The following is a 57342-nucleotide window of genomic DNA, read 5'->3' on the forward strand; positions in this document are numbered from 1 at the left end:
ATTGTGATAAGGCAGACGGCGACGATGATGACGCCGATACCGACCATATTGACGACGGTCAGGCGTTCGCCCACCAGCGCGTAAGCGACCAGCCCGGCCACGAGAGGATCGAACATGCCGATAATGGTGGCGGGTAGGGCGTCTACGTGGCGCAATCCGTACATCAACAGCCAGTACGGAATGATGGTGGCGATAATCGCGATAAACGCGATGTAGAGGACAACGTCCCCGGAGTAATCAATGGTATGAACGCTGAGCGCGGGCAGCGCAGCGAGCCACAGCAGGGAGCTGACCAGAAACGCATAGAGCGTTACCGTGCTGGCGCCGACGCCCCGTTGCTTACAGGCGTTGCCGAGCATATTGAAGATGGCGAACGCCAGACCGCAGGCCAACCCCACCAGCACCCCCGCGTTGAGGGAGAACAGCTCCGCCTCGCCGCCGGTGAGCAGGAAGCAGCCTACCACGCTCAAAGCGACGATGCCTGCGTCGCGAAGGTCAACGCGGCGTGAGGCGAAGGCGACGCTGATCAACAGCACGAAAAATGGCGCGGTGTATTCCAGGGTGATGGCCGCCGCCACGCTGATCATGCTGATGGCGTAGTAAAAAGTGATGTTCACGGCGGTGAAAGCCAGGCCGGKGGCGATCAGCAGGGGAACCGCCGATTTGCTGACCCGAAAGGTGGCGGGCTGCGTCAGCAGCATGGCCAGCGAAAATACTGCGCAGGCGACCAGGGAACGCACCGCCGTTAGATCCAGAGGCGAGATATCCGCATGGAACAGCACTTTGGCGAGAGCGCCGGCGACGCCGAACAAAATCGCCGCGACGGTGATCGCGGTAATGCCGAGAGCAAAAGGGTGATTTCGCCACATATCGAGTTCCTTCCGTTGCAATCCATGTTTCTGGCAGCGATATACGGGCTTTGTAAGCCGTCCCGCCTGTTACGCCACACGCGCCGAACCCTATCGACGACGTTGCAGCGACCCTGTCAGGCGACGCTATCGTTGCGCGACAAGGCGAATAAAAAGGGGGACGAATTCATACTACGCCTGTTTCCAGCTCGCTGGCAACTGGCAAAGTTGTCACTAAAAACAAACGCTTAGGATCTTAGTTAGAGGCGTTTTCACAGCGCCATGGCCTCCTGCAGACATTCCTCTATCACCGACATCAGCCAGCGCAAGGCCGGGTCTTTATCGCGGGTGGCGCGCCATACTAAATCCACGCTGGTGTCCGCCAGCGCCAGTGGCGGCTCCGTCGCGCGCAGCCCCGACGCGGCGCACATGCAACTGGCGACGACCTTGGGTACGGTGGCGAGGGCGGGAATCCGCTTGAGGATCTGGGGCAGGGTGGAAAAGCGCGGCAGCGCGAACTGAACGGTGCGCCGCAGGCCCATTTCCGCCAAAGCGACGTCCACATTGCTTTCAAACGCGCCTTTGTAAGTCACCATCAAATGCGGGTGACTGACATATTGCTCCAGCGTGAGGGGCTCTGTGATGGCGACCTGGGCGGGATCGTAAACGGAAAGAAAGCCCATGGAGCACAGGCGTTTGCGCAGCATCCAGGCGGGTCCGCCGTCCATAAAGCAGGAAACGCCCAGGTCCATGCCATTCTGCTCCAGCATGGCGGGTCCCTGAAAAGGGTCGACGGATTTAATGGCGAGGCGGATCGACGGCGCCTGCTGATGCAGCTTGGCGATCAGACGCGGCCCCAGCCAGACTTCCACCCAGTCCGACATGCCCACGGTGAAGACGCCTTCGCTGGTGACGGGGTCGAAGGTCGACGGCTCGAACAGGGCGGAATGGATTTTCCCCAACGCCGGCAGCAACTCTGCTTCCAGTTGCAGCGCTTTCACCGTAGGGGACATGCCCTGTGCGGTGCGCACCAGAATCGGATCGTCAAACAGCTCGCGCAGTCGCGACAGCGCTCCACTTACCGCAGGTTGCCCCAGATGCAGTTTTTCCGCCGCGCGGGTGACGCTGCGCTCACGCAGCAAAACCAGCAGGGTGACCAGTAAATTAAGGTCGACGCCCCTAAAATCTCTTTCGGTGATATTCATTATTGTAACAATCGATTTGAGTGATAACTGCGAATATTGAATCATTGCATCCGGTCAAAGGCAATGGCGAAAGCGCCGCGCCGCAGTAAAAATTTTTTAAGGAAATACTATGTCTACCTCTTCTTTCAGCACCTCTTTCCATACTTCCCACACCACTCAAAAAACACCCCTGGCGCGCAGTCTGTTTCTGGGCGCTGCGTTACTGACCGCCGGAGTATCTATGACGACGCTATCCGCTTACGCTGAATCCGCTACGAACGCCAAATCCACCCAGGCTGTTGCGGCGGCGCAAAGCAACCCTGGCTATTACGGCATGAAGCTGGGCGACTTCAAAATTACGGCGGTTTCCGACGGCTCCGTGATGGTCGACTTCACCAAACTGATGAACAACACCACGCCGGAAGAAGTGACGCGGCTGCTGGCCCGCCATTATCTGGGGCCGCAGGTGGAAACCTCCATTAACACCTTCGTGATCGACACCGGCGACCATGTGGCCATCGTGGACACCGGCGCAGGGGATATCTTCGGCGACAAGGGCGGCCACTTGCTGGACAACCTGAAAGCCGCCGGATACCAGCCGGAGCAGATCGACGCCGTACTGCTGACCCACATCCACGGCGATCACTCTTCCGGGTTGACTCGCAATGGCAAGATGGCGTTCCCCAATGCGACGGTCTATGTGGATCAGCACGATGTGGATTTTTGGATGAATCCAGCCAATAAAGCCAAGGTGAATGACACCCTGAAACGCGGCTTCGACTGGGCGGAGAAATCCGTCAGGCCTTATATGAACGCCAATAAAGTGAAAACCTTTAACAGCGATGGCGAGTTGTTCCCAGGCGTGAAAACCGTCGCCACGCATGGCCACACGCCCGGACATACGGTGTACGAAGTAGAAAGCCAGGGGCAGCGCATCCGTTTCCTGGGAGACCTGCTGCATATCCGGGACATCCAGTTCGCCAGACCGGAAATCACTATCGATTTCGACGTCGACTCGCCAGAAGCCGCCCGTCAACGACTCGCCGCCTTCAACGATGCGGTGGAAGACGGTTACCTGGTCGGCGCAGCGCACATTCCATTCCCTGGCGTCGGCCATGTGCAACGGGACGGCGGCGCGTTTGAGTGGATTCCGGTGAACTATAGCGCGCAAGTGAAGTAGCGCCCGTTTTATCTCTTAACAGGGTCTGAGCGTTTCAGGCCCTGTCTTGCCTGCGCCTGCTCCCCGGCATGAGGGAATCCCCCTCACAAAACGACTTCTTCATCTATACTAAAACTAACGCCTTTCCTGGGCGCCGGATGTATTTGCGGGCTGTAGGCGATGGACGCGAAGGGAAGTTCAGCAGCCGATGCGGGATGAACCTTCGCCGTTATGGAAGGCGGCTTCTGAGAACATGTCATGGCAGGGTCAGCTTGAAGGAGGTGCGCATGTTCATTTCCAAAAACCATATCATCCACTTGGCGGACGGGCGATTACAGCCTGCATCCACCACCTCTGCGGCGGACGTGCGCCATATCGTGCGTCAGGCGCTGCAACAGAACCCGGCGGCGGGAATCGTCATCCACTTTCACGGCGGACTGGTCAGCGAAAACAGCGCCAGGGAAACGGCCGAGCAGCGACTGTATCCCTTATATGCCGATAAAGCCGGCGCTTATCCCATATTCTTCGTGTGGGAGTCCGGCTTTTTCGAAGCGCCCATGAATAATCTGAGGGAAATCGCCAACGAAAAAATCTTCAGGGAATTCGTGAAAAAAATCTCCGAATGGGTGCTGAAAAAACTTCCCGCAAGCGTTGGTATAAAAGGCGCAGGGGGAGTGGGGGTTAATGAAATCAAGCTGCGGCAGGAATTCGACGACTGGTTCGCCGGGCGCAGAGACACACCGCCTGACGCCCTGCATAAATCCGCCAGCCTGTCTGACGCTGTGATCGCCGCCAATACCCGCAGCGCAGCGCTGGATGTGGACGAACTGAACGCGGATATTACCGATAGCATAGAGGGTGATCCGGTCTTTCAGGAGGCGGTGACGGAAGTCTATAACGGCCTGCAGCCGCGAAATGGTCTGCAATCGGCCACGCGGTCAGAGGGGACAAGGGTGGCCTCCAATTCGCAGATCAGCAAGGAAGCGGCGGATCGCCTGTTCGAGCCTGAGCTGGCAGAAACCACCAGAGGGTTTGGCGCTATCGCCTGGTGGAAAGTCGCCAAGGTGGTCGCCGCCATTGTACTGCGCGTTATTCGGCGTTTTCGCGCCGGGCGGGCGCACGGGCCCTACGTTACTCTGGTGGAGGAGGCATTGCGAGAACTGTATATCGACAAAATCGGACGCTCGCTCTGGTGGGACCGAATGAAGAAAGACACCGCCGACGCCTTTACTGAAGGAAATGAATATGGCGGCCATGTCTTTCTGTCTGCGCTGAAGGAAGAACTGGAGGGCGTGCAGACGCCGCCCAGAATTACTCTGGTAGGGCACAGCACCGGCGCCATCTATATCTGTCATCTGCTGAGAAGCGCCGCCCGTCTGTTGCCCAATCAGCAGTTTGACGTCCTATTCGAAGCGCCAGCCGCCACCCATGCGCTGATGGCGGCGACGGTCGCTGAACATGGCGGCAGGATCAGTCATTTCCGCCAGTTCGCCATGTGCGATGAGCGTGAGGCGGGAGATACTCTGGTTCCCATACTGTATTGCAGCTCATTGCTGTACTTCGTCTCAGGCATGCTGGAGAACGAACCGGACGAGCCGCTGGTCGGCATGCAGCGCTATCTGAGCGAGAGCGACGTCTACAACGCCGACGCCTTCCCGAATATCCAGGCCTGTCGCGAGTTCTACGCCAAATACCCCAACAGTCTGGTGTGGTCGCCCAGCGTTGCAGGAGACGGCCGCAATAGCGACGGCCGAAAGCATGGGGACTTTGATGACGAGGACCTCTGCACCATGGGGAGCGTGGCGTACATTCTTCAACATGGGTATTAAACGTCATGGCCACTAATGATTACGCTATTCTGGTGGGCATCAGCCGATATGCGGACCCTGATCGCCTGCCTGACCTGAAAGGCCCGGTTCGTGACGTTGAGCTGATGCGCAACTGGCTGACGTCGCCTGCCGGCGGGGATGTGCCGCCGGCTCAGGTCATAGAAATCGTATCCGACGAAACCGGCATGACGCTGGCTGATCTGACAGCGAGGGATGACGGTGACGACAGCGCCATGCCGCCGCTGTTCCAGGATTTCTTCAAGAAGTTCCTCAAGTTGATCAGCAAGCCGGATCGCAGCGGCTACGTTTATCGCCAAGGTCGGCTTTATCTGTATTTCTCCGGGCACGGCTTTTGTGAGAAATATCGCCGTGAAGCCCATGCTGCGCTATTCGTAGGTAATAGCAGCCCGATAGAAAACTGGAATATCTACGGCACCTATTTTGCGCAATGGACCAAGGATCAGGGGCTGTTTTCTGAGATCGTGCTGATCATGGACTGCTGCCGTGACGCGAAATTAACGCAACGTCCTATGCCGCCGCCCCTGCCGCAACCCACCAATATCGGCGTCAGCGTCGCGCCAAAGCTGTTTGAACTGTATGGGGCGCCGCGAGGAGGCAAGGCGCAGGAGCGCGCTATCGCCGCTCGCAATGGCGAGGTGCACGGGCTGCTGACACACGCTTTTCTGGATGCGCTGGAGCATGCGGAGTGGGGAAAAACGGAGGTGCCTTCCCAGGCGGTGAAGAATTATCTGGAAAGTCAGTGGAGCATACTTTGTGAAGGAAGTCCGGCGGACCCGCCGGAGGTGGTGGTTCCCACCATTGGCGAAATCTATTTCCAGCGCAAGGCCGGTAAGTTGAAGCCGCAGCGCTTCAAAGTGAAGAACTGGAGCGATGGCGAGAAAGTCCGAATCGTGAACGGCCAGTTTGAAGTGGTCGCCGAACTGATACTTAACGGGGATCAGGTAAAAGTTAAGCGTGAGGCCCAGTTTGGAGGCGACGACAGCGAGGAGTTGGTTATTGCCGTCGTCGATGGCGAGTTTGAACTGCCGTTGCCGGTTTCTCTATTGATGGCGACCGGCGGCGCTTCGATTCAACAGAAATTTGAAACCGGAGGTGACGATGTCGAACTCTAAAGCATCCGTTACCGTCAATATCGCCGACCGCCAAGGTGAAATCGAAGTGGTGGACAGCGCTTTTCAGGTGGTGGCTAACGGGTTTGGCGCATTGACTGTGGATCTGGCGCCGGGATTGTATAAAGCGCGCGCGCAGGCTGGCGGCGGTCGCACGGAATCGTTGTTCCTGGTTGAGCCGCAAGCAAAGACGCTGACAGTGCCTCTGAACGCTATCGACTTCGCCAACCCTGCGCCGGTGCAGGAGGGCGAGGATTGGACCAGGCGTCAACAATCGGCGTTGTTTGATCTGGTTGCAAGTGAACCAGAGGACGTGGGACTGGGATGGGACGGCGGACTGTTACTGAGCCTGCGTCAGGACATACATCTCGATCACGACGAGGGGCGAAGCGCGGACCGTTTGCGCATCACCATGGATCGACTGCAGCTGCGGGACGCCATGGGTAATCAGCTCGCTGACTTTCGCCGCAAGGAAGTCCATTTGCCGGAGCTGGGGCTGTCCGCCGTCAACCTTAAGCTGAAGGCCGGATACTATCTGCTGGGCTATCAGGATGAGCAGGGCGAAACGGTTTTGACGCCTTTTTATGTTGTGACGGGGTGGCGTAGTCAGATCTATTTTCAGCTTCCTGACGAGGGACCTTTTGGTTATCAGGACTTCAGCGATCGGGCCATGTTGATGACGCCTTCGGGAATGGGTCTGCCACATTACGAACTGCGACGGTATTTAAGGCTTACCGAGATTGCCCGTTATGCATTGCTGCAGGGGAGGCAGGCCATTACCCGGGAGGAAATGAACGCGCTGTTGCAAGACAAGTTCTTTAACCCGCTGTTTGGACTGTTCGCCGCCCACTTGCTGCTTTTGAGTCCGCGCCCCAATCAGGACCTGCTAGAGACGGTGATACACAACACCGCAGGAATGATCGGCGTTGATAATCCGGATATCCAGGCGTTGAGGCTGGCCTTGGCTGGGCTCAAAGGGGAATCGCCGCTCGCCTCACAGGGCGTGAGTTTTCCGCCCATGCTTAGCGCCAGTTGGAGAGCGCTGCTGGATTGCCCTGCCATGGTGGTCGCTAATCCCGTTTTGCGTGAAGTGGCGGCCAGGCAAGTCGCTCAGGGCCCTTGGCTGGCCTGGAAGCTGGAAGAGGAAGTGGGTGGTCGCATTGTGTCTCGCTCTGGCGATTCTGTGCTGTCGCCCAAAATATTGGAGCTGACCTTAAATGTCCCTTCCAAGGTATTGGAAAAACTGAATATTTTTACCAAAATCTATAATTTTACCACCCTGGCCAGTCCGTCATGGGAGCTGCCAGACACGACTCCTGCGTCAGAGGAAGATGTGCTGCAAGCCATCAAGGACCTTGCCTGTAATAATCCCTGGAACGAGATTATTCGGGCGCACAAGAAGGCGGTTCGCGAAGGGCAGGGAGGGCTTCATCTGACCAATCTGCAATTCTCTCTGCTGCCTATGCTGCAGCTGATCAAGGAACAGTTGGAAGAAGGAGACGATTTCACTGTGGAGGAGTTCAGGTTGATGATGTCAGGGTTGCATGTGCCCCTTGTCGTCGCAGCCGAGGCGTTGCAGGATTTGACCGAAAAGCTGGCGACCATTGCAGCGCCGTCCGGCGGCTAGTCGCCTGGCGCTCAAAAAAAGGGGGCTGGGAAGCCCCCGACTGAGTGGACATCTCAGGTGGAACCGTTGTGTGATGTCTGATCGCTCTAAATGCTAAGGGTGTTGGAAAAAGTATTAAGACTGGGTGTCGTTGCTGGGCGCGTCGTCAAATGTCCAGCGTTTGTGTTGAACCGCAGTGTGGCCCATTTGGCTGGCGACGGAGCTGCCGGACTTCGCTGTGGAATGCGTCTTTTGTTCCGCTTTCTTTTCCCACAGGTAACCGCCGCCTTCTTCGCTGGCGCTTGCAGTCATGGCGTAGCTGGTCGCCATCAGTGTCGCTAAAATCATTGCTTTGGTTTTCATCGTTTCAATTCTCCAGTTACAGGGTGTGTATCTCGTTAAACCTTTACGGACAGTATTTTTCGCTACGGGTTTGGCCCGGCTTAATCCGAATCCTTTTGGTTTCCGCTGCTAGCAACTCCCTCGCAACAGGCCGGCTGCGCCGGTAATTCGAAAAGGATGGCGACACTATGTCGCGTCGGCGCTGACGGAGGCATGACGCATGGATTACAGGGTCGTAATGCGGCCGTCATCTTTACGCACGGCGTCACGGGTTATCTTTGCGCCGCCGCGCCCGCACGCGCGGCTCGATTCCCCCTCACATGTCCCTTATGCGACAACCCCATGCAGCCCGGAGGCGCAACATGAAACTGCTGGTCGTGGAAGACGAAGCGAAAACCAGGGAATACCTGCGGAAAGGCCTGACGGAAGCGGGCTTTGTCGTCGATACCGCCGCCAATGGTCTGGATGGCCGGCATTTGGCCATGACGGAGCACTTCGACCTGATCGTGATGGATATCATGTTGCCGGACCTGGACGGCTGGCGTCTGCTCGCCTCCTTGCGGGAAGCGGGCAACGCCACCCCGGTTTTGTTTCTGACCGCCCGCGACAGCGTATCGGACCGGGTGCAGGGGCTTGAATCCGGCGCCGATGATTACCTGGTGAAGCCGTTCGCCTTCTCCGAACTGCTGGCGCGCGTGCGTAATATTCTGCGACGAGGTCTGGCTCCGTTAAGCGGAAATCAGTTGAGCGTGGGCGATCTGACATTGGATATTTCCCGCCGCAGCGCCCGTCGCGGCGACGCGGATATTCAGCTGACCACGAAAGAATTCACTTTGCTGGAGCTGTTCGTGCGGCGTCAGGGGGAGGTGTTGCCGCGGTCGCTGATCGCCTCCCAGGTGTGGGATATGAATTTCGACAGCGACACCAATGTCATTGATGTGGCGGTGCGTCGCCTGCGCATGAAAGTGGACGACGGACATGATATTAAATTGATCCAGACCGTACGGGGCATGGGCTATCGGCTGGACGTGCGTAATGAGCTCCACTAAACGGCCATTGCCCCTCGCAGTCCGCATCACCGCGCTGGTGGGGATCGCCATCCTGGCGGTGTTTCTGGTATTCGGCTGGCTGATCGAGCGCACCATCGACCAGCACTTCATGGAGCAGGACAGCGCGGTGCTGAAAGAAGCCGCGGCGGTGGTGGAGGACATCCTGTTCCAGCACTGGCCCGCTGAAGATATCGATATGTTGCAGCGCAAGCTGGATCGCGCCCTGCCTGGCCGCCTTGGCGTTATCTGCAAACTCAGCAAGCCCTCCAGTGAAGTCATCTATGCGTCCCCTGAGTTTCGCGGCAGAGGGTCGCCAGGGGATCTGGAAGTGCTCACGGTCATTACCGCGGACAACCTGCGTATGTGGCGTGACGGCCAGAATCTGTACCGGGGTATTCGTCTCAAATTGAGCGCGCCGGAAGCCGCGCCTTCTTCCTACTATCTGGTGACGCTGGCGCTTGAAATCAGCGCCCATCGTAAATTCATGAAGAGCTATCGCCATACCTTATGGGCGTCCACTTTATTGGCGGCGCTGGTGGGGATCTGCGGCGTTTGGGTCGGCGTGGGCAGGGGGCTGGCGCCGCTGCGGCGGGTCAGTAATCGTATCCGCGGTGTCTCTTCGGATAGGCTGCACGTTCGTTTGGAGCTGGATGCCGCGCCGATCGAACTGGTGGAGCTGGCCGCTTCTTTCAATGACATGATGCAGCGCGTGGAAACCTCTTATCAGCGTTTGTCCAATTTCGCGGCGGATATCGCCCATGAATTGCGCACCCCCGTGACCAACCTGATGACGCAAACTCAGGTGGCGCTGAGCAAAGGGCGGGGCGTGGAGGAATATCGAGAGGTGCTTTATTCCGGCCTGGAGGAGTTCGAGCGCATTTCCAAAATGATCGACGACATGCTGTTGCTGGCGCGCACCGAAAGCGGCCTGGGTCGCTTGTCGCTGGAAAAAGTCAGCTTACGCCAGGAAGTGCAGGACCTGTTAGACTACTTCGAAGCCTGGGCGGAAGCCCAGGGCGTATCGCTGACCCTCAAGGGACGCTGCCGCAAAGTGCGGGGAGACCGCATGATGCTGCGCCGCGCGGTCAGCAACCTGCTGTCCAACGCTATACGCCACACCCCCGAAGGCGGGACCGTCTCAGTATCCCTGTGCGACACCCCCGGCTTCGCCGTAGTCAGCGTCGCCAACCCCGGCCCCGGCATACCGCCGGAACACCTGTCCCGCGTGTTCGACCGCTTCTACCGCGTCGACGACTCCCGATGCCGCACCGACGAAGGCGCCGGCCTGGGACTGGCCATCGTCAAATCCATCGTAGAAGCCCACGGCGGCTTCATCGCCGCCAACTCAGAACAAAACCACACGCAATTTGTGATGAAAATGCCGGGCAAGTAAAGCGCGCCCTCAGGGCGCAGGAGACTTATCCTCCGTGCGCCGCGGCGAACTCCGGGTAGAGAATAAAGTTATGGATAAGCAATGGAATCAGCCCGGCAAACATAATGACGGTGCTGACAACCAAAACATAACAGAGACAGATTTGAAATCTTGAAGCGTGAGCGCGAAAGTTAATGGTCTTCCTGTAAACGCTTTTCTGGTAATTGAAGCGCCCATCCACAAACCTTTTGGCAAGCCCTTTAAGAGGCCTGCCTTTGTAAGGCTGCAGCAAAATACCTGATACATAGTTGAATAGTCGAATCAGGAAACTGACATAGAAGATGCCTTTCTCCAGCGTGAACTCCTGAATCTCAAACTTCTTATCGAAAGGCCTGACGATGGAGAAATAAGCCACAGGCAACTGAATAAGGAGAATTGAGAACATGACCAGCGCCCAGATAAGCAGCCCGTAATGCCAATAAATGTTCGGGCTTAACAAGAACTCTGGAGGCGACGTGGGCAATTTCTGTGACTCAAAACGGTAAAGAGGTTAGCTATTTCGCGCTGCGGCGAAGTCAGGGTAGAGAATAAAGTCATGTATGAGCAAGGGGATTGTTCCTGCAAACTATATGACTGTGCTGACCAGCATGATATAGCACAGCGCGATTTGAAACCCGGAGGCATGGGCGCGAAAGTTAACGGTCTTCTTGTAGACACGCTCCTGATAACTGAGGCGTCCATTGACAAATCGTTGCGCGAGACCTTTCAAAGGCCTGTCTTTATAGGGCTGCACTAATATCCCCGCCACGTAATTGAAAAGCCGCATCAAAAAGCTGACATAGAAATTCCTTTTTCCAGCGTGTAATGTTTAATCTCAAACTTTTTATCGAAGGGCCTGACGAGCGTGAAATAGGCGACGGGAAGCTGGACTAATAATATTGAAAATAAAACCAGCCCCCAAAATACCCAATAGTAATGCCATATTGGGTTTGGGCTGAGAAGCAGCTCAGGTGGGGCGTCAGCCAAGTGATTACTCCTATCAAACATGTCTCAGCTTGGCGTGTTCGGTGACGCCAAAACCGCCAATTAGCAGAGTCGAACTCTACCGACTAACAGCCTTTTCTATCAAGCCGCCCGCACTCCGGTGCATTTCGGAGAGGCGCTGCAGCTGAAGAATTCGCGGCCGGCGCTGGGGCCTTTTTTGATTCGGCGGCTGACCATCTGTGCGCCGCATTGGGGACAGATTCTGATTCTGTTTGCGGGCTTGCGTTCGTTGGTTTCGGCGATGCGCATGATGGGGAGTGGCGTGGAGGTCGGCGTTTCCTCTTGCTGGGTTAGGCGTTGTATCACGCTGTTGAACCAGGAGGTTTGTAATAGGGCGATAATGACCGCCAATGGAGCTAAAAACCAGAATTCGAGCACCAGTTCAAGCGCTAATGAAGTGTCCATGTTGCTTCCTGCTTTTATCTTTCCGGATTGTTCTTGTTTTGGAGAAGTATAGCCCATCGGCGTGGGGCCGGGCGGCGTTGGCAAGGCGAATCGTAGTTATTACGGTATGGAGAAGAGGGTTGTACAAAATATGATCTTTTCTTGAAGGCTTCGCTTACTTATTCACGCCTATATTGATAATCGGCTCATGCAGTTTTTTGGCGCCGAAGGAGCAATCTTTCTCACTGCAAGGAGTGTGTCCCATGGCCAAATCCCACAAACAAATTATCGAAGCGATCGCCCAGCGTATGTATAAGCGTCGTCTGCGGGAGGCGAACACCAGCAGAAGCGGTTTCACCATGTGTTACGCGGTATCTGCAGTTACAGGCCGCTGCTATGTCGGCTACAACATGGCGGAATTGAATACAACAGACTGGGGAACTGGCGGTTGCGCGGAAAACCGCGCGGCTTATCTGGCGATGGCCTATGGCGAGGAGCTGGGTGATATGGTGTTTTTCGCCATGAACGACAACAGCGAGTATTTTAACGCCTGTACCGATTGCCAGCGCTGGCTTTGCGGAGCCCATCAAGGGCGGGGATTTCTGAAGAACCAGAGTCAGGAATGGATGATCTGTACGACTCGATTTCATTCCGCATCAAGCGCTTATGTTGAGGCCCCGCTGACAAACGAAGAACAGGAAACGCTGTTCGCAGCGGGGGACGAGATTGATGAGGATTCCCGCGAATTCTACAGAGATATCCGCTACAGACAGGGCTGATCCGCCAGGGAACCTCTGAAAAACTATCTGTGGCCTCGCCAACATTTTTCAGGGCGGCTAGTTTTTCGGATCATATTTCCCGGCCAGCAGATCCGCCATGTAGCGATCATAGATCCCCTCTGCGCGGATCTGCTTGAGTCCCTCATTGAACATCAGCATCAGACGTACGGAATCCTTGTGGACTTTGGGGAACAACAAGCTCAGGCGGGTAGTCGCGAGGGGCTTGGGATTGTAAGTGATGGACTCTCTGATCGCCTTGGGAAACTTCTGGCGCAGCAATGTCAGGCCTGCGACCGGGCCCATCAGGCACAAGTCGATGCGATTCAACGCCAGCATATTGAAGTTCTGTTCGTCCTCGGGGACTGTGCTTACCCGCAACATGCCAGACTCCGCCGCCGCCCAAAACTCCTTTGTGTAGGTATAACCAATGGTGGCTCCGATACTGTATAGGAGAAGGTCGTCGAGAGAGTTCCAGTCGTCTAACGGTGTGGTTTTTTGGTGGAAAAAGACAATGTCTTCCTCCGCCACGGGATCGCTGCAGAAGAAATCTCTCTGGCGTTCTTCGCTGCATATCCAGTACGAAGCGGCGTTGTGCAGTCCCTGGCGCGCCTGTTCATAACTGCGCGCCCACAGATAATACTCAAACGTGACGTCGATGCCCTGACGTTTAAAGGCCTCGGTAATGATGTGTCCGATAAAGCCGTTATGGGGACCTTTCTGAGAGGCCCAGGGAATATATTCGCCAGTGGCGATGGAAATGGTTTCCCGGGCCTGAGCGACATTGGATAGCGCCGCCTGTGCTATCCCCAACATGACAAAAAAGGCGCATAAAACGTGTTTAACGCAATGACGGTGCGTCTGTTTTGGAAGTACGGGGATATACATGTGGCGCTTGCTGGCTTCGGCTGCGTGAGCGAGTCTAAATGCTTGTAAGAAAAGTCTAGTTGAATTTAAGGTCGCCGTGGTCGCGCATAGGATGCTTATCTCCTGACTTACTGATTTGTACAAGATACTGCAGATAGTTAGCTCCCAACTCCGGGCTAAAGTGATTGGCGTCCTGCCATAATCTGGGCTTATTCAGGAACTCGCGATCGTATATTTCCGAGTAAGACACCAGACTCTTATTCTCTCCCAGCACCCTGTCAATCTCCGTAATCAATTGGTCAACTTCTTCTGGGTTAAGAAGATCTGGATGTACTGGAGGGATGAAAAGAATCACGTTGGTCTTGGGGCTGGCCTTGCTTTGTATACGCTTAATCGCCAGCGCTATGTCTGTCGCATATCGTGAAATATCGCGATATTGCCGGTACACCCTTTTGTCGAATGTGCTTACTTCCGTGAAGTAGGGGCCTGCGGCGCTGGAATGGCCGCAGTCAAACTTAGTCTGAGATTTGGGCTTGAACTGATCCAATAGGGCCTGTGAAGAAATGAAGAATGTCCTCAGGCTGATCAGTTTGGCGATAAGGTCTTTTTGCGCGGACAGGATCTTCTCTGGCGGCGTGTATGGCAAAGCCTCCACAAGAATGGCGTCAAACTTGTTCAGGTTTACCGCGTAGTCGACCAGGTATTCAGTTTGCGCGGAAGTAATACTGCTGACGCCAATGTTAAGTACAGAGTTAAGAGCGCAGGTGTCGAAGCCCCTCATGACGCGAGAGGACCCTATCAGCACCTTGGTTGCGGATGTCTCCGCAAGCGCCGTTTTTATCTCTTCAAAGTCAAGGCGCGTATTTATCTCATCGTAAATCGCAGGTTCGTCTGCGACCTCCGTGACCCATCCCAGACCCAGTGGGTCCATTAAAATATTCACCGGAAGAACCACGGCGTAACAGAGGAAGACGACACAGGCGATGCACCTAATATAACGGGTCACTGGTTACCCGCCATAGCTGAAGCTGGAGCCGTTATTGGTGAAGGATAGGGAGATGCACAGCAATACCCCCGCGGCGATGGCGGCGCGCATACGATTGCTCCAACGCGCTTTCATATTGTCCTCTTCGTTTTTCTCCAACAGGCCGAAAATCTGCATTGAGTTTGGGCAGTAAAACGTAATCAGAGTGACGAGCAATATATGAAGCATGCTGAGGTCCGGCGAAAGCGTCGGTTGTGCTATTTCATAGCGATTGACTGTGGTGAGAGTTGGAAAAAAACTGTAGTACTCGATCCATGCTCCATGGAGATACCCTGACAGGAAATCGAGTCTGTCGGACACGAAAAGAGTAGGGTTGTGAGTAAGCATATTGGTGAAGGACTGCACTATCTCAAAGTCAGGGTGGGTGAACTTCATGGCGCAGAGGCAGATAAATATCAGCAAAATAGCTCTTGATAGAAGTCTTGGCGTGCGAGCTGAGGCGGGTTTACGTCTTCTAAATACAAGCGATGAGGACTCTACGCCCACGATCGTAATGGCGACGCCCAGGCTGATGGCGACTGTAACGATATCCGGCGCATGCCAGACGCCCACCACGCCGAAGGAGCAGAATACGGCCCCGGCCCAGGCGAGCAGGTAACGCGTATTCAAGTCCTTTATCGGCGTCCTTTTCAGCAGTAGATAGACGGGCTGAAATACATATTGCCTGACAAACGCCATGAAGCTCATATGCCAGGACATTACATATTGCTGGGGCGTTCTGGCTTTGAGAGGCGAATTGAAATTGACGGGCAGACGCACCCCGAATAGCAGAGCGATGCCAATGGCCATGTCAGAGTAGGCGGAAAACACATAGTAAAAACTTAGCATGCCGCCCCAGAAAATGTATAAAAGTTCTGAGATGGAATAGTAGGTTTCCGGATTGATATTGCTCACCTGCAATAGTGCGCCGGTCATGCTCTCAATAGGGTCTGCGATCAGAGTTTTCTTCGCGAAGCCGAGAATGAACAGGCTGACGCCAAGGTCAATGTTATAGGGAGAAATGGACGACGAATCGTCCTGCTGCAACTGTCCCATCATGTCCTTGTAGGTAATGATCGGGCCCGAGGTCAGCGTGGCGAAGAAAAAGGAGAAGAACAGGTAATCGCTGATCTGGATTGGTTTTACCTGCCCGCTGGCGGAATCGACTATCGCTGTGACCTGCTGCAGCGAATAGAACGCCAGACCCAGTGGAAGCAGGAGAGACTGAGCCAGATCTCCATCAAAGTAGACCGTTCCGCCAAACAGTTTAAAAAAGATAAGTGGCGTTAGGCTGAGCGAGACCCCGATCAGCTTATACAGGCGTTTCCGATGAGGGGCGACTTCCATGCCTCGAATCAAGTGGTAGTTGATTAATACCACGCCCAGCAAAATGCCAAATGAAACCCGATCTGCGATGGCGAGGAACAGCATCGAAGCCAGGGCGACGCAGAGTCTGGCGTATCTTGGGGCGACTCTTCTACACAGTGAGAAGAGGCAGAGGATCGCCGGAAACACCAGAAGGTAAAAGGTCAGGTAGGAGATTTTCATCCCTTCCGCGTTACCTCTTTTTCTGAATGTAATGAGCGTCCAGAAGAATCGCATCCAGGTCTGTGGACATCAGTACCGAAACGGCGTCGTGAGCCGAGTGGATAATGGGCTTTCCCATTACGTTGAAACTGGTGTTCAAGAGGACCGGCGCGTTGGTTATTTCGCCAAAAGCGTTTAGCAGACTATGGAACCAGGGCGATACGCCGGCGGAGACGCTTTGCAATCGTCCTGTCCCATCGTGGTGCACGACTGCGGGAACCAGAGAGCGCTTTTCTTCTTTCCACGGAAGCGCGAAAGACATATAGGGAGAAGGCTGTGCGTCATCAAACCAATCCTGAACCAGTTCTTCTGGTAAGGCGGGAGCGAAAGGGCGATATGACTCTCTACCTTTAATGATCCCGTTAATTCTGTCTTTCATCTCAGGCGCTCTTGGGTCCGCCAGAATGGACCGGTTTCCCAGCGCGCGTGGACCGAACTCCGCGCGCCCACGGGCCACCCCTATGACTTTTCCTGCGGCAAGCTCATGGGCGATCAAGTCCACGCTTCCTTCAGGCAGCGGAGTGACTGTAAGCCCGGAATAACGCACTACGGCGTCAATCTCTGTGGCGGCGATTGACGAACCGAGGTAAGGCGATAGATGGCCATGTGGCAATTGGGTAGTTTTGTTATCCTCGGCCCAGGTGAGGATGGCTGCGCCTAGAGAGTTGCCATCATCCGCCGGCGCTGACGGAGCATGGACTTGCCCGAAACCATGTTGTCGTTTGACGCCGCCATTGTAGAGGGAGTTCAGCGCACACCCCCCGGAGAGCAGCAGGTTGCATGCGTCTGGGTATTGATTCTTTATGTCGTCGAGGATATGGTCGACGAGTTCCTTATAGGCCTGCTGTGCGGACATCGCGAGGCGGGCTTGGCTTAAGATCGGATCTTCAGGCTTTCTGGCGAGCCGCTGCAAGGCGCTTACGACTGTCTTGATCCGGTCTTTGTCTGATAGCAGCAGCCGACCTGCGTCGACTTGCATGATTGATTTGATTTCCTCGACAAGTTTCTCATCCGCCTGGCCGTAGGCGGCTAATCCCATTACTTTCCATTCTTCGCCGTGACGGGTGCTAAACCCGCACAGCTCTGTCAGCCAACCATAAAGCGCGCCTAAACTACCGGGTCCCCACGAGCGCCAGGCCCTTCTCAGCACGCTATCGCTCAATTCGAATAAGCTGGCGGCGCCCACTTCTCCTTCTCCATCCAACACAAGGCAAAGACCGTCTGAAAATGGCGAGGAGTACAACGCGTTGGCGGCGTGACACATATGATGATCATAGTGACGCACCTCGCCCAACAGGCGTTCTCCCAAAATCATTCGACAATGATTTCCCGCTCTGGCCTGAATATAGCCCTGCTGGCGCCGAATCCATTCACCGAGCGAAGCGGGCAACAGCGCATCGGATATCTGTACGGGTAGTTCCTCCTTGATGGATTTCCAGCTGGTGGCGACTAGAAACTCTGCTCGGGGGTCGGAAGCTATTAAGGGTTTCAGGACGCTCTCAATGTGTCCTATATGGTCTGGCATGACGCCCCAGGCTCTCTTGTCCTGCAGAAAGCGTTCAGTCGCCTCGGCGAAAATCACCTGCCCATCGCTATTTACAATGCTGAAAGAAGGATCATGGCCGGAGGTGGACAGTCCAATGTAATAACGACTCATACAGGCTGCGCCATCTTCAGCAGCGCGTCGGCGACTTCATTGGCGGTGCGGTATTCGAACATGACGATGGGCTCAATCTCGATTCCGAAATGATCTTCAAGACGTCCGCAAATCAACACCGCATATAATGAGTCTACGCCAATCGAAGCCAGCGGCGTATCGCCAAATAGTTGTTCTCGGGACGTCTTGGTCAGTTCAGATGCGCGATCAAGGATAAAACTAACGATATATTCTTTTTCCAGTTTCATTGATCAGGGCTCACAGTTAATAAAGTTAATGCTCTGGCGATGTGATTACTCTCGTCGTACTGCTTATTGAGGACGCGCAAGCGAGGGAACTGCTTTAAAAACCTTGGAATAAATTCACTGATAATGCGTTTGGAAAGCGGCGCGCCAATGCAGAAGTGCGCGCCATGTCCGAAGCTGTAGTGTCTCAAGCGCGACTCAGGTACATCAGATTCCGTCAGGGCCGCTTTGGCGATATTAATCATGACGGTATCGCTCTGACGAATAACGATGTTTCCTAATCTGCGTGGTTCCGCCGCCACTCGATGAATAAATCGCGGCGCGGCGCTTTGGTGAAGTAAGAGCGGCAGGCTTTCGAGAATATGCGCTGGTTCAGAAGGGGGAGGTGGGCCATCCCGGTACAGGATCTCAATCATATTGCAAAGCGTCTGCGCCAGAGGCGCTACCGCAGCATAGAGCGTGATGACGAGAGCGATTTTCTCCTCATGAGACAGCGGCGCGTCGTCATCCGCTAATAAGCTCGCCAAAACGCCGCTGGCTGGTGTTTCCAACTGAAGTTGTTGCTGGATCTGTTGGGTCAGCCATTCCAGTTCGTTATTGATACGCGCCAGATTGTTCAGTGACAGCATAGGTTCGATCAAACGCTGCAGAACCATGGCCAAGCGGTCGAACTTTTCGGCTTCGAGGGGCGCTAATCCAAGCAGTGGCTTGATGATCAGGGTAAATATGGGTTTCCCGACAAGCGCGACAACATCAAAGGACGTATTGGGTAGTTTTTCCAGAATAAGGCCGGTTTGAGTGACGATGACGTCATCCATCTCTTTCAAAGCCTGCCCGCTGAGGTAGCGAAGGCAGATCTCTCTTAGCCGTTTATGTTTTGGACCTTCCAGGAAAAACGGCGAGTTATCGACGTACATTTTCAGAAAGCGCAAGTCCACAGGGGCGTGCGCTTCCAATTTGCGCAGGAAACCGGGGAGATCCGGGACCCTGAATGCCTTATCTGATAAAACGGTCGCGGCGTCATGATAATCGTCAAGAATGACGATGCCGTTCTTCTCTTCAAATTTGCTTCTGCGCGCCTGGATTTCTTCTTCAGCAAACATAGGCCGGGATACTCGCAGGTCGTTTGGCGAAGGTGGATTTCTTGTACTGCACTGCTTCGGGATCGATGTCGATAAGCTCCAGAGTTGAGTAGATGATGGGTATCACTGCGCTAAGAACGACCTTGGCCAGATTAGCCCCAGGACAGCGGTGGCTGCCGCCGCCAAAGGCGATGTGGCGGCATTGACGGCTGTGCTCCAGCCCCGAAAAGCGGTTGTCGGGATAATAATCGGGGTCACGGTTGGCGGAGGGGACATGGATGAGAATTTGCTCCTCCGCTGCGACGGCTAGGTCATCCAGATTGACTGGCTCCTTGGCGACGCGGGTCAAATACTCTGTAGAAGCGCAAAGCCTTACCATTCCCTCGATATGCTCTTCAACCCATTGAGGATTGCTTAGCAACACATGACGAATACCGGGTTCCTTACTGTTTTCCAGCATGATTCCCGCCAGCGTCTCCGTTGTGGTGCGAGACGCTATCACCAGCGTCGCCATGAGTATCAGCAGCTCTTCCTGATTCAGGTGGTCCCCCTGCTGTTGCATTGCGAGAAGGATTCCGGGGCTGAGCGTCCGCCATTGGCCGTTGATCATGTCCCTCAGTGATAAAAAGGCGTTTTGTAGCGCTTTCAAACGCCTTATTGGCAGCAGTGGCTCGGTAATCGCGGCGGTTGCGTCGATCAACGCCAGAAATTTTTCTCGGTCAGGGATATCAAGACCAAACAGCTTGCTGATCATTGCAATAAACAGCGGGTCGCACAGGTCGCTGACCAAATCCACCTGCGGCCTGTGCTTTAGGCCCTGCAACAGCTCTCGCGTGACGGCCAGCAGACTTTGTTTATCCATCATCACAAGTCCCTGCTGCAGCGAGGACAGAACGACTTTCTTCAACGCGATATGCGCAGGGCCTTCCATAAAAGACAACATGGCGCGAACGACGCGGAGGAGGTAAGAGAAGTCCTCTCCGCTTTTCTTGTTCAGCTTTTCCACATAGTCTTCGATGGAAAATGCGGCCATCTTCTTATGGCTTAAAAGCTTGAGAGCTAACTCCTGGCTTTGTATCGCCTCTGGCCTCATACGACCTGTTCCGCGTAGCTGCGACGCACAAGTTCCGCCTGCACCTTACCGCTCGACGTTCTGGGCATTGAGCCTCTCGGAAGTATGGATACGTCGATAAGGCTGACGCCAAACTCATCAAATACCTGGCGTTTGATTAAGGCGACCTTCTCTTCATCAAACTCGGCGGTTTTGTTTTTGGTTTCAATTAACATTGTCAGACGATGGTCGGGCTCACGTTTGTAAAGCACGCAGGCGTTGGGGTTTAGTGTGTGGATTATATTGGCTGCGTTTAGCGCAAGATCATTGGTGAATATGTTTTTGCCATGGATGACTACCATGTCTTTTTCACGTCCGGTGATGAACAGGTAGTTGTCTTTGATGAAACCGATATCTCCTGTGTCCAGCCAGGTTCTTCCATTCTCCACGAATGATGGCAATGGCGCGTTGACGTAACCTTCCGTCACGCTGTCGCTGCTGATGAAAATTTTGCCGGCTTCTCCTGCCTCCTTGTCGCTGCCTCCCTCGGCCGACAAAATTCTTATGTGATCAAACGTACGTCCAAGGTAGCAGCCTTCGCAAGTGGTGAGTTCGTTGCTGCGTTGGGCGAATACCTCAGGCGGATCTTCCCAGACCTTTTCTCCTCCCACATAAAGCGTACTCTCCGCGAGTCCATAACAAGCCAGCACAGAACGGGGATGCAGCCCGGCTGCGCTGAACCGCTTCCTGACATTCTCCAGTAGCTGATGCGGCACATAATCAGCGCCGCAATACGCCGCTTGCCAGCAGGAAAGATCCAGTCCGTTGATAAACTCATCCGGTGCGATATCCAGACATAGTTGATAAGCGAAGGCGGGCCCGCCGCTGATGGCTGCGCGGTACTTGCTGACGGCGGCCAGCCAGCGCAATGGCTGCTTGATAAAATCAACGGGGCTCATCAAGACACACTGCATGCCCGACATGAGCGGGTAAATGATGCTCCCGAACAGTCCCATGTCATGGTAGTGAGGCAGCCAAGACAACATGTTCTTCTCGGGCGCGAAGCGCCACTTTTCAGCGGAAATACGCTGGTTTGCGAGGATATTTTTCTCTGTGACTTTGACGCCTCTTGGCGCTTTGGTTGAGCCGGACGTGTACTGAATAATGACGGGCTCGTGAGGAAAGGCGAACGGCATTATCATCGGCTCTTGAACCGACGCGTTTTGCTGACCGTCGACGTCATCGCCGCTAGTGGGGATATGGATTAACTGAAGCCCCTCGGCGCTTGCGGCATTCTCCTGAAAATACGCCAGTGTGTTTGCGTCGCAGATGACATGGCGCGTACGACTGTCCTCCATGATCGCCTGCAGTCGGTTCATCTCCTTGGTTGATCGGGGCGCTGGCACAGGAATAGCCGTTGTGCCGGAAAACAGACATCCCAGCAACGCCACTACAAAGTCGCAGCCTGGCTCCATGGAGAGTAAGGCCACGTGAGCGCCATTCATAGCGCGGCGCAAGCGTTCTGCATAGGCGGCGCTTGCGGAGAGCAGCTGACTTGGTGAATAGCGGGTTTCGCCAAGCTCTCCGCCTTTGTTCAGATAGGTCAGAATGTATTCTTGTGGGCTGCTCTTCAGCCCCTCGACAAGTAATGCGGCAACTGATTTTTCTTGGTTGTTATGACGTATTTTGTCGTCCATGAAGTTCCCTTGAAAAAGTTTATTGTTATACCTGACTGCACTCTTATGACTTCTGTTAATAAATCTAGCGCCCCTTCCTGGGTTCTTCCACTTGGAGCATGAAAAAAACGCGGCAGGAAGCGGCTCGTTCTGCTTGCCTCATTAGCCGCTTAAAAATTGCTCAGGTCTTCCGTAAGGCGTTGAATGGGCATATTAATAGCCCGGCGTAGCCTTTAATGATGGCGGGGTGTATAGAAAAGTTGGCTGCGTACGCCAAAGCTGCGTGAAGGAAGCAAATCGCTTCCTGTTCAGGACATGAAACCTAACGGCGGGTTCTCCTTTTCAGCTTTTKGAAGTCCTTCTTCAACTTCATTTCAATCAGTTCACTAATGGTGACGCCTTCGGCTTTGGCGAGGGCGCTGACGATCTGGTGGGCCATGACGTTCAAGTCGACGCCGCGGGTGGGGACGGCGGTTCCTCTTTGTTTTTCTCTACGCAGGCGGGCGGCGCGGATGGCGTTTTTCATTGAGTTCCATTCTTGTGACGTCATCCACTTTTCGCACCAGGCGTTCAGGGAGCCGTGGCTGGCGGCCCGGGTCAGCGCCTTGGCGGCGCGTCTGCGACGATCGGGTGAGGCTTCGGCTCCGCCGGGGAAGGCGGCGTCGCGGAATTTATTGTCGATCCAGCGTTTGGCGTACTCATAGTCCAGCGCTTGAATGTCGTACTTCTTTCGCATTGTGGCAACCTGCTTGAGTTTTGCTCATTTTCCAATATGTTACCGGGTAACGCAATTGATTTAACTTAATACTTTAAACTACAACAATAATCCCCATTTATATCTCTGATATGCTTAGGGTATATTGCCGTTTCGATAGCAGCGGCGACGCCGAGACAACAATGAAGCTTAAGGATGCATCTCTTTTTTAGATCCAGGTGGTAATCGCTCCCATGACAGAAGAACAATTCCGGATCGCCATCTCCGGCATGGAACTGGCCGAATCCAATCGTATTATCGCGCACGACTTATTGGTCAAACGCGTTCGCAGGAAACTGATCGTGCGACGCACAGGGTTGTCGAACACCCGTATTGGCCAGATTGAAAAGAACGTACTGGCCAACTACGCCAAGCGTCTTGAAGCGCTGGGGCTGGTGCGTGTAGAGGTGTTGGTGAGTCCCGAAAACGTCGCCCAGGTGAGGGCGATGGAGGAGCTGGACCGCTTCCCGGTCTACTCGGAACAGGGCGCAGAGGAAGAGGCGCTGGAAGCGGCGACCAGCTGACGCATTGACCCGCTCAAAGCTCTTATTGACGCGCAACTATTGACACCCAGCCGGGTTATGATGAAATGAGTCGCCCCCGCTGCTCTCTGCGGCGCGGGCTAAGCCGTTCCGGCTTGTCTTTCTCGTTGTCATCAATTTTCTTTATATCGCTGGTTGTCTATGTGGCCGACTATTTCTCCTGTTGTGGTGAGCGTGTCTCTGCTGCTCGTCAGTAATGTTTTTATGACCTTCGCCTGGTACGCGCATCTTAAAGAGCTGAACAACAAGCCCTGGATTATTGCGGCGCTGGTGAGTTGGGGCATCGCCTTGTTCGAGTACCTGCTGCAGGTCCCCGCCAACCGTATTGGTTACGGCGAACTCAGTTTGGGGCAACTTAAGATATTACAGGAAGTAATTACGCTAAGTGTGTTTATTCCATTCGCTTTTTTCTATATGAAAGAGCCGCTTAGACTGGATTTTCTGTGGGCGGGACTGTGTATCCTGGGCGCCGTATTTTTTATCTTCAGGCCCACCATTATGCAGGCGCTGCAAAGCTAAAAAGTTATACTGGACCGGCGCGTCGATGTTTCAGGACGCGCTTGGAATCTTCGCTGACTCATCAAATGAAGGTCGCAGGGAACCTCGCCTTTTATGAAACTATTTACCTGTCCGGCATGCGGTAATCTCGTCTATTTTGAAAACGTCGCCTGCACCCGTTGCGGCGCCGCCTTGGGCTTCGTTCCTGGTGAGATGGCCATGGCGGCGTTTATTCCTGATGGTGACCAATTTTGGCGACGCGTAGGGGACACCCATGGGCAGTACAAAAAGTGCTCCAATTACGCCGTTCACGCCGCGTGCAACTGGATGCTGAACGCAAACGAGCCGGTGGAGTTATGCGCCGCCTGTCAGCTCAACCGGACCATTCCTGACCTGAGCATTGCGGAGAATCTTCCTTTGTGGCGGACGCTGGAGACGGAAAAGCGCCGTCTGGCGTTCACCATAATGCGTCTGGGGTTGCCATTGACGCCCCGCAGTCAGGATGACGCAGGGCTGGCGTTTGATTTTCTGGCGGACCCAGATCCCAGTTTCAATGAGCGCGACCGAGTCATGACCGGCCATGCCCAGGGCGTTATCACTCTGAATATTGCGGAGGCGGACCCGGCGCTGCGGGTAAGCATGCGTGAGCAGATGGGCGAGCCGTATCGTACGATTCTGGGGCACTTTCGCCATGAGTCCGGGCATTATTACTGGGACCGCTTGATACGGGACAGCCACCGATTAACGGAATTTCGCCGTCAGTTCGGCGATGAAACGCAGAATTACAGCGAGGCGCTGGAGCGTCACTATCAGTCCGCGCCGCCGCAAGACTGGTCGCAGCGTTTCGTCAGCGCCTACGCCAGCAGTCATCCCTGGGAAGATTGGGCGGAAACCTGGGCGCATTACCTGCATATGATCGATACCTTGGAGACGGCCTATCAGTTCGGCCTGATGATTCATCCCCGCGCCGGCGATGACGCCACCCTGGACGTAAGCCATGACTTCGATCCCTACAATCAGCAGGCGTTTTCCGTATTGCTGGACCACTGGCTGCCCCTGACCTTCGCGCTCAACAGCCTCAACCGCAGTATGGGCCACGCCCATGCGTATCCTTTCATGCTGGGGCCGCAGGTGTTGCAGAAACTGGAGTTTGTGCACCTGACCGTGCGCGAGGCCAGCTCGGCGAATGCGCCAGGGATAAGCTGACGGTTTGTTAACAGAGCCATGTCGACATGAGTGATAGACTGCCAAAAAAATGTAATCTATTACTTTAAAAATATGGCTTAACCATATGTTATTAAATATAAATAAACTGCTTTTCATGCTCGCGTTCTCCCTGGCGTCAGCGGCGGCCGTCGCGCAGGAAGCGTGCTCCTCGGAGGTCACGCCGACCTCCCAGTTCGTACTGAAGGGCGCAGAAGTCTATGATACGAAAACCGGGCTGACCTGGAGCCGCTGCAGCATGGGGCTGACCTGGCGGGAGGGTTCAGGCTGCGTCGGCAAAGTGAAAATCTCCACCCTGGAAGGCGCGCGTCACTTTGCTGAACTGCAGGGCCACGGCTGGCGCATTCCGACTATCGAGGAGTTATACAGCCTGGTGCGACGGGGCTGCTCGGAACCGGCGATCAACGCTGAGGTTTTTCCGGATGTGCGGGACCTGGGTGAAGGCAGTCCCTACTGGAGCCAGACTCTGGTCGAAGAGGTTCCAACCCTGTATTACTTCGTCGATTTTATGACCGGCGACATAGATGGGCACACGGAGAGGTTTCCGTTGGCGTTACGACTGGTGAGAGAGAATGAGACGTCAGGGGATTAGTTTGTATCTTTCAAACAATAACTTAGGCTTGTTTTTTAAAGCATGGATAAGGAGCGTAAGATGAAAGCACAGACGCTTATCGCCGTCCGCGATGTGGCCGCCAGCAGCCGCTGGTATCAGACTTTGCTCGATTGCCGAAGCGGGCATGGCGGCCCGGAATATGAACAGCTGGTGCAGGATGAGGAGATGTTTATGCAACTGCACGCCTGGCATGCCCACGACCATCCTAACCTGGGCGACCCGGACGCCGCGCCCCATGGCTACGGCGTACTGTTATGGTTTCAGGTGGATGAGTTTGATGCGGCGGTGACGCGGGCAAGGGAGTTACAGGCGGACATTCTTGAAGGGCCAAAACTGAACTCCCGCGCCCAGCATAGGGAAATCTGGCTGCGCGACCCGGATGGCTACGTGGTGGTGCTGGCCAGCGCTTATGGGGATGTTGAATAAGGCGAACGACGCTGAATAGGCGCGGTCATGCGCCTTGTGGTGAACGAGCAACCCCAACGGGAGAACTTTGTGAACGCAACGCCAACGCCCAAAGAAAGTCTGAATACAATCGACACGCCGTTTCTGGCGGTGGACAAAACCCGTTTCCAAGCCAACATTTCGCGCATGCGCGCTTATTTGCAGCCGTTTAAGGTGCGCTTGCGGCCGCACTTGAAGACGATCAAGTCCGTTCCCGCCGCGGAGCTGGTGTTGGCGAGCAAGCAGGACCCGGCGACCGTGTCCACCCTGAAAGAGGCGGAAGCCTTTGCGGAAGCGGGATATACGGATTTGCTCTACGCTGTCGGCATATCCCCGCAAAAGCTCCCCCGCGTGCTGGCGCTACAGCGTACAGGCGTCAATATCTCTATTCTGCTGGACAGCCGCGAGCAGGCCGAACTGGTCATCGCCTTTTGTCGGGAAAACGACGCCAATATTCCTGTGTATATCGAGGTGGATTGCGACGGCCACCGCGCTGGATTGCCCGCGGAAGATCCCGAACTGGTCGCCATCGGACGCCTGTTGCATGAAGCGGACGTGGAGGTGCGCGGGGTGATGAGTCATTCCGGCGGAGCCTATGACTGCGACACGCCGGAACAGTTGGCGATGGCCGCAGAGCAGGAGCGCAGGGCGGCGGTGGCTGCAGCGCAGGTGTTGCGCAATGCGGGCGTGGCCTGTCCCGAGGTGAGCGTCGGCTCGACGCCGGCGGCGTTGTCTTACACTCACTTGGAGGGCGTGACGGAAGTGCGGGCCGGGGTGTATACCTTCTTTGATCTGGTGATGGCGGGCATCGGCGTCTGCGAGCTGGACGAAATTGCGCTGTCAGTGGTGACCACTGTGACCGGACACAATAAAGCCAAAGGCTGGGTCTTTGTGGACGCGGGCTGGTCGGCCTTATCCCGGGATCGCGGCACGGCTGAGCAGAAAGTGGATCAGCTTTATGGCGTGGTGTGCGATGAACAGGGGCGGGTCATTGACGGCTTGTTGGTGAGCGCCGTCAACCAGGAACACGGCGTCCTGAGCATGCGAGAAGGGGGGAGCATGCGTGAAGGATGCAGGGAGGCGCTCCCGGAACTGCCCATTGGAACGCGCCTGCGCATTCTTCCCAACCACGCCTGCGCCACGGCGGGACAGTTCCTGCAATATCACGTGCTGGACGACGCCAACCAACTGCTGGAAATCTGGCCCCGAATTCAGGGCTGGTGAACGTCTTTAATTGTTTCGGGCAGGGTGACGCCTAATACGGCGTATCGCCGCCCTAAGTACAACTCACTAAGTCGATCAGGGCCGCAATTAATGGCGGTTCCTGGCTATCTCGACTACTCTGTGCATTGACCCTCCAAGGATGTTCAGGAGAATCGAACAAAAATAAATCTATGTTGTATCTACTTACCGTATGACTGATTTCATGCTGTAAAAAATCAGTCAACACGATGTAAGTATCCAACCATTGTAAGGAGACTTCAGAATGAAAGGAGTAGACGCCTATCTCGCCGCAGTAATCACCGCCGTAACGCTCACTGGCTGCGCTTCGCAGACCGCGCTCACTGAGCAGGCCGCCTACCAGCAATATCCCGCCCTGGAAGAACTGAGGGATCAGGTCGAGCAGGGGAAATCACAGAATCTCAACGTATTGTCGCCGCAGCGCTACAGCCAGGCCAGAAAGTCCTATCAGGACGCGCTGAAGTGGGCTCAGGCCGATAACGCCAAAGCCACCGGCATCGCCAGACAGGGACTGGCCTCTATCAGCGAAGCCCGCACCAACGCGGACGTCGCCGCCTACAATCTGGAAGATGTGCTCAACGCGCGGCAGAAAGCCCTGGCGGCCAATGCGGACAAAGTCATCCCCGGCGAGTTCATGAAAGCGGAGGATAACCTTGTCAAACTCACCGGCATGATTGAAAAAGGCAGCGTCGAAGACGCCAAAGCCGGGCGTGCGGAAGTAGCGCGCCAGTATTCCCAGGCCGAATTGAACGCGCTCAAGGGCAATATTGTGGATCGCGCCCGTGACGCGCTGGAGTCGGCCAGAAGCCGCGACATCGACGATCTGGCCCCCAAAACCATGGAAATGGCGCAGGAAGAATATCAACTGGCTCTGAAAACCCTGGATGCGGACAGAACCGATACCGAAAGGGCGCAGACCCACGCGCAAAAATCCCTGTGGAACGTGATGCGCGCGGAGTACATCGCCGATACCGTCAAATACTTCGATGAGTCCGACTTCAACGAAGAAGACAAAGTGCTGTGGTATCAGCAGCAACTGGCGACAGCCTCCCGTCCGATTAACCAACAGTTGCCTTTTGATCAGCCCAACAAGGAAGTGGTGCGTCAAGTCAGCGCCAATATTCAAGGTCTGATGACCGATCGCGATTCCGCGTTGCTGGCGCTGGAAAACGCCAAGACTCGTGAGATGAGGGCGGCGTCGGAAAAAGACGAACTGATGGCGCAACAGCAGCGGGAAGACCAGCGCAAGCAGGCCATTACTGCGAAGTTCGCCGTAGTGCAGTCTCTGTTCACGGAGAAAGAAGCCGACGTGTACAGACAGAAAGACAACGTGCTGATTCGCGCCCACGGGTTTAACTTCCCCTCTGGCAAAAGCGAGATTCAGGGAGAAAACTTCGCCCTGGTGAACAAAATCATCGAAGCGGTGAAAGAGTTCCCCAATGCCCGGGTTGTGGTGTCCGGTCATACGGATAATCGCGGTTCTACTGAGCTGAACCAGGGCCTGTCGCAACAACGGGCGGAAGAAGTAGCCAAGATGCTGAAAGAAATCGGTCGCATCCCTTCCAATAAAATCACTGCGATGGGGTACGGCGAGCAACGTCCGGTCTCCACCAATGACACCACGGAAGGCCGCGCTGACAACCGTCGAGTGGAAGTACTGATCGTCAATGAAGGCGGCGTGGAACAGGTCTATTGATCTTTCCGCCAACGATACGCGCCCTGTCCGGGCGCGTGTCGCCGGGGTTTTGCATGGATTAAACCGCCTTCGTCGGGGGCTCCTCCTGCGGCGGACGCTTGCTCAATAGCCAAAGCCGAAAGCGGGAGCCTTGTCCTGGCGCGCTTTCCACTTCAATGCGGCCGCCATGGCGTTCAATGATGCTGTGAGAGATGGCCAGCCCCAATCCGGTGCCTTTGCCGACAGGTTTGGTGGTGAAGAACGGATCGAAGATGCGTTTGCGGGTTTCCTCCGAGATGCCGGCGCCGTTGTCCTGCACTTCCACCCATACGCCTTGCTCCCAGAATCCGGTGCGCAGCCAGATTTTTCCTGAACTCTCGATCGCTTGCGCGGCGTTGACCAGTAGATTCAGCAGCACCTGGTTTAATTGCCCGGGCAGGCATTCGATTTCTCCCACATCGCCATACTCTTTGATCACCTCAGCCTTGTATTTGATTTCATTCCAGGCGATAGCCAGGGCGCTTTCCAGTTGGGCTTCAATGGGGGAGTGACGCCATTCTTCCCCCTCGCCGGCGCGGGTGAAGTCGCGCAAATCCTGTACGATCTTGCGCACTCGCTCAAGGCCATTGCGGGTTTCGGCGATGACGTCGGGAATATCCTGGCGTAAATAGTCCAGCTCCAGATCGTTGATGATGGTTTTGAAGTCGCTCCATTGCGGATTTTCGTCATCGCTGTTTTGTCGTACGGCTTCCGCCGCGTCGATAATGCTCATCAGATCTTTGATGTAATTTTCCAGCGAGCCCAGGTTGGAGCTGACGAAGCCGATAGGGTTATTGATTTCATGAGCGACGCCCGCCGCCAATTGTCCGATAGAAGCTAACTTTTCACTTTGCAGAAGCTGCAGGTGGGTTTGCTCAAGTTCCTGGGTGCGGGCGACGACTTTTTCCTCCAGGGTGGCGTTGGCGTCCGCCAGTTGGTTATGCAGGCGCATATTGTGAAGGCTGATAGCGGCTTTGGCGTCGAATACTTCCAGAAGATTGCGCGCCAGCCCATCAGGAGTATGTCCGTCCAGGTAAGCGACGAGACCTGGTTCGTCGTGACGGCCAATGAATAGCACTGTCTCCGTGAGGGTGAACTGGCTTTCGCCGGTTTGGAAGGCTGCTTTGATGGCTGCCCGTGCGGGGGCGGGTATGGGCGCCTGCGACCAGGACGCGCCTGCTGTGATCTCCTCTGAGCCGCACAGGATGGTGTAGGCGTCTGGGGGCTCGGATGGCGGTGGTGGGCTCAGTATCAGGCCCGTTCCTTCAAAGCCGGTGATGCGTAATAGTTGCGACAGAATGTCCTTCGCGAAATCCTGTAACGTAGTTCCCGGCTGAAGGTAATCCGGCGCTTCAATGATTTGTCGCAGCCCCCGATGATGGGTCTCCAGGGCGCACAGGCTTTCATAAGCGCGCAGAGCGCTGATGACCGAGGTGTAGAGCTTTTGCGCGTCCAGCTCGGTCTTGTTTTTGTAGTCATTAATGTCGTAACGCAGAATCACGTCCCGTTCCGGCGCCATGCCCGGCTGTCCCGTTCGCAGGATAATGCGGACATTGTGGTCGCCCAGTTCTTCGCGGATATAGCGGGCCAGCTCCAGGCCGGCGTCGTCGCTTTCCATGACCACGTCGAGCAGGATAACGGCGACGCCCGCGTTTTCCTGTAGAGCTTTCCGCGCTTCCTCCGCACTGTAGGCGCTGGCGAGTTGCAGCTTGCGGTTGTGGAACTCCACATTGCGCAAAGCCAGGCGGGTGATAGAGTGCAGGTCTTCATCGTCGTCGACGATTAATATTAGCCAGCAAGGCGGCGGCTTTGGGAGAGCGCCATCGATGTCGCCGGAATGGCTGGAGCGTAGTTTTAGTCTCGTCATTCCAAATTCTGTCAGGCTGTAAAGTCACCATCATGGCGACGCTTATCGCCGCCGTCCCTGGGAAATTCGATTGCGAAAGCGACGCCCTGTTCGGCGCCAGTATCGGCGATTCTTACTTTCCCATTCAGGACGTTGGTCACCAGGTTATGAAGAATATGCAGGCCAAGGCCGCTACCTCCTTCATTACGTTTGCTGGTGAAAAATGGCTCAAAAACTTTGTCTCGTAAGGACTCGGGAATTCCCACGCCGTTATCGCACACCAGCAGCTCTACCTGATCGTCCACCACGTCAAAACGAATATCCACGATCCCCGGGCCTCCTGCGAAGCCATGAGTGAGGGAGTTCAATATAAGGTTAGTCAACACTTGCGACAGTGCGCCAGGATGGCTGTAAACCTCCAGCTCTTGCGGACCATGGATGCTGACGCTGGAGGAGGCTTTTTTCAGCGCCGGAGACAGGCTGGTGACGATCTCATGGAGATATTGAGAGAGATTGAAGCGTCGCTCTTCGCCAGCGGACTGATCGACGGCGACCTGCTTGAAAGACTGGATCAGGTTGGCGGCGCGGCCGGCGTTGGCGGCGATCAGCCGGGTAGAGTCTCTGGCGGCGTCGATGTAGTCCGTCAGTTCTTCCTCCGACAATGACTCGCTGGCATAGGTTTTGTGCAAGCGCTCGGTTTCCTCCGTCAGCAATGTGGAGGCGGTGACGATGACGCCGATGGGCGTGTTGATCTCATGCGCCACTCCCGCCACCAGGCGTCCCAAGGCGGCCATCTTTTCTCGTTGCATGAGTTGGCGTTGCGTTTCCTCCAGCATGCGATTGGTCGCCATCAGTTCTTCATTGGAGCGCTGCAACTCCTGATTGATCCGGGACAGTTGCGCCTGACTGGGAATGGAGAGGGCGGCGGGAATCAGCTTCACCAGCAGCAGGGCGGTTATCACAGAAGCCGCCGCGGTGACGGCTTTCACCCCCCCGATCAGCCAGTAAGCGGGATACCAGGTCACCCAGATATTCATCACATGGGTGGCTCCGCAGGCCAGGATAAAGACGCCGAAGGACATAAACATCCAGTTGAACGGCACGTCCTGGCGTTTACGGATGAAGTAGATCAGCGTGATCGGGATGGTCATGTACGCCAGGGCGATGAGCGCGTCGGAGCTGATGTTCAGCCAGAGAATGCCGGGCTTCCAGAGGTAACAGTGTCCATGAGGCATGTACCCTTTGCCGGTGAAAAAATCGATGATGGATTCCATGGCCGCATCCTTTCTTCCCTTAACCTGTTAAACAACGTATAGCACGCTCCCGCGCTATCGCAAGATAACGGGATGTCTGCTTGGCGGCGCAGAAAGAGCGTTTCCGTTGATCTGGGTCAAAGCTGACCCGGGCTGCGCCTTAACCCCCCTAATCACTTGATCCAAATCATAATTATTCGCCGGCAAAGGCATAGACTCCCGCCCCGTCATCAATTCTTAATTTTGCAGTTGAATGTGAAGAGTAGGGGTATGTTATGCATAAGCTAAGTAAATCTATGTTGGCTCTGGGACTGCTGGCCTGCGCGGGCTCCGCGATGGCGCACCAGCCGGGAGATATGGTGCTGCGCGTCGGCGCCGCGATGGTGGACCCCCAGGATGACAGCTCAACCCTGCGTTTGAACGGCGCCTCCTTGGACGGCTCCAGCGTATCAGTGGACAGCAATACCCAGTTGGGTCTGACCTTCACCTATATGTTGCGTGAGCATATCGGTCTGGAAGTACTGGCGGCGACGCCGTTTTCCCATGAAGTCAGCGCTCATGGCTCAGTCGCAGGCGACAATCTGAAAACGGCGGAGGTTAAACACCTTCCTCCCACCGTCAGCGTACAGTACTACCCGATGGAAGCTGGCTCCGCCTTCCAGCCCTATGTGGGCGTTGGCGTGAACTACACCTTGTTCTTTGATGAAGAACTGACCACGGATTTTAAAGACGCCATGGGCGACGGCAAAATCAAGCTGGACAACTCCTTCGGCGCGGCGTTCCAGTTGGGCGTTGACTATCAATTGACCGATAACCTGGTGGTTAACGCGGCGGTCTGGAAGATTGGCATCGACACCACCGCCACCATCGACCTGGATTCCGGCGCGCAGATCAAAACCGACGTGGACATCGATCCGCTGGTGTACATGGTCGGCGTTGGCTACAAATTTTAATTCCAGCGACTTGTAATCGGCTCCGTGATTAAGCTTGCGGAGCCAACCGCCAATGAATTTTGCGGCCTGCGCTCAGGGATGAGAACAGGCCAGCTTCACCTCGCTTCATCCCCGCATGCGGCTCTACATTCGCCCATGCGGTTTTTTTGTTTCCGCATCCTTGCCTGCCGCTTAGATGAGACGGGTAGAAGCAGATAGAGCCTGATTGCCGCCGTTTCACTTCTTTTCCCTGATCTATACTTATTGCTCAAGCTTCACCATTCGTTGACTAGGTTTAACAGACATGGGGGATGGCATGCCACGTTCTTTGACTTCCGCTGTCTTTGGGTTGTTTTGCATTGTGTTCGGCGCGCTGGCTCAAGCCGCAACCACGGTGCAGGTGTGGACCTACTATGACTCGCCGCCGTTTGCGATTGACCCTAAAGGCGACGACCTCACGTCCACCCTGTGCCGGGTGCTGACGGAAAAAAGCGGCGGAGATTGGGTTTTCAAACCTCAGTACCTTCCCCGCAAACGCATTAATCACTATCTGGAAAGCGGCGCTGAGCAAGGGCTGGTGTTGTGGGCGAATCCCTTGTGGTTTCAGGATAAGGAAGAAACCAAATACGCCTGGAGTGATCGCGTCGTCTGGGGCGCCAATGAGATAGTGTCCCTGCGGGAAAATCCGGTGGAGTATACCGGCCCTGAATCCCTGGAGGGCAAACGCTTTGGCGGCGTGGCGGGGCATCATTATGTGGGAATCGACGATCTCGCACAGTCCGGCCGCATCAAGCGGGAGGACACCACCTCGTTTTCCAAGAATCTCGACAAACTATTGAGCAACCGCCTCGACGCCATACTGATACCTCGCGGCGAGCTGTTTTACCTGGTCTCGCAAGGCCATCTGGGCGACAAACTTTTCATCTCCTCCAAACCTCATCAGCAATATGAGCGCAAGATCCTGGCGACGCAGAAGCTGGAGGCGGTGCGGGATTTCATCAACGCGCAACTGCCGGCGTTGAATGAGGACACGGAATGGCGGGCGCTGCTGGAAAAATACGGTTTAAAACCCTGATGCCTTAGAACTCGCTGGGAACGCTGTGACGCGGAACGAGAGACTGACTCCAAGGATTGACCGACTATGTGGAGACTGTTCGGACTGACACTGTGGATAGGCTTGACGGCAAGCCTGAGCAGCCGCGCGGAAATCGTCGTGCCGGTGTGGACCTATTACACCTCGCCGCCATACGGCCTACACAGCGACGGCTATGATCTGACCAGCATTATGTGTGCTGAACTCAGCAAACTCAGTAGTGGCAAATGGCGTTTTGAGCCTCAGAGTCTGCCCAGAAAACGCATAGACAGCTATCTGGAGCGAGGCGATCAGGCGGTGGTGGCCTGGGTGAATCCTTCCTGGTTCGGCGATAAACAGGAGGAACATTACGATTGGACCCACGGCGTGGTAACGGGGCGCAATGAAATTGTGTCTCTGAAACTTCACCCGGTGGAATACCACGGCCCGGAGTCCCTGGTCGGCAAAAGCTTCGGCGGCGTGCTGGGGCACCGCTATGTCGGCATAGATGAGCTGGTGGAGGAAGGGCGCATCCAGCGGGAGAACGCCTCCTCATTCTCCAGCAACTTCGGCAAGCTCCTGCTGCGTCGTATCGAGGTCACCATGATTCCCCGGGAGGAATTGTTTTACCTGATGGCGAATGAACAGGTCGGCGCGCAGCTCTATATCTCCAAACAACCGCACCAGGAATACCAGCGTAAGATGCTGGTGACAAAAGGGCTCAGGGGCGTGAGGGACTTTATGGAAGCTCAGTGGCCGACGCTCAGTGACCATCCTGACTGGCGTCACCTGCTGCAGCGCTACTGGCTCAACCGTTAAGGCCGTTGACGTTGGAGCCTGGATGCGTATTGGCTTCGGCGGCGGAATCGCCGGCTTGATCCAGCGTGCTCAGAAGATTGCGAACGGTCATTCGCAACTTAGCGTTATCCGCCACAGTTTTGATCAGAGTGGCCTGTACTTTATTCGATAGTTGCGGCGGGGCGGGGKAAGAGGAAAAAATCACCACGGGCGTATCATCGGTATTGATCTCGTCCACCAGTTCGGCGCCGGAGCCGTCCGGCAACTCCAGATCCAGTAGCACCAGATCATAACTCTTTTCCTGCAGCATACGTCGCGCCTGCTCCAATGCGCCGGCCTGATGTATATCGGCGATCTCTTCCAGAACGGAGCGGGCGATTTGCACCAGATCGGGGTCATCTTCCACATGCAGGATGCTAGGGCGTGTCTGCTTCAATAACACCCGATGAAGGATAGCCCTGAACTCATTTAGTTTGGGGTGAGTGCGGCTCAGCCAGGCAAGGGGAGCGACGCCGTCGATTTCCAGTCTGGAGTCCGCTTCCGAGTGGTAGTTGTCCTCTGCAATCGCCACCAGCGGCAGTTGAGAGGCTGGGTCAACATGGCGCAGGGATCTTAAAAAGGTGAAGCCGCCATCATCGGTCATCGTGCTGTCCACAACCAGCAGGCAGTATGGATTTTCCGAGAGAAGGCGTACTGCGCTCGCTGCGTCGGATGCGACATCGCAGCAAAGCCCCTCTGCTTGTACCGCTTTCGCTAACAGATCCGCCAGGTCTTTATCCATTTCGCAAACCAACGCGCAGGGGTGTGGCGACGTTTTGAGCGGCTTTGGCGTCAGTCGAACGGGAAGGTCGAAAAAGAATTCCGTACCCTTGTTAGCCTTGGAAGTAAAACCGATTTCGCCGCCGTGCTGCTCCACGATGGCTTTGGCGATGCTAAGCCCGAGCCCGGTGCCGCCTTGCGCGCGGGTGTCGGAACTGTCCGCCTGCGAGAATCGTTCGAAGACGCGGGATTGAAACTCTTCAGGAATGCCTTTGCCCTGATCTTTGACGTGAACGCGCAGTTTGCTCTTAAGGCAGGAGATGGCTACGTCGACCTGTCCACCTCGCGGCGAGTATTTGACTGCGTTGGAGATCAGGTTGGACATGACCTGATGGATGCGTCGTTCATCCACGTGAACGCAGGATTTGGGCAAGGGATTAGCGAAGTGCAGGTGAACCTGATACTTGCCGGCGAACTCCTTGTGGTCCTCCAGGCTGCGCTGAATCAGCGTTGTCAGATCCTGGTCCTCCAGCTCAAACTTGAGCGCGCCGGACTCCAGTTTTTCAATTTCCAGAATATCGTTGATGAGCAGGGTGAGGCGGTCGCAATTACGGTAGGCGACTTTTAGCATTTTATGCACGACTTCCGGCAGTTCGCCGCCGTGCTTGCCCAGCACAAGCCCCAAAGCGCCGCCAATAGCAGTCAGCGGCGTGCGTAGTTCATGACTGACCGTGGCGATGAACTCATCTTTTTGCCGTTCCATGCGTTTGCGTTCCGTGATGTCGCGCACCACCCCGGTGAACATGCGGCGGCCGTCGACGGTCATTTCACTCACCGCCAGTTCCATGGGAAACGTCGATCCATTTTTACGGCGACCGGTGACTTCCCGGCCAATGCCGATGACCTTGGCCACGCCGGTGTGCATGAACTTGGCGAGATAGCCATCGTGTTCGCTATGATAAGGCTCCGGCATCAGGACGCTGACATTGGACCCGATCACGTCGCTGGAGGCGTAGCCAAAAATGCGTTCCGCCGCTGGATTGAAGGTGTCGATCAAGCCTTTGCCGTCAATGGTGATAATGCCGTCGACGACCGTATCGACAATGGCGCGGACGCGGGCTTCCCGGTCCTGCAGCGCCAGTTCGGAGGCTTTGCGTTCGCTGATATCGCGGACTACGCCGGTGAACATGCGACGGCCTTCCACCTGCATTTCCGTCACCGCCAGATCGAGAGGAAACAGGCTGCCGTCCTTGCGCTGGCCCATCACTTCACGGCCAATGCCGATGATTTGCGCCTTGCCGGTTTGCAGATAATTGTTGAGATAGTCGTCGTGATGTTCGCGAAAGGGGGAGGGCATCAGCATATGCACGTTGCAGCCGATGACCTCTTCTTCGTCATAGCCGAAGATGCGCTCCGCCGCGGGATTGAAGGTTTCAATAACGCCCTTGCTATCAATGGTGATGATGCCATCCACCACCGCTTCGACAATCGCGCGCACCCGACTGTCTGACTCTGGCGTAAAACCGTTCCTCACGGTCTTTAGTTTAGGCTTCTTGCTCACATAAATTCCCTTACATGAACGCCAAAACGTTCGTTTAATAAATATAGGCGGGGTCCAAGCTATTACAAATTTAAGGGACTAAATGGACAAGAAGGAACGGCAGCAGGAGCAACGGGAAAGTATGAAAAGACAGGATAAATGGACCGGATGGACGGAAAGAGCGAATGGAAAGGGAGTAACCGAAATGAGGCAATGGAACACGGAGTAATAGAACACAGAGTAATGTGATACCGAGTAATCGAAATAGATGAAATCGAAAAAGGTTCAGTCGGAAAAGGTGAAACCACAAAAGGTATAACGGAAAAAAATGTAATCGAAAAAGGTGTAACTGAAAAATGGATGAATGTAAGAAGACTGTAATGGAAGAATTAAAAAATGAGGAGCGGAAAAGAGAAATGGAAAGCCACGCGTCCCTGCGAGGCCAAGATCACACCAACGCCATCACCTCTTCCACTGGGCGACGCACCTTCTGCGGCCAATTGCCCTCAGTCGGGTAACCCGCCGTCACCAACATCACCGGCACCTCCCGCTCCGACAACCCAAACTCCTGCGCCAGGGCCTGTGAGTCGAAACCACTCATGGCGCCAGTGGACAGCCCCATACCTTGCGCCGCGAACATCAGCGTCATGGCGGCGAGAGAAGCGGAACGGAAAGCTTCGTCCCGTTGCAGCGAGGGGTTGTTCTCATGAGAAGAACTGGCCTGCGCAACCCAGCCGTCACTGAACGCCTGCGGTAGAAAACCCGCAGCGACGGAAGGCTGCAACGCACTGGCCAGACCTTCATGCGCCGCCAGTGTTCCACAGATGATAAAGGTCACCGCGGCGTCCACCACCTGCTTCTGCCCATAAGACACCGCCTGCAAACGGGCCTTCGCTTCGGGCGAACGCACCGCGATGAACTTCCAGTTCTGAAAGTTGTAAGCGGAGGGCGCGCGGGTGGCCAGTCTCACCAACTCGGTGATCTGCTCTTCAGACAGGGATTTCTCGGCGTCGTAACGGCCAGTGGATACGCGGTTTTCGATAAGGTCTTTTACAGTCTCGTACATATCAGGTTCCTTGATTTACGGCTAAGCAATGCATTTATCTTCAATTCAAGATAAAATCAGTTTTGCACAGATAAATCTTGATATCAAGATAAAATAAATGGAGCCTCTGATGACTGAAAAACGCCCGCCCGACGCTGTAGATAAGATTCTGGAACAATGGAACGCAGAACGCCCCGACCTGGACGTCACCCCCATGGCCGCCATCGGACGCCTGAAACGCTGCGCCGCCCTCATGCAACGCAGACTGGACGCCACCTTCAGTCAATTCGACATGACCGGCTGGGAATTCGACGTCCTCGCCACCCTGAGACGCTCCGGCAAACCCTACTGCCTGGCCCCCACAACCCTGTTCTCAACCCTCATGATCACCTCCGGCACCATGACCCACCGCCTGCAACGCCTGGAAGCCAGCGGCCTCATCGAACGCACCGCCAACAAAGACGACGCCCGCAGCAAACTCGTCCAACTCACCCCCAAAGGCCTCGAACTCATCGACCGCGCCGTCGACGCCCACGTACAAAACGAACACAACATCCTGCAACCCCTGACCCCACAAGAACGCCAACAACTGGATGAGTGCATGAGGAGGCTACTAAGATTATTGGAGGGGGAAGGGTAGTGGAGCGCCTGCCGTTCGACTGTATGAGAACTGTATGAGAAAGGAAAACCTGAGCTCACAGAATGACTATCGGAAAGACTAGCAAAGACGTATGACTAAAAAACTACTATTCCCTGACCTTGAACGCTCTCCAGCCATCACCGGCACGGATAATTGCACCTGTTATGGGATGATTTGGGAAACTGGCAAACCCCTCAATCCCAATAATCATGATCTTTCTCGCCTGGAATTCATCTGTGAAAGGCGACACAAGGGAAAACTCACGGACTTCGCTGTCTCCGACGCCGGATGCCCGATTGTGTCAAAAACATTGAAAGACTTTTTGGACAACCTGGGCGTGGACAATATCGATTACTACCCCGCCACAGTACTGAAAAAAGCCGGAGCAGAACCCAACCACGATTACTTCGCCTGCAATATCATAGGAATGGCCAACTGCATCGACTTCGAAAAAAGCGAACTTGAGATCGAAATGGAAGACGGAGAAGTCGTGTTCATCAACGACGTCGACACCCTTGTGCTGAACTCAGAGACCTACGGGCCCATTTACAGACTCTACTATTACGAGCGAGTGATAGTCCTGGAAGACCCTCTAGCCGCCGCACTGGCGTCCAGTGGATTTACCGGAATGAAAATAATAACCCCTGAAAACTGGGATGGCTTTGCGGGGGAAAAGTGATTTACGATCATCAAAGCCAGTGTTCTTCACTGGCGCAGACAACATCACATAATCCCGCACCAACACCAACACCAACACCAACACCAACACCAACACCAACACCAACACCAACACCAACACCAACACCAACACCCTCTCTACCATGTCCACCGTTTGTCGAAGGGCCTCCCAGAGCGTATGAGCGAGAAGCGCTTGAGCCGCACTGTCACTGCATGAAGCAGACATTGGAGGGTGTGCTATCTTTTGCTCATAACTAGACATGTTATCGAAGTTTATGGCGATTGAGCGCTGACGAGGGGTGGAAGCATGTTCAAACTATTTGATTTATTACAACTGCTTAGCTCCACATTGTCACCAACCGATTGCAAGTTACACATGGCCGTGTGGAATGGAAAGGAGCATCCCCTTGATGTCTTTCTTGCAGGAGATTTTGAAGAGTGGCAGCGATGGCAAACGAAACGTAATTTTGAGCGCCGGTTTGTAGTCTCTCTTATTAACATTCATGGCACGGACAACTGGCTTTTTAGCGGTCTATACGAACAAACAGGGGTTGAGTTCAAGAACGAAGAAAACTGTTTCTATTATGACTTAGGGCAAGTGCGAGACTGTGCTGAGCTCTCCGGCCGCTTGGTTATTAAATTTAGCCGAAATTTTCGGGCGACATATTTGTTGGCTGAACGGTGGAGTGAAGACCTCTTGGTATCGGAACTCAAATCAGAGCGACTCACCTTATCGGAGTTTCCAGGTTTTAAATCAGTGAATTTGTCTAAGCGTGAATTAGATTGTGTTATTCGTCAGAACATCCCATCTTGGAAAGGCGCGCTCTCCTCAGTCTCAGGAGTTTATGTAATATCAGATACGATGTCGGGAAAACTCTATGTTGGTAGTGCATACGGAGAAGGCGGTATATGGAGCCGCTGGTCGCAGTACTCGTCTTCGGGGCATGACAACAACGTAGAACTCCGAGCGCTCTTGAACAACTTTGGCGCCAAAAGTGCTGAAGCCTTCCGTTTTTCAATTCTTGAAGTGGCGGATGTGCACGCCAATAAAAATGAAGTTATTACGCGCGAAACTCATTGGAAGGAAGTCTTGTTGTCCCGCACACATGGCTACAACTCGAATTAGCCAGAGAGTTAGGAGCGTTAGAGTCAACTGAGAGCGAAAAAGTAGAGTGGCTTAACGACGTTTCCTAGAAATAGGGATTTCTTCTCCACCCGTTCGCCCTGAGCCTGTCGAAGGGTTTTCCAGAACGTACGAGCGAGGAGCGCTTGAGTGTGGCAGTTGCTGCATGAAGCAGGTATTGGGGGGTGTGCTATCTTTAAGCGACGCTAAGTAATTCCATTCTGTCTGATGTGTTTTTTAAATAATTAAGGATTCAGTGATGTCTTTATATGGAAATAAATTTAAATGGATGAAAGGTTATGGCGAAAAGCTTTTTTGAAAAGGATAATTTCGATCATGGTTTAATTGAAATATTTATTGACTCTTCACCCGTTTCTGCGCAGAGTAAAAATGACGTAAAGAAAACTTTTCAATCAGAGGTGCATAAAATTACATCGAAATGTAGATACATCGTTACCTCTAGTTGCTGGATTGCGATCGATTACTATTGTCAGCATATAAAAAGAATGAAAAATCCTGGTGCGTATGATATTGATAATATTGTAAAACCCATTCTTGACTCTCTCGTAGGGCTTGAAGGTGTGCTAATTGATGATGCTGTAGTAGACAGAGTTACGGTCAATTGGCTGGATACTCATGGCGATGATTACTTGGAGGTGGAGATTAGATATCCTTCTATGTTGTATGCATGTAAAACTGACTTGGTTTTAATCAAATCAGGTGGGGGATGGTGTTTTCCTGTTGCGCGAGAAATACTTAAATATGAAGGGTTTCGAGATATAATAGTTTTGTGTTTTTCCCTGTGGGATTCAGTTAAAGTTGAAAGTGACTATTTTGATATAATGAAGTGCTTGCCTTCTCAGAATTTTATTTATTTTAATAAAGTTAAGGATAAGGGCTATGAGATAATTTCTCTAGATAACTATTTGAAATATTTTAATAATGAAGAGGGTGGTTGAAGTTGATCGAGAATCTCATTTTTAATTTGATTTACAATTGACGTAAAATTCTGACGCATATCGCTTTCGTTACGGATGTGAAGGGAAAAATAGCTCCTTTTGCGTATCTGAATAATTTTAGCAAGTTAAAGCGATCCCGGACCTGGTAATGTCAAAAATTTGGCTATTTATACCGCGACCAATCAAAAGCGTCATTTTCAAAACTCCCGCCACGTAATATATCCAAATACTTATCTAGAAGCTCAATTTTAAGGGTGTCTAGATACTTGGTTAACTTTTCTTCTACTTCACCTTCCATTATTTCATATTTAGGGAATGGTACTCTCATCGCACCAGAATCAGAAAAGTTGAACTCATTGTCTAAATTTTCTATCGACGTTATTGCAATATCTGGCTTGGTGAAATAAGAGACAATAATGCCGCGTCTAGCATTTTCAAAATGATAGGTTACTGTATATAAAATGCCAGAAGCTTTGCTCTCTGTTATGTCTGCTCTTGCTAGCTTAAACCCTTCATCCTCAAGAAAATTTAGTCCTTGTGTGAGAATGCTTGTGATTTTATCTTGGGTCATTGGCTTCTCTCATGTGTGAATCGCTACAAGTCCTGCAGCCGTTTTTTCAAGTTGACTGCTATTCGGCTTCATTATCACCAGATACTGCATCATTGGCCAATTCATCCAGTACTTTGAATACCCCATCCAAGTCTTCCCGGTATGTTGCAATGTAATTTTATGTTACTACGCTTCGGTCCTCCTTTTGTAGATTCTTATCTTTAATAAGTTGTCCATTTCGCTCCCAGTAAAGTCCCATTTCTTTTGGATCGAGTCCTCCGGGAAGTCCAGACTTTGTTGGGTAGTAACCATCATTGACCTCTCCAGCCGAGAAAGCGTTACCCAAATGCTCTAGACAGTAATCTAAGAAGTAAAAGATATTATTTTCGTCTGGAGGCTCGAAACAAAATCTAAATATGTACTTATTCATTAGCTTTGCAATTCCGCCTTTATCGGTAGTTCCAGACTCGTCGTAAAATCCACAGCATACACCGGAGCCGCTAGGAGGTAACGCACTACTCAGTTGATATATCACGAATATGGCTACGTTGGAACGCGACGCCGAAATGTATTTCTCCAACGAAATAGAATCCTGCTTGGATTGACCATTCCGTGGTGACGGGCTGCTAATTGGAGGGGGGGCGTCTCCTAGAAATACTTCATCAGAGGTTTCACTAATTTCCTTATAGAAGTTCTTTCGTGGCGTTATGTATGCTCGCTTGAATAGAGAAAATATCCTCTGGGATATCTCTCTCATTTCCGCCAATTCGAGCTTTTTGACATCCCCTTCTATAGGGGCATTACTATTATTATGACGAATCAATGCTGCGTATAAATTGTGCAGCTGCGATTGGCGGTCTATTGAGCAAGAGAGCCTGAATGTCATGAGGTCACGCCATCCAAGGACGCCGCGAGCACTGGCTACTAAGCGTTGGAGTAGACCTTTACGCTTGTAGGAATGTTCGCCGAAAACCCGCCATGCTATCTCCATAACATTAGTATCAGTATTCTTGTGGCGGTAGCGATGAATCTGGGTTTCTCCCCAGCCGGCACTATCCAAAAGTTGAAGTAATGTGTAGATGGATCTCTGTCTCAGTCCTCTATCGTTAATATCAATTGATGAGTAGCGAGGCAGATACTCGACAAGCGTATCTATGGCATTGTCAGTGATTACACGAGTGAAGCTATGAGCCTGATTGGCAAGTATCCTCCAAAACTGATCGTGGGCATGATCTCCTTGTTCCAACCGGAAGTAATGGGACGATAGAACTGATTCAATAGATGCTCCTTTTAGAACCTGATCCACTGCATCTTGGTAAAGTATAAAAGTCTCCCTTGGCTCAGGAGTGGCGAAATGTACAATTAGATTAAGGTACTTCTCTAAGGTCCTGAAAGAAGTTTGATTGAAGCAGGCGCGTGAGGCTAAATCCTTTTCATCTGGAATACTCCAATTTAAGTTCAGGGTGTCTGTGTGAAAAAGCTGTTTTAAGAGAAAGGTTGCAGTATTTTGTTCTTGTATTAATGCACAGAATTCACCTGTATTCTCATAACTGCTTTCCTTCGTATTGCGATTGACTGAGAAGATGCCACTGCGTCCCTGTGTCTCTTCGGCATAAATACGTCTGAACAGCCCAGGGTAGTTTAGATGTATGAGTATTAGATTAATAAGATCACGCTTATTAAAGTCTGTCCGGCCTAGATCGCTTTTCTCAAGCTGCATGAGCAGCATAGCATTGACAAAACGCTTCACTTTGCGTAAGTCGCCAACAAGCGGTAAATACTGAGTGGCGTTGTCTTTATCTTTGCCCAGAATATCTGCTAGTTCATTAAGCACTGAGCCTAGCTTCTGCATTGTATCAGGCGGAATTGTGGTTGATTGGTTAGCTTGAATTTTCCAATCCGTTTGTAAAAAATTCCGAATTTGTAAGCTATCAACAAATAGGCTTAACTTCACAGTTATAAATTTCTCTAGAAACTCTCTCGCCCTCGAACTTTCCTCTTGGCTTCCTGCAAGGATTTCTGTGTCGTAGCAGAGAACATAGGTCGCCTGAGAAAGATTAAATGTCCGGCGTATCGCAAACAGTACGTTGTTTATGGTTTTAGTGTCTAAGCGATCAAGGTCATCAATGACGATTATTACACGACGATTAATGCGCTTCAGGACGTCATTAATATCATCAAGCAGCTCATCAGCGGTCTCTTGCGATGGTTCTAAAGTGAGCTTGAAGCCAAGGAATGAAATGTCGGCTTTCCCCTTTATCAACCGAGAGTATCGCGACACAGCAGGGCGAAACTCAGGAACGAATACTTTTTGTTGAATTGCTGAGGACAAGTCGCGAATCAAACGATCGGCAAGATCAGGCTCTGAGGCATAACGAAGAGGCTCAAATCGGCAAACAATGACTTTATCTTTTGCTTTTTCCCAATAATGTTGAGCAAGGTTGATAAAGCTAGTTTTGCCGACTCCCCATGGTCCATCGACCCCAAAGGTAAGTCCTGAATGGGCTTTGCTTTCAAGGACAGTATCCGCGAATGATTTGACCTGTTCGTCGCTGGCTAGCAGATCTTCCTTGTTGTTATCGACTTCCTCGTCGGCAAGGAAGCGAAGTTGTGGAGGGGCAGTATTGGGTCCTTGTTGTCGCCGCTGAACTAGAGGTGTCAAGAGTATCGTGCAGAGAAAAAGCAATACCGTTGGGCCTGAATAAGGATCTACATGTTTTAGTGTTTCGTGGACTTTGGATAGCAAGGGAGAGATCAAATAGTTTGTCCAGATGCCTACAATAATTATGATCAGCAAGTCGACGCGAAGACTTGAGCAAATCCGTGATGTAGCAAGATGTGCTCCTCGTTTGATGGCGTAGGTTAGACAGAGGCGAAATATGGCTAGTGATATGACTACTATCCCCGTGGCTCTGATACAGAGGGGGACGTCTGACAAGATCCTAGCGAAGCTGTGTCCGAGGTAGTATGCGGACCACCCAACTTCAGCTCCCACAAAACCTATGAATAACAGCCTCACGAACACCAGTAATTCAGGCATATTCATGGTTTGATCGTGTTTGTTGGAAGCCATTAATTTCTTTCCGAGAAACGGGCTAGATCACAATATATCCCATCAGTTTCGGTCATGCTCCATCGGAAAAACTAGTACAGGAGTTGTATGACCAAACATAGAGAATATAGACCAGTGACCGGCACGAAGCGCCACCACCGCCGGCTAGCATTCAGAGAGAAATCCCTATATGGTGATTAATCTGTTGCTACTTCACTGATTTATCTCGTTATTCGAAAACGAACCAGAAATCAGGCGAATACGGACTGGAGGAGGAATGATGGCGATCGTATTGATGACGCTGATTGGCTTAACGGTGGCCGCGTGGCTTTGGCTGGCCCTAATGGCCATTCTGGCGGTGAAGAACGATGACACGCTGGAAACGAGCCAAAAAGCGCTACAGTTTTTTATCATACTCGTGGCGCCACTTTTCGGCTCCTTAATGGCGCTTTATCTGGTAAACCAGTACTCGCCTGAAGCCATACCGCATCGGCTGATTCCATGGCCGTTCAAAAGCTTCTTAAGCAGTTCGTCTCAAGCTTACAACGGCGGCGTAGACAACTCAGCAGGCACTGCATATGACTTCGCCATCAGCGCGCGTCATGATAGTGGCATGTTCGATATGGGGTCTGATGGCGGCGGTGGTGGCGATGGAGGAGGCGGAGACTAACCCTTCTCTGATAACCACCTGGGTTCCTTCTCATCACCCCAAAATACGCCAATACGCACTCAGTTTCTTCCTGTAGCAAAAGCCAACCAAACATAACAACTTTCCGGGCTTGCAGCCCTTGCCAATTCCTCTTTCTAGCCTAGTTTTTAAACACGGTGGTAATACTGGCTGAGGGAGGTTTTATGCGTTTGTATAGCTACAAAATGACCCACGATTCAGGCTTTGCGCCCAATCCATTTGGCGAGTGCTTAACCTTGGCGACTTGCAAACCCTATATCCGAATGAACGATAACGTTGAGAAGGGAACGTGGATTGCTGGATTCTCATCCGTTGCTTTAAATCGCGATGCAGTAGGTTGCGAGCGACTTGTCTATTTGATGGAAGTGTCGGAGAAGCTACCCATTGGGGACTATTATAAAGACTCTCGCTTTCAGAATAAGATTCCAGATATTTCGGCGAAGAGCGCGATAGAGCGAGCCGGAGATAATATTTACGAATTACTGCCGTCAGGCGACCAAGAAGATTACACACACTATCGGCAGGTCAAGAATCCTAGCCACTGGGATATAAAGCAGGACAAGCCTCATATGGGGTGTCAGAAGGAAGATATCTCTGGTGAGAATGTGTTGATTGCGAAGACGTTTTATTACTTCGGCCGCAAACCGCTGGTGATTCCAGACCACCTTCGGCCTTCTGTTCCCAAGGGCTCATCAGTCTATGGCAACCTAACGGAAGGTCAAAAAGCAGGCGACTTTATTGACTTTATTAAGACGTACAAAAAAGGCCTGATTCATCTCCCCCACACATTCGACGCCGACGAAAAAACATGCAGCAGCTGCGCCCCCAAACCTACGAAAAAAGCGCCAAAAACGACCTGCGCGCCCCCTAATCAAAATCCCGCTCGCCGGGCAGCCACTCAATCACATTAAAGCGCTCGGCGATCTCCCGGTATGCCGGTTGCTGGCGGAATTGTTTGTAGGCGATGGCGAATTCATAGGCGAGTTTCGTGTCGCTTTGGCGGCTGAAGCCAATGTACATGGGTTCGGAGGGGAATAGGGCGCCTTGCAGCGGTTGTACGACGTCTTCCAGGTTTTCGATAGCGGTTTTACTACGCAGCATGGCGTTAGAGCCGCCCAGTATGGCGTCGTAGCGGTCGTTGACCAGCATGAGGAAGAGTTGCGCCATGGTGACGGTGCGTTGTTGCAGCGGATAATTGTTGCGGATTAACGCCACCGCCTCGTCATTGATGTGATAGCCGGTAGGGACGGCGACGCGCCAGCGGGTGACGAAATGCTCCAGCGGCGGGTCGTAGAGAATTTCATTGGCGCGGGACTTTTTGATGTAGATAGTGCTCTGTGAAATGTGCAGAAGATTGTCGGGCAGATAAAGGGCGAACTTCTCGCGCTCAATGGACTTCGCCATGTAGGTCACGGCGTTCACTTCACCGCTTTCCAGCATCTTGATGACGCTGGTCCAGGGCAGACGCACGAACTCGACCTTCCATCCCAGACTGGCCGTCACCTGCTTGACGACCTCAGTATGAAAGCCAGTCAGCTCACCGGAATCCGTCACATACTCAAAGGGCTTGTTGTTGGCGTCCTCCATGCCGATGATTAAGGTCTGCGCGAGCACCCCCTGCGAAAACAGCGCAAACCAGAGCCACAGACCATAACGCATTACTTTCCCTCCCAGGCAATAGTGACAGTATAGTTACGATCTCCCAGGCGCTCGATAAATCTGCATGAATCTGTCCGGGAACACCTTTTTCTATACAAAGACCGTGGGTTGAGATCGGCGGCTCCGTTTGGAAAACAGAAAAAAAACCGGCGCCGCTGCAAATTCAGCCTGGGCTATTTCTGTTCACCTAACCGGCCTAGCTCAAAAATCCCTGCGACATTTTGCCGCATCCATCTCCCGTAAAGGCTTCATTACTATGCCCTTTTTCTAACATTCATAGTAAGGGGACATTATGCGCCTGAACCGCGCGATTGGAGCTGTAGCAAGCCTTGCGCTGCCATTGGGGGCCGCGGCGGAAGAGGCCACGGTGTTACAAGCGGTGGAAGTAGTGGGAGAACGGCCCGCGTTGGTGACCGAGCCGACGGCTTTACAAACGGAAGTCATGGCGGAGAAACTGGAGAACATCAACAGTCCAGAGGTATCCGATGCGCTTAAATACGAGCCTAACCTGATCGTGCGCAAACGCTATATCGGCGACCGTAACGCCACCTTATCCTTCCGTGAGACGCACACCACCCAGACCGCGCGCGCCGTGGTGATGGGGGATGGCGTCATGCTGAGCAACTTCCTGGGCTCCAGCTTCAACTTCGCGCCGCGATGGAGCTTGATGCAGCCGGAGGAAATCGAGTGGATCGAAGTGCTGTATGGACCTTACTCCGCGGAATACAGCGGCAACGCCATGGGCGGCGCGGTGATCATGCACGGCCGCATGCCGGAACAGCGTGAGGCGCAGGTGAGCGCGGGCGCGTTCCTGCAGGATTTCAGCGCTTACGGCACAGATGAAACCTACTTTGGCTACAAAACCCACGCTTCATTTGGCGACCGCCAGGGACCCTGGAGTTACTTCCTGGCGACGGACTGGCTGCAGAACGAAGGACATCCACAAAGCTTCGGCATCGCCTCTGGCGCCGGCGGCGCCCCGGTGGGCAATCCTGTCGAGGGCGCCCATGACTATCCGGCCGGGGGCTATCTGTATAACTCCGCCGGGCGCAGCGACATCGGCGAAAGCGTCAGCAAAATCAAGCTGGGCTACGACATCAACGAGCGCCTGCAAGCCAGACTGACGCTGGCGTATCTCGACCGCAACGAAGACAGCCTCAATCCGGAAACCTATCTGCGCGACGCCGCAGGCCAGCCCGTGTATAACGGCGACGTGGATATCGACGGCGCCAGTTACAAAGTCAGCAGTCAGCGCCTGGGCGAATCCGAAGCGAAAGACCTGATCTACGGCGCTGAACTGGAAGGCGCGCTGGGAGACGGATGGGAAATCAAGTCCGCCGTGTCCCTGTATGACGTGCTGGAGCAAAAGCAACGCCGTTCTGGAACCAACTACGAAGACGCGCAAGCCAACGGCGCGGGAACCCTGACGGAAGACCAAGGGACGGGCTGGGAGACCGCCGACGTCAAATTCGGCCATCGTCACGACGGCGGCTGGTTGGGCGACCGCGTTTTGTTTGGCTATCACTTTGATCGCTATCGGCTGGATCAGGCCAACTACAACACCACTCACTGGCGCAGCGACGACATCGCCAGCTTGAGCGGCGACACGGAAGGAACCACCCGCACCCATGCGCTGTTCGTGGAAAACGAATGGACGCTGGCCCCGGCCTGGGGAATGACGCTGGGCGCCCGGCAGGAGTGGTGGCGCGCCTATGACGGCAAGCTGGCGCGGGATTTCGGCCCTGATCGGGTGAGCGCGGCCTATCCGGAAAGAAGCGAATCCGATCTGTCCCCCAAAGCCAGTTTCAGCTATCGCCCCAATGCGGACTGGAGCGCCACTTTGTCTCTGGCGCTGGCTTATCGCTATCCCACCGTGGGCGAGCTGTATCAGGGCTCCATCGACAATACCGGCGCCTTCAACGCCAGCTTTGATCCTGATTTGAAGAAAGAAAAAAGCTTCGCCAAGAACCTGACGGTCAAACGCAGTTTCGACAGCGCCTCGGTGACCGTCAGCCTGTGGGAAAACGACGTGGATGACGCCATCTACCGGCAGACCAATGTGCTCACCGGCGTCACCAATTATCAGAATGTCGATCGTGTGCGCTCTCGCGGCGTGGAGCTGGTGACCGGCTTTCAGAACGTGCTGACGCCCGGGCTGGATCTGGACTTCAACCTGTCCTTCACCGATGCGGAAATCCTCAAGAACAGCGGCGCTCCGGAGTCTGAGGGTAAACAGTTTCCCCGCGTTCCCAAATGGCGCGCCAACGCGCTGGCGGGCTATCAGGCGACGGAGCAGTTGCGCCTGGGCGGCGGCGTTCGTTACGCCAGCGATCCCTACGATAGCCTGGACAACAGCGACGGCGACCGTAGCGGCTTCGGCTATACCGACAGCTTCCTGGTGTTCGACGCTCGTGCGGCATACGCACTGGATGAGCATTTCTCAGTCGCCGGCGGAGTGGATAACCTCACCGACGAACGTTATTACGTGTATCACCCGTATCCGGGTCGAACCTACTATGCGGAGGTCAAATGGAAATATTGAATCTGCGCCTGTTGCGCGTCGCTGTGATGGCGGCCGCGGCGGGCCTTGCAAGCGGCGGCGTATACGCGCACGGCGACAAGCATGGCGCGCACAATGACAAGAGCGGCGGCCATCATGGCGCGGCGGCGCCCGCAGGCCCTTGCGCCGATCCCACCGCGCTGCCGTCATTAAACTGCGCCAAGTCGCCCACGCCGGCGTTCGGCCACGATGGGCGACTATGGATCACCTGGTATTCCCGCGGACATATCTACATCCAGCATTCCGACGATAACGGCGCCACGTTCAGCGCGCCTCAGGCGGTGAACCCGATCCCGGAGCCAGTGGACGACCAGGGCGAAGATCGGCCGCAAGTGGCGCTGGGGCCGCGTAACGAAATCTATCTGCTGTGGACCCGCAAGCTGGATAAACCCTACACCGGGCATATCCGTTTCAGCCGCTCCCTGGACGGCGGCCGCACCTTCAGTGCGCCGATCAATGTGAACGACGACAAAGACGTCATCGCCCATCGCTTTCCTACCTTCCGGGTGAATGATCGCGGCGAGATCTTTGTGGTGTGGGTGGATAAGCGGGATCTGGAAGCGGCCAAGGCCGCCAACAAGGAATACGCTGGCGCTGCGCTCTATTACGGCGTCTCCACGGATAACGGCGCGTCTTTCCAGACCAGCCGCAAACTATCGGACAACTCCTGCGAATGCTGCCGCATCGCCATGGAGCTGGACGAGCAGGGGCTGCCGGTGATTCTGTATCGACAGGTGTTCGACGGCGGCGTGCGCGACCATGCGGTGATCACCTTCAGCGATCTGACCTCGCACTCCGCGCCGCAACGGGTGAGCGATGATCAGTGGAAGCTGGATGGCTGTCCCCACCACGGTCCGGCGCTGGCGACGAGCGGCGACCGACAACATCTGGCCTGGTTCACCGCGGGAGAGAACCGTCAGGGTCTGTTCTACGCCCATTCCTCTAAAGACGGCTTCAGCAAGCCCATGGCCTTTGGCGGTCCTGGGGCGGAGCGTCCCATGATCGAAGCGCTGGGCGATCACGTCGTTCTCACCTGGAAGGCCTTCGCCGACGACCGCACCCGCACCTTCATGCAGATATCCGAGGACGGCGGCGATTCCTGGAGCGCCGCCACGGAAGTGGTCAATACCGAAGGCGCGTCGGATCATCCGTTGCTGGTTAACGATGGCGACAAGATTTATCTGTCTTGGCAGACGGCGCAGGAGGGCTATCGTTTGACGGCGTTGCCGGAATCCAACGCGGAAGTCGCGGCCAACGCCTCGATCAAGAACGCGGAGAGTCACCATGAACACAAGGAGTCGTTGTGATGGGACGAATGTTGCTGACCCTGGCGGTGCTGCTGTTCGCCGCCGTCGCCAGCGCCGAGGTCAAGCCGTTCACGGCGGATAGCGTCAAAGCGGTGCAGCAACAGTGGGACGGCGAACCTTACCTGATGGTGTTGTGGTCCATTGACTGCCCGCCTTGTCACAAAGAACTGGAGACCTTGGGCGGACTGTTAAAGGACAACCCGGATCTGGCGGTGACCCTGGTGTCCACGGATCAGGACATGCCTGAAACTCAGGTTATGGAAACCCTGGCCCGTTATAAGATCGAATCCGCCGATAACTGGCGCTTCGCTGATCCAGTGCCAGCGCGTCTGCGACAGGCGATTGATCCTTCCTGGTATGGGGAATTGCCGCGCAGCTATTTCGTTTCCGCCAACGGCGAGCGCAAAGGCCGCAGCGGCCTGTTGTCCGAGGACGCCATTCGCGGCTGGCTGCAGAACGATTAAGTCCTTCTGTGGTGGGCCCCGCCATCGCCGCCCATCCCGCTTTTTGCAACCGCTAATCAAAATCAGTCAAAGAGGAAAGGCGATGGATATAAAAGAGTTTAATTCCTACTTGGATGACGTGAGCCAACGAAGTCCCGATTCGCAGGTGGCCGCGCTGGCGGAAATCTACCGCGATGAATTCAACCGTCAGTATGACCAGCTGAAAAGCAACGGCGGCAATCTGGGAGCGATGCAGGAGCTGCTGGATATGATCATGCAGCAACTGCGGTCGATCCTGAAAATGGACGGCTCCCAGGATTCTAACCCGTCCAAGCATGATAAAACCGGCGGCATTGACAGCGTCTGTGGCGTCAGCGATCCGCCTGCATTGAACCTGGGCGTGCATAAGTCCAATAAAATCGCTGACGTTGATCTGAAAGATACGCCGGTCAGCTTCGACTCCGCCCTGAGCAAAGCCATGCCGAAAGGGCGTCTGTCCGAGTCGGAAGGCAAGGATGTGGCGATGCAGGTCATGGATAACCTGATCAAGGATTTCGGCCTCACTCCAGAGCAGGCGGCGGGGGTAGTCGGCAACCTGTATATGGAAAGCGACGGCATGAATCCGCACATCAACCAATACTCCCAGTTTGGCCAGGGCGCCTCCGATCCTCGCGCATTTGGTTCGCCCACGAATGACCGGGTGCAGGACAGCACGGGGTATGGCTGGGCGCAGTGGGGCGAGTCCAGCAAGTACAGACTCATCTCCTTCGCGGAGAATAACGGCATGGACCCTGGCAGCGCCGCCGCCAACTACGGCTTCCTGAAGCACGAGCTGTCTTCCACCTCGGAAAGCGCGGTGATCGACAAATTGAAGAAGACGGATTCCGTTTCCGACGCCATGGTGGTGTTCAGACAGGATTTTGAACGGGCGGCGGTAGGATCGTCGGCGGATCAGGAACGCCTCAACAAAGCTAACGAAATATACGAGGCGTACAAGAGCAGAACCGCTTAAAACTTAACGAAGACGGACGGGCGCCGGCTCGCCGTCTTTTTTACTTTAGTCTCGCATTTACAATATGTTACATTCCTGTCGCTTCCCGTTGGCCATCGTAGGGGGCGCGCGACAGTTCTCCGTTGTCGCCTTCCCTGATCAATGGTCATTTCACGCCGTCGGAACCGGGATTCCGATCATGTCCGTAATCATTGATGAGTAGAGAAGGGGCGACGATGCCGTTCATAGAAGGAATAAAACAAAGCCTGATTTATCCATTTGAGGACCGGGACTGGGTCAGCAAACTCTGGCCATTACCGTTGATCGCCGCCATTCCCGTGCTGGGCCTGATCAGCGTCATTCTTCTGAAAGGCTGGCGCTTCGAGATGGTGAAACGCATCGCGCAGGGCTCCCATGAACTTCCTCCCTTTCGTCCCATTCCCATGCTGAAAACCGGCGCTTTGTTATGGGTGGTCATGATGGGACACATGTTCATTCCCGGCGTGCTGTGTTCAATTTTAGGGATCGGCGGACCTTTAGGTTTCGCGGCGGATATTTACGACATTCTCACCGACGGATTCAGCGCCTGGGCCAAATCGCAGCCGTCGGACTGGTTGTTGACCTTGTTGGTCTACTTCGTCTGGGGCGTGATTTCCTTTCCGGTATTTCAATCCGGCATGATCCGTTACGCCCTGAGCGGAGACTGGAAAACCTTGCTCAATGCGCCGGCGAATTTTCTGCTGTTCGTCCGGCATGTGCACTACTTTCTGAAGTTCTATATTTACTGGGTGCTGCTGTCACTGGGCATCTTTCTGGCGGATTCCGTACTGGCTTTTACCGGGATTGGCCTGTTGCTGGTTCCTGTCTTCACCGTATGCGCCTATTACATCACTACCGCTCACGAGCTGGGTTTGCTGGCGAGAAAGGTGAATAACACAAAGGCGGCAAGCGAGATCGCGTCAACGGCGGCATGAAGGCCCTCGTCGCAGTGTTTTCAAACTAACTCGGCAAGGAACAATCCCACTCTGCGCCAGCGTATTAGTGCCTTTGCGGCGCCGGCGACCACTGCTAGGGTCAACATACGCCTGCTCATTAAGCGCGGATGTCAGCCCGTTTGGAGGCGCGTTAAGCAGGCGCAGGCCGCCAGCCTGACGATAATGGGGCAGGGGTTGCGCCCCGGAGGTTCATCGACCAGCTTGCGGCGTTCATCCTCTCAACACACTCAGAAGGAGTCTGTGTCATGTTGAAGAAACTCATCGCTCTAATGTCCTTAATCGCTGTATTCAGTGTTGTGACGCCGGCCAACGCCCAGTCCACGACTGCGACGAATGCAGTCAGCGCCGCCGCGACTATTGACGAAATTGGCGTCAGCCAACATCACTACTACCTCATCTGCATCGTTTATACCTGCTATAAGATCCCCATTCCTCACTGAGATGGTGGGCCGGGTGTGTCAGGCGCCGGCAGAGGCAAGCTAATGCGTACTTGCACACTGGGGCATTTGTATAGTCCGTTAAGGATGGGAAACCATCCTTAACTTTTGTATGGTGAAGACGCCTGATTCAACCTGGCGCGGAGAGCAAATGTCCAAGGTGATTCTCAAGGGATATATCATTGTCCCCCATGACGATTTAAACGCCGTAGAGCAGGCGTTGCCCAGCCATACACAACTGACCCTTGAAGAGGAAGGCTGTCTGATTTTCCAAGTAACGAAGCACGACAGCGACCCCAACCGGTTCGACGTCTATGAAGAGTTCGTGGATCGGGCCGCCTTCAATGCGCATCAAGCCAGAGTGAAAAACTCCCATTGGGGCGGAGTGACCCTCAACGTCGCAAGGTATTACGAAATCTGCGAGGAATGAATTTCTGCGCAATCTTTTTCGAGGCGATAGTCTATTTCGAGGCGATAGCGATCAGCATCTGACGGAGCCATAAACTTCCAGGGTCGGCGTCGTCCCGGGGATGCCAGGCCATGACAACCTCGAAGCAGGACTGTTTAAACGGCGCTTCGAACATATCCAGGTCTTCTGCAAATCGAGCCAGAAAACGGCGGGGCAGGGTTGCAATATAGTCTGTTTGCGCGAGAATCAGGGGCGCCAGACTGTAGTGTTGGACGGAAATAGCGACGCGCCTTTGCGCGCCCAGCCCATTCAATATGTCATCTATTTTACTCTGGAACCCGCCGCCCATGCCGGACACCATGAGGTGGCCCCAGCGGCAATAGTCGTCCACATCGATGGCTCCCAGCCCCCTCGGGTGACCTTTTCGCTGCGCGACGCAAAACTGGTCTGTGAGTAGGGTTTGGCGCACTAATGATCCCGGTGCAGAGGCTGGCGTGGCCAGCATGAGGTCAATTTGGCGCCCCTCATGGCTGTCTTGTATCAGCTCTGGGCCCATCTGACGTATAGCAACTTTTATCCCCGGCCCCGCCTCGCGACTGACCTGGGCGATAAGATCAATGCAGAGCATGACCGCAAGGTTGTCGTTCGCGACAAGAGTAAAAGTGCGTTGAGCGGTTTGCGGATCGAAAGCTGGGGCGCGCTCGACGAGTTCAGTCAATGCCCGTATCTCTCGATTCAGCGGCTCTTTTAATGCCAGAGCCCTGGCGGTCAGCACCATGCCCCGGCCACTGCTCGCGGGGATGAGCAGCGGGTCATCGAATAACTTCCGCAGCCGCGCGAGTTGGGCTGACAGTGCGGGTTGCGTCATAAACAGCCGCTGAGCCGCTCGCGTGACATTCGCTTCTTCCAGAAGCACAGACAGAGATACCAATAACCCCAAATCCGACGGCCTCATATAAAGATCTCTTATAGGTACTAGTCAAACAATCTATTTCAAGCATACCTCAATACCTCCTAAATTGGCTCCACATCAACCTAATCAGGAGAGTTTGAGATGACTACCTTGGATCAAAAAATCGCTATCGGCCGGCAGTTTCATGAAGCGCTGACCACACAGAACTGGTCGCTGCTGGAGGCTGTGCTAACGGATGACGCCACCTGGACATTGCCAGGCTCGAATGAGGCTTCTGGTTCAGGAATGATTGATGGTCGCGAAGCCATACTTGATCAATGTCGATTGATTGTCAGCTATGGCGTTAATTTCGACCTCAAACACATCCTTGTCAGCCGCGATAATTTAGCCCTGCAGTTACACAACACCGCTGTGAACGGGGCGCGCCGGCTGGATGAGCATCTCGCAACGGTTTGCGTGCTACGAGGCGACAAGATTGCAGCCATTGAGACATTTCTATCGGATGTGCCGGGGATGAACGCCTTTTTCTCAAAGGACTGATATGGACGCAGAAACCTTTGGAGTGATGGTGACGATGATAATGATGGTAACGATGGGCAATGTTCAGCAATGGCGGAGACGAGTATGAAAGCGGAAGAGTACGTCAAATATGACGGTATCGGGCTGGCGGAGTTGATTAAAAAAGGCGAGGTCAGTCTGTCTGAAGTCACGGAGGCTGCGACGGCCGCCATTAATGCAACCAACCCCGAAATTCTTGCGGTGGTGGAAAACTGGGAGGGCGTCACGCCGGCGGAAGCGCGCAAAGACTCGCTGCTATACGGGGTCCCATTTTTAATCAAGGATCTCGGTGTTGTCATGAATGGCAAGAAAAACGAGCTGGGCAGCAAGTTGGCGGAAGGCTTCACGCCAGACTTCGACAGCACCCTGATGACGCACTTCAAACATGCGGGTCTGGTGACGCTGGGACGGACCGCTACACCTGAGTTTGCGATCAGTACGACATCGGAAACGCGCGCATTTGGTCCAAGCCGTAATCCGTGGAATACGGACTACAATTGTGGAGGTTCAACAGGCGGATCAGCGTCGGCTGTGGCCGCTGGCATGGTTCCGCTTTCTCACGCTACCGACCGCGGAGGCTCCATCCGCATACCCGCGTCCGTAAACGGCATTTTTGGCCTGAAGCCCACACGCGGGCGGGTCTCTAATGGCCCTCATCTTGATGAGGTATGGAGCGGACTGGTCTCTCAGCTTGGCGTCAGCCGCACCGTGCGTGACAGCGCGGCGATGCTCGACGCGATCAGCGTTCCCGGGGTAGGCGAACCCTATTACACTGCGCCGCCGGCGGAGAGCTTTTTGACCTCCGTGGGCAGAGACCCGAAACCGCTTCGCATCGGCCTGATGATGGACCCCGCCAACGGGACTAAAACCAGCGCTGTCGTAGCGGAATCAGTCGCCAGAACCGCCAGACTGCTTGAAGACCTCGGTCATCAGGTGGAGGCAGTCAAATTCGACCTTGGCGTGAGCTGGGAAGCGTTTGTACATGCTAACGCCCAGTTCTGGACCCTGAATACCGCCTCCTGGGTGGAACTGATTGCGGAACTCACCGGCCGCCCAATCAATGCAGACACCCTGGAACAGGCGACGCTCGCGGTGCATGAATACGGCAAGAACGTCAGCGGAATGGATGTGCTTGGCGCTTTGGGGACGCGCAACATTGTCTCGCGTAGTCTGGGCGCTTACTTCCAAAACT

The 57342-nt window shown here is 54.2% G+C and carries 56 protein-coding genes (2 of these 56 only partly in view); 32 read left to right on the top strand and 24 right to left on the bottom strand.

The window, feature by feature from the left end; all coding sequences use genetic code 11:
• Both KP814_RS07875 and KP814_RS07880 read right to left on the bottom strand, forming a co-directional pair.
• Positions 1–869, bottom strand: the 5' portion of a protein-coding gene (locus tag KP814_RS07875; protein WP_216736251.1) for a DMT family transporter. It extends 103 nt beyond the left edge of the window; 869 of the gene's 972 nt are visible here — the first part of the coding sequence; its start codon is at positions 867–869; the stop codon falls past the left edge of the window.
• Positions 870–1120: 251 nt separating this feature from the next.
• Positions 1121–2053: a LysR family transcriptional regulator gene (locus KP814_RS07880; protein WP_216736252.1), complete on the bottom strand. Its 933-nt coding sequence runs from the start codon at positions 2051–2053 to the stop codon at positions 1121–1123.
• A 109-nt stretch (positions 2054–2162) separates the two neighbouring features.
• Between KP814_RS07880 and KP814_RS07885 the strand changes: the two genes are divergently transcribed.
• From KP814_RS07885 to KP814_RS07900, 4 genes are all read left to right on the top strand, one after another.
• Complete coding sequence (locus KP814_RS07885) at positions 2163–3212, top strand: MBL fold metallo-hydrolase (RefSeq protein WP_216736253.1); 1050 nt, start codon at positions 2163–2165, stop codon at positions 3210–3212.
• Between the two features lie 266 nt (positions 3213–3478).
• The gene (locus KP814_RS07890; RefSeq protein ID WP_216736254.1) at positions 3479–5020 is read left to right on the top strand and encodes a hypothetical protein; all 1542 of its coding nucleotides are present in this window, start codon (positions 3479–3481) and stop codon (positions 5018–5020) included.
• A 5-nt stretch (positions 5021–5025) separates the two neighbouring features.
• Positions 5026–6153, top strand: coding sequence for a caspase family protein (locus tag KP814_RS07895; RefSeq protein ID WP_216736255.1), 1128 nt, complete (start codon positions 5026–5028; stop codon positions 6151–6153).
• Positions 6140–7777: a hypothetical protein gene (locus KP814_RS07900; protein WP_216736256.1), complete on the top strand. Its 1638-nt coding sequence runs from the start codon at positions 6140–6142 to the stop codon at positions 7775–7777. The genes KP814_RS07895 and KP814_RS07900 overlap by 14 nt, the downstream gene beginning before the upstream one ends.
• Before the next feature lie 114 nt (positions 7778–7891).
• On the opposite strand, the gene KP814_RS07905 is transcribed toward KP814_RS07900, so the two are convergent.
• Positions 7892–8119 carry a hypothetical protein gene (locus KP814_RS07905; RefSeq protein ID WP_216736257.1) on the bottom strand — a complete coding sequence of 76 codons (228 nt, stop codon included), beginning with the start codon at positions 8117–8119 and terminating at the stop codon, positions 7892–7894.
• A gap of 341 nt (positions 8120–8460) precedes the next feature.
• Here KP814_RS07905 and KP814_RS07910 point away from each other — a divergent pair, with 341 nt between their 5' ends.
• Entirely contained in the window at positions 8461–9147 is a 687-nt protein-coding gene (locus KP814_RS07910) for a heavy metal response regulator transcription factor (protein WP_216736258.1), read from the top strand.
• On the top strand, positions 9134–10540 hold the full coding sequence (locus tag KP814_RS07915) for a heavy metal sensor histidine kinase (RefSeq protein ID WP_216736259.1): 1407 nt from the start codon (positions 9134–9136) through the stop codon (positions 10538–10540). Before KP814_RS07910 ends, KP814_RS07915 begins: the two co-directional genes overlap by 14 nt.
• A gap of 25 nt (positions 10541–10565) precedes the next feature.
• Here the strand turns inward: KP814_RS07915 and KP814_RS07920 are convergent, their stop codons facing one another.
• The 3 genes from KP814_RS07920 to KP814_RS07930 form a co-directional block, all read right to left on the bottom strand.
• Positions 10566–10964: a hypothetical protein gene (locus KP814_RS07920; RefSeq protein ID WP_253938241.1), complete on the bottom strand. Its 399-nt coding sequence runs from the start codon at positions 10962–10964 to the stop codon at positions 10566–10568.
• Between the two features lie 380 nt (positions 10965–11344).
• A complete protein-coding gene (locus tag KP814_RS32735) occupies positions 11345–11545 on the bottom strand; it encodes a hypothetical protein (protein ID WP_253938242.1) in 201 nt (66 codons plus the stop codon).
• Between the two features lie 99 nt (positions 11546–11644).
• The gene (locus KP814_RS07930; RefSeq protein WP_216736261.1) at positions 11645–11968 is read right to left on the bottom strand and encodes a topoisomerase DNA-binding C4 zinc finger domain-containing protein; all 324 of its coding nucleotides are present in this window, start codon (positions 11966–11968) and stop codon (positions 11645–11647) included.
• A gap of 242 nt (positions 11969–12210) precedes the next feature.
• Between KP814_RS07930 and KP814_RS07935 the strand changes: the two genes are divergently transcribed.
• Complete coding sequence (locus KP814_RS07935; protein ID WP_216736262.1) at positions 12211–12726, top strand: hypothetical protein; 516 nt, start codon at positions 12211–12213, stop codon at positions 12724–12726.
• A gap of 57 nt (positions 12727–12783) precedes the next feature.
• On the opposite strand, the gene KP814_RS07940 is transcribed toward KP814_RS07935, so the two are convergent.
• The 9 genes from KP814_RS07940 to KP814_RS07980 all read right to left on the bottom strand — a co-directional run bounded on the left by KP814_RS07940 (position 12784) and on the right by KP814_RS07980 (position 22648).
• Complete coding sequence (locus KP814_RS07940) at positions 12784–13539, bottom strand: ABC transporter substrate-binding protein (RefSeq protein ID WP_253938243.1); 756 nt, start codon at positions 13537–13539, stop codon at positions 12784–12786.
• Positions 13540–13666: 127 nt separating this feature from the next.
• Positions 13667–14521: a hypothetical protein gene (locus KP814_RS07945; RefSeq protein WP_216736264.1), complete on the bottom strand. Its 855-nt coding sequence runs from the start codon at positions 14519–14521 to the stop codon at positions 13667–13669.
• A 78-nt stretch (positions 14522–14599) separates the two neighbouring features.
• Positions 14600–16162 (bottom strand): MBOAT family O-acyltransferase, encoded by a 1563-nt coding sequence (locus tag KP814_RS07950; protein WP_216736265.1) that lies wholly within the window; start codon positions 16160–16162, stop codon positions 14600–14602.
• 10 nt (positions 16163–16172) lie between these two features.
• Positions 16173–17858, bottom strand: a complete 1686-nt coding sequence (locus tag KP814_RS07955) for a carbamoyltransferase C-terminal domain-containing protein (RefSeq protein ID WP_216736266.1) — start codon at positions 17856–17858, stop codon at positions 16173–16175.
• Positions 17855–18106 (bottom strand): acyl carrier protein, encoded by a 252-nt coding sequence (locus tag KP814_RS07960; protein ID WP_216736267.1) that lies wholly within the window; start codon positions 18104–18106, stop codon positions 17855–17857. The genes KP814_RS07955 and KP814_RS07960 overlap by 4 nt, the downstream gene beginning before the upstream one ends.
• On the bottom strand, positions 18103–19206 hold the full coding sequence (locus tag KP814_RS07965) for a cytochrome P450 (RefSeq protein WP_216736268.1): 1104 nt from the start codon (positions 19204–19206) through the stop codon (positions 18103–18105). Before KP814_RS07965 ends, KP814_RS07960 begins: the two co-directional genes overlap by 4 nt.
• Positions 19196–20218, bottom strand: coding sequence for a cytochrome P450 (locus tag KP814_RS07970; RefSeq protein ID WP_216736269.1), 1023 nt, complete (start codon positions 20216–20218; stop codon positions 19196–19198). Before KP814_RS07970 ends, KP814_RS07965 begins: the two co-directional genes overlap by 11 nt.
• Before the next feature lie 56 nt (positions 20219–20274).
• Positions 20275–21933 (bottom strand): AMP-binding protein, encoded by a 1659-nt coding sequence (locus tag KP814_RS07975; RefSeq protein WP_216736270.1) that lies wholly within the window; start codon positions 21931–21933, stop codon positions 20275–20277.
• A gap of 301 nt (positions 21934–22234) precedes the next feature.
• On the bottom strand, positions 22235–22648 hold the full coding sequence (locus tag KP814_RS07980) for a hypothetical protein (protein ID WP_216736271.1): 414 nt from the start codon (positions 22646–22648) through the stop codon (positions 22235–22237).
• A 212-nt stretch (positions 22649–22860) separates the two neighbouring features.
• Between KP814_RS07980 and KP814_RS07985 the strand changes: the two genes are divergently transcribed.
• The 7 genes from KP814_RS07985 (at position 22861) to KP814_RS08015 (ending at position 28925) form a co-directional block, all read left to right on the top strand.
• Positions 22861–23190 (top strand): transcriptional regulator KorA, encoded by a 330-nt coding sequence (locus KP814_RS07985; RefSeq protein WP_216736272.1) that lies wholly within the window; start codon positions 22861–22863, stop codon positions 23188–23190.
• Between the two features lie 159 nt (positions 23191–23349).
• Positions 23350–23727 (top strand): DMT family protein, encoded by a 378-nt coding sequence (locus KP814_RS07990; RefSeq protein ID WP_253938244.1) that lies wholly within the window; start codon positions 23350–23352, stop codon positions 23725–23727.
• A gap of 93 nt (positions 23728–23820) precedes the next feature.
• The gene (locus tag KP814_RS07995) at positions 23821–24912 is read left to right on the top strand and encodes a putative zinc-binding metallopeptidase (protein WP_216736273.1); all 1092 of its coding nucleotides are present in this window, start codon (positions 23821–23823) and stop codon (positions 24910–24912) included.
• A gap of 85 nt (positions 24913–24997) precedes the next feature.
• On the top strand, positions 24998–25522 hold the full coding sequence (locus tag KP814_RS08000) for a DUF1566 domain-containing protein (RefSeq protein WP_216736274.1): 525 nt from the start codon (positions 24998–25000) through the stop codon (positions 25520–25522).
• Between the two features lie 60 nt (positions 25523–25582).
• Complete coding sequence (locus tag KP814_RS08005) at positions 25583–25969, top strand: VOC family protein (RefSeq protein ID WP_216736275.1); 387 nt, start codon at positions 25583–25585, stop codon at positions 25967–25969.
• Between the two features lie 27 nt (positions 25970–25996).
• On the top strand, positions 25997–27211 hold the full coding sequence (locus tag KP814_RS08010; protein ID WP_216736276.1) for a DSD1 family PLP-dependent enzyme: 1215 nt from the start codon (positions 25997–25999) through the stop codon (positions 27209–27211).
• 262 nt (positions 27212–27473) lie between these two features.
• A complete protein-coding gene (locus KP814_RS08015) occupies positions 27474–28925 on the top strand; it encodes an OmpA family protein (protein WP_216736277.1) in 1452 nt (483 codons plus the stop codon).
• 58 nt (positions 28926–28983) lie between these two features.
• Here the strand turns inward: KP814_RS08015 and KP814_RS33240 are convergent, their stop codons facing one another.
• A complete protein-coding gene (locus KP814_RS33240) occupies positions 28984–30810 on the bottom strand; it encodes an ATP-binding protein (RefSeq protein WP_216736278.1) in 1827 nt (608 codons plus the stop codon).
• An 11-nt stretch (positions 30811–30821) separates the two neighbouring features.
• Positions 30822–32063, bottom strand: a complete 1242-nt coding sequence (locus KP814_RS08025; protein ID WP_216736279.1) for a sensor histidine kinase — start codon at positions 32061–32063, stop codon at positions 30822–30824.
• 254 nt (positions 32064–32317) lie between these two features.
• Between KP814_RS08025 and KP814_RS08030 the strand changes: the two genes are divergently transcribed.
• The 3 genes from KP814_RS08030 (at position 32318) to KP814_RS08040 (ending at position 34865) form a co-directional block, all read left to right on the top strand.
• A complete protein-coding gene (locus tag KP814_RS08030) occupies positions 32318–32995 on the top strand; it encodes an OmpW family protein (protein ID WP_216736280.1) in 678 nt (225 codons plus the stop codon).
• Positions 32996–33290: 295 nt separating this feature from the next.
• Positions 33291–34049 (top strand): ABC transporter substrate-binding protein, encoded by a 759-nt coding sequence (locus KP814_RS08035; RefSeq protein ID WP_216736281.1) that lies wholly within the window; start codon positions 33291–33293, stop codon positions 34047–34049.
• A 66-nt stretch (positions 34050–34115) separates the two neighbouring features.
• Positions 34116–34865, top strand: a complete 750-nt coding sequence (locus tag KP814_RS08040; protein ID WP_216736282.1) for an amino acid ABC transporter substrate-binding protein — start codon at positions 34116–34118, stop codon at positions 34863–34865.
• Here the strand turns inward: KP814_RS08040 and KP814_RS08045 are convergent.
• The gene (locus KP814_RS08045) at positions 34855–37164 is read right to left on the bottom strand and encodes a PAS domain S-box protein (protein WP_216736283.1); all 2310 of its coding nucleotides are present in this window, start codon (positions 37162–37164) and stop codon (positions 34855–34857) included. The two genes, KP814_RS08040 and KP814_RS08045, sit on opposite strands and share 11 nt — an antisense overlap.
• A gap of 427 nt (positions 37165–37591) precedes the next feature.
• Complete coding sequence (locus tag KP814_RS08050; protein WP_216736284.1) at positions 37592–38209, bottom strand: nitroreductase family protein; 618 nt, start codon at positions 38207–38209, stop codon at positions 37592–37594.
• A gap of 109 nt (positions 38210–38318) precedes the next feature.
• Between KP814_RS08050 and KP814_RS08055 the strand changes: the two genes are divergently transcribed.
• Together KP814_RS08055 and KP814_RS08060 are read left to right on the top strand one after the other, a co-directional pair.
• Entirely contained in the window at positions 38319–38828 is a 510-nt protein-coding gene (locus KP814_RS08055) for a MarR family winged helix-turn-helix transcriptional regulator (RefSeq protein ID WP_216736285.1), read from the top strand.
• 91 nt (positions 38829–38919) lie between these two features.
• Positions 38920–39507 (top strand): imm11 family protein, encoded by a 588-nt coding sequence (locus tag KP814_RS08060; protein WP_216736286.1) that lies wholly within the window; start codon positions 38920–38922, stop codon positions 39505–39507.
• On the opposite strand, the gene KP814_RS08065 is transcribed toward KP814_RS08060, so the two are convergent.
• Positions 39421–39732: a hypothetical protein gene (locus KP814_RS08065; protein WP_216736287.1), complete on the bottom strand. Its 312-nt coding sequence runs from the start codon at positions 39730–39732 to the stop codon at positions 39421–39423. The two genes, KP814_RS08060 and KP814_RS08065, sit on opposite strands and share 87 nt — an antisense overlap.
• An 81-nt stretch (positions 39733–39813) precedes the next feature.
• Here KP814_RS08065 and KP814_RS08070 point away from each other — a divergent pair, with 81 nt between their 5' ends.
• Both KP814_RS08070 and KP814_RS08075 read left to right on the top strand, forming a co-directional pair.
• The gene (locus KP814_RS08070; RefSeq protein WP_216736288.1) at positions 39814–40632 is read left to right on the top strand and encodes a GIY-YIG nuclease family protein; all 819 of its coding nucleotides are present in this window, start codon (positions 39814–39816) and stop codon (positions 40630–40632) included.
• A gap of 296 nt (positions 40633–40928) precedes the next feature.
• The gene (locus KP814_RS08075) at positions 40929–41588 is read left to right on the top strand and encodes a RusA family crossover junction endodeoxyribonuclease (protein ID WP_216736289.1); all 660 of its coding nucleotides are present in this window, start codon (positions 40929–40931) and stop codon (positions 41586–41588) included.
• Between the two features lie 163 nt (positions 41589–41751).
• Here the strand turns inward: KP814_RS08075 and KP814_RS08080 are convergent, their stop codons facing one another.
• The gene (locus KP814_RS08080; protein WP_216736290.1) at positions 41752–42159 is read right to left on the bottom strand and encodes a hypothetical protein; all 408 of its coding nucleotides are present in this window, start codon (positions 42157–42159) and stop codon (positions 41752–41754) included.
• 157 nt (positions 42160–42316) lie between these two features.
• A complete protein-coding gene (locus KP814_RS08085) occupies positions 42317–44896 on the bottom strand; it encodes a KAP family NTPase (RefSeq protein ID WP_216736291.1) in 2580 nt (859 codons plus the stop codon).
• A gap of 574 nt (positions 44897–45470) precedes the next feature.
• On the opposite strand from KP814_RS08085, the gene KP814_RS08090 reads away from it, so the two are divergent.
• Entirely contained in the window at positions 45471–45860 is a 390-nt protein-coding gene (locus KP814_RS08090) for a hypothetical protein (RefSeq protein ID WP_216736292.1), read from the top strand.
• 182 nt (positions 45861–46042) lie between these two features.
• Positions 46043–46789, top strand: a complete 747-nt coding sequence (locus KP814_RS08095; protein ID WP_216736293.1) for a hypothetical protein — start codon at positions 46043–46045, stop codon at positions 46787–46789.
• Here KP814_RS08095 and KP814_RS08100 read toward each other — a convergent pair.
• The gene (locus tag KP814_RS08100) at positions 46746–47537 is read right to left on the bottom strand and encodes an ABC transporter substrate-binding protein (RefSeq protein WP_216736294.1); all 792 of its coding nucleotides are present in this window, start codon (positions 47535–47537) and stop codon (positions 46746–46748) included. The two genes, KP814_RS08095 and KP814_RS08100, sit on opposite strands and share 44 nt — an antisense overlap.
• 292 nt (positions 47538–47829) lie before the next feature.
• On the opposite strand from KP814_RS08100, the gene KP814_RS08105 reads away from it, so the two are divergent.
• The 7 genes from KP814_RS08105 to KP814_RS08135 all read left to right on the top strand — a co-directional run bounded on the left by KP814_RS08105 (position 47830) and on the right by KP814_RS08135 (position 54700).
• Positions 47830–50079: a TonB-dependent receptor gene (locus tag KP814_RS08105; protein ID WP_216736295.1), complete on the top strand. Its 2250-nt coding sequence runs from the start codon at positions 47830–47832 to the stop codon at positions 50077–50079.
• Positions 50067–51404 (top strand): sialidase family protein, encoded by a 1338-nt coding sequence (locus KP814_RS08110; protein WP_216736296.1) that lies wholly within the window; start codon positions 50067–50069, stop codon positions 51402–51404. Before KP814_RS08105 ends, KP814_RS08110 begins: the two co-directional genes overlap by 13 nt.
• The gene (locus KP814_RS08115; protein WP_216736297.1) at positions 51404–51868 is read left to right on the top strand and encodes a hypothetical protein; all 465 of its coding nucleotides are present in this window, start codon (positions 51404–51406) and stop codon (positions 51866–51868) included. The genes KP814_RS08110 and KP814_RS08115 overlap by 1 nt, the downstream gene beginning before the upstream one ends.
• 82 nt (positions 51869–51950) lie before the next feature.
• The gene (locus tag KP814_RS08120; RefSeq protein ID WP_216736298.1) at positions 51951–52859 is read left to right on the top strand and encodes a phage tail tip lysozyme; all 909 of its coding nucleotides are present in this window, start codon (positions 51951–51953) and stop codon (positions 52857–52859) included.
• A gap of 215 nt (positions 52860–53074) precedes the next feature.
• A complete protein-coding gene (locus tag KP814_RS08125) occupies positions 53075–53812 on the top strand; it encodes a DUF4013 domain-containing protein (RefSeq protein ID WP_216736299.1) in 738 nt (245 codons plus the stop codon).
• Between the two features lie 266 nt (positions 53813–54078).
• The gene (locus KP814_RS08130) at positions 54079–54273 is read left to right on the top strand and encodes a hypothetical protein (protein WP_216736300.1); all 195 of its coding nucleotides are present in this window, start codon (positions 54079–54081) and stop codon (positions 54271–54273) included.
• Positions 54274–54421: 148 nt separating this feature from the next.
• Positions 54422–54700 carry a putative quinol monooxygenase gene (locus tag KP814_RS08135; protein WP_216736301.1) on the top strand — a complete coding sequence of 93 codons (279 nt, stop codon included), beginning with the start codon at positions 54422–54424 and terminating at the stop codon, positions 54698–54700.
• A 31-nt stretch (positions 54701–54731) separates the two neighbouring features.
• Here KP814_RS08135 and KP814_RS08140 read toward each other — a convergent pair whose 3' ends face one another.
• On the bottom strand, positions 54732–55634 hold the full coding sequence (locus KP814_RS08140; RefSeq protein WP_253938245.1) for a LysR family transcriptional regulator: 903 nt from the start codon (positions 55632–55634) through the stop codon (positions 54732–54734).
• Between the two features lie 99 nt (positions 55635–55733).
• Here KP814_RS08140 and KP814_RS08145 point away from each other — a divergent pair, with 99 nt between their 5' ends.
• Positions 55734–56132 carry a nuclear transport factor 2 family protein gene (locus KP814_RS08145; RefSeq protein ID WP_216736302.1) on the top strand — a complete coding sequence of 133 codons (399 nt, stop codon included), beginning with the start codon at positions 55734–55736 and terminating at the stop codon, positions 56130–56132.
• Positions 56133–56216: 84 nt separating this feature from the next.
• Positions 56217–57342, top strand: the 5' portion of a protein-coding gene (locus KP814_RS08150; protein ID WP_216736303.1) for an amidase. It continues 320 nt past the right edge of the window; 1126 of the gene's 1446 nt are visible here — the first part of the coding sequence; the start codon lies at positions 56217–56219; the stop codon falls past the right edge of the window.

This window comes from Hahella sp. HN01, from assembly GCF_018986435.1.
Classification (GTDB): domain Bacteria; phylum Pseudomonadota; class Gammaproteobacteria; order Pseudomonadales; family Oleiphilaceae; genus Hahella.

Bases quoted from the DNA above. Each gene is read 5' to 3' on its own strand.
- KP814_RS07880 (WP_216736252.1), bottom strand. From the start codon at position 2,053: ATGAATATCACCGAAAGAGATTTTAGGGGCGTCGACCTTAATTTACTG.
- KP814_RS07885 (WP_216736253.1), top strand. From the start codon at position 2,163: ATGTCTACCTCTTCTTTCAGCACCTCTTTCCATACTTCCCACACCACT.
- KP814_RS07890 (WP_216736254.1), top strand. From the start codon at position 3,479: ATGTTCATTTCCAAAAACCATATCATCCACTTGGCGGACGGGCGATTA.
- KP814_RS07895 (WP_216736255.1), top strand. From the start codon at position 5,026: ATGGCCACTAATGATTACGCTATTCTGGTGGGCATCAGCCGATATGCG.
- KP814_RS07900 (WP_216736256.1), top strand. From the start codon at position 6,140: ATGTCGAACTCTAAAGCATCCGTTACCGTCAATATCGCCGACCGCCAA.
- KP814_RS07905 (WP_216736257.1), bottom strand. From the start codon at position 8,119: ATGAAAACCAAAGCAATGATTTTAGCGACACTGATGGCGACCAGCTAC.
- KP814_RS07910 (WP_216736258.1), top strand. From the start codon at position 8,461: ATGAAACTGCTGGTCGTGGAAGACGAAGCGAAAACCAGGGAATACCTG.
- KP814_RS07915 (WP_216736259.1), top strand. From the start codon at position 9,134: ATGAGCTCCACTAAACGGCCATTGCCCCTCGCAGTCCGCATCACCGCG.
- KP814_RS07920 (WP_253938241.1), bottom strand. From the start codon at position 10,964: ATGTTCTCAATTCTCCTTATTCAGTTGCCTGTGGCTTATTTCTCCATC.
- KP814_RS07930 (WP_216736261.1), bottom strand. From the start codon at position 11,968: ATGGACACTTCATTAGCGCTTGAACTGGTGCTCGAATTCTGGTTTTTA.
- KP814_RS07935 (WP_216736262.1), top strand. From the start codon at position 12,211: ATGGCCAAATCCCACAAACAAATTATCGAAGCGATCGCCCAGCGTATG.
- KP814_RS07940 (WP_253938243.1), bottom strand. From the start codon at position 13,539: ATGTTGGGGATAGCACAGGCGGCGCTATCCAATGTCGCTCAGGCCCGG.
- KP814_RS07945 (WP_216736264.1), bottom strand. From the start codon at position 14,521: ATGGACCCACTGGGTCTGGGATGGGTCACGGAGGTCGCAGACGAACCT.
- KP814_RS07950 (WP_216736265.1), bottom strand. From the start codon at position 16,162: ATGAAAATCTCCTACCTGACCTTTTACCTTCTGGTGTTTCCGGCGATC.
- KP814_RS07955 (WP_216736266.1), bottom strand. From the start codon at position 17,858: ATGAGTCGTTATTACATTGGACTGTCCACCTCCGGCCATGATCCTTCT.
- KP814_RS07960 (WP_216736267.1), bottom strand. From the start codon at position 18,106: ATGAAACTGGAAAAAGAATATATCGTTAGTTTTATCCTTGATCGCGCA.
- KP814_RS07965 (WP_216736268.1), bottom strand. From the start codon at position 19,206: ATGTTTGCTGAAGAAGAAATCCAGGCGCGCAGAAGCAAATTTGAAGAG.
- KP814_RS07970 (WP_216736269.1), bottom strand. From the start codon at position 20,218: ATGGCCGCATTTTCCATCGAAGACTATGTGGAAAAGCTGAACAAGAAA.
- KP814_RS07975 (WP_216736270.1), bottom strand. From the start codon at position 21,933: ATGGACGACAAAATACGTCATAACAACCAAGAAAAATCAGTTGCCGCA.
- KP814_RS07985 (WP_216736272.1), top strand. From the start codon at position 22,861: ATGACAGAAGAACAATTCCGGATCGCCATCTCCGGCATGGAACTGGCC.
- KP814_RS07990 (WP_253938244.1), top strand. From the start codon at position 23,350: ATGTGGCCGACTATTTCTCCTGTTGTGGTGAGCGTGTCTCTGCTGCTC.
- KP814_RS07995 (WP_216736273.1), top strand. From the start codon at position 23,821: ATGAAACTATTTACCTGTCCGGCATGCGGTAATCTCGTCTATTTTGAA.
- KP814_RS08000 (WP_216736274.1), top strand. From the start codon at position 24,998: ATGTTATTAAATATAAATAAACTGCTTTTCATGCTCGCGTTCTCCCTG.
- KP814_RS08005 (WP_216736275.1), top strand. From the start codon at position 25,583: ATGAAAGCACAGACGCTTATCGCCGTCCGCGATGTGGCCGCCAGCAGC.
- KP814_RS08010 (WP_216736276.1), top strand. From the start codon at position 25,997: ATGCGCCTTGTGGTGAACGAGCAACCCCAACGGGAGAACTTTGTGAAC.
- KP814_RS08015 (WP_216736277.1), top strand. From the start codon at position 27,474: ATGAAAGGAGTAGACGCCTATCTCGCCGCAGTAATCACCGCCGTAACG.
- KP814_RS33240 (WP_216736278.1), bottom strand. From the start codon at position 30,810: ATGACGAGACTAAAACTACGCTCCAGCCATTCCGGCGACATCGATGGC.
- KP814_RS08025 (WP_216736279.1), bottom strand. From the start codon at position 32,063: ATGGAATCCATCATCGATTTTTTCACCGGCAAAGGGTACATGCCTCAT.
- KP814_RS08030 (WP_216736280.1), top strand. From the start codon at position 32,318: ATGCATAAGCTAAGTAAATCTATGTTGGCTCTGGGACTGCTGGCCTGC.
- KP814_RS08035 (WP_216736281.1), top strand. From the start codon at position 33,291: ATGCCACGTTCTTTGACTTCCGCTGTCTTTGGGTTGTTTTGCATTGTG.
- KP814_RS08040 (WP_216736282.1), top strand. From the start codon at position 34,116: ATGTGGAGACTGTTCGGACTGACACTGTGGATAGGCTTGACGGCAAGC.
- KP814_RS08050 (WP_216736284.1), bottom strand. From the start codon at position 38,209: ATGTACGAGACTGTAAAAGACCTTATCGAAAACCGCGTATCCACTGGC.
- KP814_RS08055 (WP_216736285.1), top strand. From the start codon at position 38,319: ATGACTGAAAAACGCCCGCCCGACGCTGTAGATAAGATTCTGGAACAA.
- KP814_RS08060 (WP_216736286.1), top strand. From the start codon at position 38,920: ATGACTAAAAAACTACTATTCCCTGACCTTGAACGCTCTCCAGCCATC.
- KP814_RS08065 (WP_216736287.1), bottom strand. From the start codon at position 39,732: ATGTCTGCTTCATGCAGTGACAGTGCGGCTCAAGCGCTTCTCGCTCAT.
- KP814_RS08070 (WP_216736288.1), top strand. From the start codon at position 39,814: ATGTTCAAACTATTTGATTTATTACAACTGCTTAGCTCCACATTGTCA.
- KP814_RS08075 (WP_216736289.1), top strand. From the start codon at position 40,929: ATGGCGAAAAGCTTTTTTGAAAAGGATAATTTCGATCATGGTTTAATT.
- KP814_RS08080 (WP_216736290.1), bottom strand. From the start codon at position 42,159: ATGACCCAAGATAAAATCACAAGCATTCTCACACAAGGACTAAATTTT.
- KP814_RS08090 (WP_216736292.1), top strand. From the start codon at position 45,471: ATGGCGATCGTATTGATGACGCTGATTGGCTTAACGGTGGCCGCGTGG.
- KP814_RS08095 (WP_216736293.1), top strand. From the start codon at position 46,043: ATGCGTTTGTATAGCTACAAAATGACCCACGATTCAGGCTTTGCGCCC.
- KP814_RS08100 (WP_216736294.1), bottom strand. From the start codon at position 47,537: ATGCGTTATGGTCTGTGGCTCTGGTTTGCGCTGTTTTCGCAGGGGGTG.
- KP814_RS08105 (WP_216736295.1), top strand. From the start codon at position 47,830: ATGCGCCTGAACCGCGCGATTGGAGCTGTAGCAAGCCTTGCGCTGCCA.
- KP814_RS08110 (WP_216736296.1), top strand. From the start codon at position 50,067: ATGGAAATATTGAATCTGCGCCTGTTGCGCGTCGCTGTGATGGCGGCC.
- KP814_RS08115 (WP_216736297.1), top strand. From the start codon at position 51,404: ATGGGACGAATGTTGCTGACCCTGGCGGTGCTGCTGTTCGCCGCCGTC.
- KP814_RS08120 (WP_216736298.1), top strand. From the start codon at position 51,951: ATGGATATAAAAGAGTTTAATTCCTACTTGGATGACGTGAGCCAACGA.
- KP814_RS08125 (WP_216736299.1), top strand. From the start codon at position 53,075: ATGCCGTTCATAGAAGGAATAAAACAAAGCCTGATTTATCCATTTGAG.
- KP814_RS08130 (WP_216736300.1), top strand. From the start codon at position 54,079: ATGTTGAAGAAACTCATCGCTCTAATGTCCTTAATCGCTGTATTCAGT.
- KP814_RS08135 (WP_216736301.1), top strand. From the start codon at position 54,422: ATGTCCAAGGTGATTCTCAAGGGATATATCATTGTCCCCCATGACGAT.
- KP814_RS08140 (WP_253938245.1), bottom strand. From the start codon at position 55,634: ATGAGGCCGTCGGATTTGGGGTTATTGGTATCTCTGTCTGTGCTTCTG.
- KP814_RS08145 (WP_216736302.1), top strand. From the start codon at position 55,734: ATGACTACCTTGGATCAAAAAATCGCTATCGGCCGGCAGTTTCATGAA.